At 39.0% G+C, this 57671-nt stretch carries 46 protein-coding genes, 3 pseudogenes and 2 riboswitches (1 of these 51 running past the window's edge); of the genes and pseudogenes, 11 read left to right on the forward strand and 38 right to left on the reverse strand.

Translation table 11 applies throughout. From position 1 onward, the window contains the following. The coding region (locus tag ACFQIC_RS15210) for a DUF421 domain-containing protein (protein ID WP_390217344.1) at positions 1-670 on the forward strand (670 nt) is incomplete at its 5' end. Between the two features lie 833 nt (positions 671-1503). On the opposite strand, the gene ACFQIC_RS15215 is transcribed toward ACFQIC_RS15210, so the two are convergent. From ACFQIC_RS15215 to ACFQIC_RS15235, 5 genes are all read right to left on the reverse strand, one after another. After that, complete coding sequence (locus ACFQIC_RS15215; RefSeq protein ID WP_204709995.1) at positions 1504-2175, reverse strand: DUF4352 domain-containing protein; 672 nt, start codon at positions 2173-2175, stop codon at positions 1504-1506. 61 nt (positions 2176-2236) lie between these two features. Beyond that, positions 2237-3628: an alkaline phosphatase gene (locus ACFQIC_RS15220; protein WP_204709996.1), complete on the reverse strand. Its 1392-nt coding sequence runs from the start codon at positions 3626-3628 to the stop codon at positions 2237-2239. Between the two features lie 188 nt (positions 3629-3816). Further along, positions 3817-4782, reverse strand: a complete 966-nt coding sequence (locus ACFQIC_RS15225; protein ID WP_204709997.1) for a sodium:calcium antiporter — start codon at positions 4780-4782, stop codon at positions 3817-3819. A gap of 249 nt (positions 4783-5031) precedes the next feature. Next, a complete protein-coding gene (locus ACFQIC_RS15230) occupies positions 5032-6777 on the reverse strand; it encodes a glycoside hydrolase family 66 protein (RefSeq protein ID WP_390217347.1) in 1746 nt (581 codons plus the stop codon). Between the two features lie 147 nt (positions 6778-6924). After that, positions 6925-9459 (reverse strand): glycoside hydrolase family 31 protein, encoded by a 2535-nt coding sequence (locus ACFQIC_RS15235; RefSeq protein ID WP_204710001.1) that lies wholly within the window; start codon positions 9457-9459, stop codon positions 6925-6927. Positions 9460-9884: 425 nt separating this feature from the next. Here ACFQIC_RS15235 and yfkAB point away from each other — a divergent pair, with 425 nt between their 5' ends. Next, positions 9885-11015: a radical SAM/CxCxxxxC motif protein YfkAB gene (gene yfkAB / locus ACFQIC_RS15240; protein ID WP_204710002.1), complete on the forward strand. Its 1131-nt coding sequence runs from the start codon at positions 9885-9887 to the stop codon at positions 11013-11015. A gap of 48 nt (positions 11016-11063) precedes the next feature. Here yfkAB and ACFQIC_RS15245 read toward each other — a convergent pair whose 3' ends face one another. Next, a complete protein-coding gene (locus ACFQIC_RS15245; RefSeq protein ID WP_204710003.1) occupies positions 11064-12167 on the reverse strand; it encodes a 5-methyltetrahydropteroyltriglutamate--homocysteine S-methyltransferase in 1104 nt (367 codons plus the stop codon). Between the two features lie 121 nt (positions 12168-12288). After that, positions 12289-12397, reverse strand: a riboswitch (SAM riboswitch). A gap of 297 nt (positions 12398-12694) precedes the next feature. Here ACFQIC_RS15245 and ACFQIC_RS15250 point away from each other — a divergent pair. Both ACFQIC_RS15250 and ACFQIC_RS15255 read left to right on the forward strand, forming a co-directional pair. Next, a complete protein-coding gene (locus tag ACFQIC_RS15250; RefSeq protein ID WP_204710004.1) occupies positions 12695-12973 on the forward strand; it encodes a DUF4183 domain-containing protein in 279 nt (92 codons plus the stop codon). Between the two features lie 111 nt (positions 12974-13084). Further along, positions 13085-14137, forward strand: a complete 1053-nt coding sequence (locus ACFQIC_RS15255) for a DUF4183 domain-containing protein (protein ID WP_204710005.1) — start codon at positions 13085-13087, stop codon at positions 14135-14137. 358 nt (positions 14138-14495) lie between these two features. Here the strand turns inward: ACFQIC_RS15255 and hutH are convergent, their stop codons facing one another. The 5 genes from hutH to hutU form a co-directional block, all read right to left on the reverse strand. Beyond that, complete coding sequence (hutH, locus tag ACFQIC_RS15260) at positions 14496-16013, reverse strand: histidine ammonia-lyase (RefSeq protein ID WP_204710006.1); 1518 nt, start codon at positions 16011-16013, stop codon at positions 14496-14498. A gap of 100 nt (positions 16014-16113) precedes the next feature. Further along, the gene (hutP, locus tag ACFQIC_RS15265; RefSeq protein WP_390217375.1) at positions 16114-16560 is read right to left on the reverse strand and encodes a hut operon transcriptional regulator HutP; all 447 of its coding nucleotides are present in this window, start codon (positions 16558-16560) and stop codon (positions 16114-16116) included. Between the two features lie 179 nt (positions 16561-16739). Then, on the reverse strand, positions 16740-17726 hold the full coding sequence (locus ACFQIC_RS15270) for an agmatinase family protein (RefSeq protein ID WP_204710014.1): 987 nt from the start codon (positions 17724-17726) through the stop codon (positions 16740-16742). Beyond that, entirely contained in the window at positions 17723-18952 is a 1230-nt protein-coding gene (gene hutI, locus ACFQIC_RS15275; RefSeq protein WP_390217377.1) for an imidazolonepropionase, read from the reverse strand. Before hutI ends, ACFQIC_RS15270 begins: the two co-directional genes overlap by 4 nt. A gap of 62 nt (positions 18953-19014) precedes the next feature. Continuing rightward, positions 19015-20679, reverse strand: coding sequence for a urocanate hydratase (gene hutU, locus ACFQIC_RS15280; RefSeq protein WP_204710016.1), 1665 nt, complete (start codon positions 20677-20679; stop codon positions 19015-19017). Between the two features lie 245 nt (positions 20680-20924). On the opposite strand from hutU, the gene ACFQIC_RS15285 reads away from it, so the two are divergent. Beyond that, entirely contained in the window at positions 20925-21974 is a 1050-nt protein-coding gene (locus ACFQIC_RS15285) for a class I fructose-bisphosphate aldolase (protein WP_204710017.1), read from the forward strand. 154 nt (positions 21975-22128) lie between these two features. Here the strand turns inward: ACFQIC_RS15285 and uraH are convergent, their stop codons facing one another. The 6 genes and pseudogenes from uraH to ACFQIC_RS15315 all read right to left on the reverse strand — a co-directional run. Next, on the reverse strand, positions 22129-22482 hold the full coding sequence (gene uraH / locus ACFQIC_RS15290; RefSeq protein ID WP_390217351.1) for a hydroxyisourate hydrolase: 354 nt from the start codon (positions 22480-22482) through the stop codon (positions 22129-22131). Positions 22483-22562: 80 nt separating this feature from the next. Continuing rightward, positions 22563-24065 (reverse strand): factor-independent urate hydroxylase, encoded by a 1503-nt coding sequence (gene pucL / locus ACFQIC_RS15295; protein WP_204710022.1) that lies wholly within the window; start codon positions 24063-24065, stop codon positions 22563-22565. A gap of 71 nt (positions 24066-24136) precedes the next feature. Next, positions 24137-25454 (reverse strand): annotated as a pseudogene (locus tag ACFQIC_RS15300) (nucleobase:cation symporter-2 family protein). A gap of 232 nt (positions 25455-25686) precedes the next feature. After that, entirely contained in the window at positions 25687-27306 is a 1620-nt protein-coding gene (locus tag ACFQIC_RS15305; RefSeq protein ID WP_204710023.1) for a PucR family transcriptional regulator, read from the reverse strand. 1349 nt (positions 27307-28655) lie between these two features. Further along, positions 28656-28769: pseudogene (locus ACFQIC_RS15310) on the reverse strand (glycerol-3-phosphate responsive antiterminator); the annotation flags it as partial. 288 nt (positions 28770-29057) lie between these two features. Then, a pseudogene (locus ACFQIC_RS15315) lies at positions 29058-29159 on the reverse strand (hydroxyisourate hydrolase); the annotation flags it as partial. A 112-nt stretch (positions 29160-29271) separates the two neighbouring features. Between ACFQIC_RS15315 and ACFQIC_RS15320 the strand changes: the two are divergent. Continuing rightward, entirely contained in the window at positions 29272-29679 is a 408-nt protein-coding gene (locus ACFQIC_RS15320; RefSeq protein WP_204710030.1) for a VOC family protein, read from the forward strand. A gap of 70 nt (positions 29680-29749) precedes the next feature. Beyond that, positions 29750-30595, forward strand: coding sequence for an NAD-dependent epimerase/dehydratase family protein (locus ACFQIC_RS15325; protein WP_204710031.1), 846 nt, complete (start codon positions 29750-29752; stop codon positions 30593-30595). 88 nt (positions 30596-30683) lie between these two features. Here the strand turns inward: ACFQIC_RS15325 and ACFQIC_RS15330 are convergent, their stop codons facing one another. The 10 genes from ACFQIC_RS15330 to ACFQIC_RS15375 all read right to left on the reverse strand — a co-directional run bounded on the left by ACFQIC_RS15330 (position 30684) and on the right by ACFQIC_RS15375 (position 41744). After that, positions 30684-30989 (reverse strand): 2Fe-2S iron-sulfur cluster-binding protein, encoded by a 306-nt coding sequence (locus tag ACFQIC_RS15330; protein ID WP_204710032.1) that lies wholly within the window; start codon positions 30987-30989, stop codon positions 30684-30686. Then, complete coding sequence (locus ACFQIC_RS15335) at positions 30986-32647, reverse strand: L-aspartate oxidase (protein WP_390217379.1); 1662 nt, start codon at positions 32645-32647, stop codon at positions 30986-30988. The genes ACFQIC_RS15330 and ACFQIC_RS15335 overlap by 4 nt, the downstream gene beginning before the upstream one ends. A 122-nt stretch (positions 32648-32769) precedes the next feature. Continuing rightward, positions 32770-33744, reverse strand: a complete 975-nt coding sequence (locus tag ACFQIC_RS15340; RefSeq protein ID WP_204710040.1) for an MBL fold metallo-hydrolase — start codon at positions 33742-33744, stop codon at positions 32770-32772. A gap of 514 nt (positions 33745-34258) precedes the next feature. Continuing rightward, positions 34259-35176 (reverse strand): ABC transporter substrate-binding protein, encoded by a 918-nt coding sequence (locus ACFQIC_RS15345; RefSeq protein WP_204710041.1) that lies wholly within the window; start codon positions 35174-35176, stop codon positions 34259-34261. 19 nt (positions 35177-35195) lie between these two features. Beyond that, positions 35196-35948 carry an ABC transporter permease gene (locus ACFQIC_RS15350; protein ID WP_204710042.1) on the reverse strand — a complete coding sequence of 251 codons (753 nt, stop codon included), beginning with the start codon at positions 35946-35948 and terminating at the stop codon, positions 35196-35198. Positions 35949-35964: 16 nt separating this feature from the next. Then, positions 35965-36936, reverse strand: a complete 972-nt coding sequence (locus ACFQIC_RS15355) for an ABC transporter ATP-binding protein (protein WP_204710043.1) — start codon at positions 36934-36936, stop codon at positions 35965-35967. 19 nt (positions 36937-36955) lie between these two features. Then, positions 36956-37606 (reverse strand): ABC transporter permease, encoded by a 651-nt coding sequence (locus ACFQIC_RS15360; protein ID WP_204710044.1) that lies wholly within the window; start codon positions 37604-37606, stop codon positions 36956-36958. A 379-nt stretch (positions 37607-37985) separates the two neighbouring features. Then, positions 37986-39428, reverse strand: a complete 1443-nt coding sequence (locus tag ACFQIC_RS15365; protein ID WP_204710045.1) for an FAD-binding oxidoreductase — start codon at positions 39426-39428, stop codon at positions 37986-37988. Between the two features lie 56 nt (positions 39429-39484). After that, positions 39485-40924, reverse strand: coding sequence for an FGGY-family carbohydrate kinase (locus ACFQIC_RS15370; protein ID WP_204710046.1), 1440 nt, complete (start codon positions 40922-40924; stop codon positions 39485-39487). Between the two features lie 43 nt (positions 40925-40967). Continuing rightward, on the reverse strand, positions 40968-41744 hold the full coding sequence (locus ACFQIC_RS15375; protein WP_204710052.1) for an SDR family NAD(P)-dependent oxidoreductase: 777 nt from the start codon (positions 41742-41744) through the stop codon (positions 40968-40970). A gap of 607 nt (positions 41745-42351) precedes the next feature. Between ACFQIC_RS15375 and ACFQIC_RS15380 the strand changes: the two genes are divergently transcribed. Beyond that, entirely contained in the window at positions 42352-42921 is a 570-nt protein-coding gene (locus tag ACFQIC_RS15380; protein ID WP_204710054.1) for a glycerol-3-phosphate responsive antiterminator, read from the forward strand. A gap of 378 nt (positions 42922-43299) precedes the next feature. Here ACFQIC_RS15380 and ACFQIC_RS15385 read toward each other — a convergent pair whose 3' ends face one another. Both ACFQIC_RS15385 and crcB read right to left on the reverse strand, forming a co-directional pair. Further along, positions 43300-43674: a fluoride efflux transporter FluC gene (locus tag ACFQIC_RS15385; protein ID WP_390217355.1), complete on the reverse strand. Its 375-nt coding sequence runs from the start codon at positions 43672-43674 to the stop codon at positions 43300-43302. After that, positions 43671-44048 carry a fluoride efflux transporter CrcB gene (gene crcB / locus ACFQIC_RS15390; RefSeq protein ID WP_204710055.1) on the reverse strand — a complete coding sequence of 126 codons (378 nt, stop codon included), beginning with the start codon at positions 44046-44048 and terminating at the stop codon, positions 43671-43673. The genes ACFQIC_RS15385 and crcB overlap by 4 nt, the downstream gene beginning before the upstream one ends. A 1109-nt stretch (positions 44049-45157) precedes the next feature. On the opposite strand from crcB, the gene ACFQIC_RS15395 reads away from it, so the two are divergent. Further along, positions 45158-46450: a DUF2254 domain-containing protein gene (locus ACFQIC_RS15395; protein WP_204710057.1), complete on the forward strand. Its 1293-nt coding sequence runs from the start codon at positions 45158-45160 to the stop codon at positions 46448-46450. A 945-nt stretch (positions 46451-47395) separates the two neighbouring features. Here the strand turns inward: ACFQIC_RS15395 and ACFQIC_RS15400 are convergent. The 4 genes from ACFQIC_RS15400 to ACFQIC_RS15415 form a co-directional block, all read right to left on the reverse strand. Next, complete coding sequence (locus tag ACFQIC_RS15400) at positions 47396-47899, reverse strand: GNAT family N-acetyltransferase (RefSeq protein WP_204710058.1); 504 nt, start codon at positions 47897-47899, stop codon at positions 47396-47398. 10 nt (positions 47900-47909) lie between these two features. Then, complete coding sequence (locus tag ACFQIC_RS15405) at positions 47910-48953, reverse strand: glutathione S-transferase family protein (protein ID WP_204710059.1); 1044 nt, start codon at positions 48951-48953, stop codon at positions 47910-47912. Between the two features lie 230 nt (positions 48954-49183). Beyond that, entirely contained in the window at positions 49184-49939 is a 756-nt protein-coding gene (locus ACFQIC_RS15410; RefSeq protein WP_204710060.1) for a fumarylacetoacetate hydrolase family protein, read from the reverse strand. A gap of 135 nt (positions 49940-50074) precedes the next feature. Continuing rightward, positions 50075-50944, reverse strand: coding sequence for a 5'-methylthioadenosine/S-adenosylhomocysteine nucleosidase (locus ACFQIC_RS15415; RefSeq protein ID WP_204710062.1), 870 nt, complete (start codon positions 50942-50944; stop codon positions 50075-50077). 169 nt (positions 50945-51113) lie between these two features. Beyond that, positions 51114-51217: riboswitch (purine riboswitch) on the reverse strand. 303 nt (positions 51218-51520) lie between these two features. On the opposite strand from ACFQIC_RS15415, the gene ACFQIC_RS15420 reads away from it, so the two are divergent. Then, positions 51521-51943 carry a hypothetical protein gene (locus tag ACFQIC_RS15420; protein WP_204710064.1) on the forward strand — a complete coding sequence of 141 codons (423 nt, stop codon included), beginning with the start codon at positions 51521-51523 and terminating at the stop codon, positions 51941-51943. A 139-nt stretch (positions 51944-52082) separates the two neighbouring features. Here the strand turns inward: ACFQIC_RS15420 and ACFQIC_RS15425 are convergent, their stop codons facing one another. Then, positions 52083-52529, reverse strand: a complete 447-nt coding sequence (locus tag ACFQIC_RS15425) for a YueI family protein (protein ID WP_204710066.1) — start codon at positions 52527-52529, stop codon at positions 52083-52085. A gap of 149 nt (positions 52530-52678) precedes the next feature. Next, positions 52679-53233 (reverse strand): 3-dehydroquinate synthase II domain-containing protein, encoded by a 555-nt coding sequence (locus ACFQIC_RS15430; protein ID WP_204710068.1) that lies wholly within the window; start codon positions 53231-53233, stop codon positions 52679-52681. 988 nt (positions 53234-54221) lie between these two features. Here ACFQIC_RS15430 and ACFQIC_RS15435 point away from each other — a divergent pair. Continuing rightward, positions 54222-55574 (forward strand): glucoamylase family protein, encoded by a 1353-nt coding sequence (locus ACFQIC_RS15435; RefSeq protein WP_204710069.1) that lies wholly within the window; start codon positions 54222-54224, stop codon positions 55572-55574. Positions 55575-55669: 95 nt separating this feature from the next. Here ACFQIC_RS15435 and ACFQIC_RS15440 read toward each other — a convergent pair whose 3' ends face one another. The 3 genes from ACFQIC_RS15440 to ACFQIC_RS15450 form a co-directional block, all read right to left on the reverse strand. Beyond that, the gene (locus ACFQIC_RS15440; protein WP_204710070.1) at positions 55670-56659 is read right to left on the reverse strand and encodes a LacI family DNA-binding transcriptional regulator; all 990 of its coding nucleotides are present in this window, start codon (positions 56657-56659) and stop codon (positions 55670-55672) included. 67 nt (positions 56660-56726) lie between these two features. After that, on the reverse strand, positions 56727-57557 hold the full coding sequence (locus tag ACFQIC_RS15445; RefSeq protein WP_204710071.1) for a carbohydrate ABC transporter permease: 831 nt from the start codon (positions 57555-57557) through the stop codon (positions 56727-56729). Positions 57558-57575: 18 nt separating this feature from the next. Then, positions 57576-57671, reverse strand: partial view of a carbohydrate ABC transporter permease gene (locus ACFQIC_RS15450; RefSeq protein ID WP_204710072.1) — the end only. It continues 792 nt past the right edge of the window; the window shows 96 of its 888 coding nt (coding positions 793-888); the start codon falls outside the window, past its right edge — the gene reads right to left on this strand; its stop codon occupies positions 57576-57578.

A 57671-nucleotide genomic window follows, 5' to 3' on the forward strand; every position in this document is an offset into this window, starting at 1 on the left:
CGGCATTGTAGTATTTGCCGGACTTCCCTTTATTGTCGAAATCTTATCTCTTCATAGTAAGCGTGTCCGCGACTTTGTAGAAGGATCAGCCACTGTGATCATTAAAGATGGAAAAGTATTAGAGGAAAATTTAAAAAAAGAATACTATACAACGGACGAGTTACTACAATTATTACGAGGACAAAATATTTTTGACCTTTCTGAAGTTGAATATGCTGTGCTCGAAGCAAACGGAAAAGTAAGTGCCCTTCCCAAGAAAGATTATCGCCCTTTGACACGCAAGGATCTTGGGTTACCTAGTGTGAATGAAAAGGAACCTCATACCGTCATAATGGACGGAGAAATATTAGACGAACCTTTAGATTCTATCGGAAAAAACCGAGGGTGGTTACAAACGGAGTTAGACAAGAAGAATATCACTATTGAGAATGTATTCCTCGGCCAGATCAATTCTTATGGTGCGCTCACCGTCGACTTATTTGACGATAAAATCCAAGTTCCTGAACCACAAGAAAGACCTCTACTGCTTGCCAATATAAAAAAATGTCAGGCCGATTTAGAGTTGTTTGCCTTAGCGACAGAATCTCAGTCAGCCAAAAGTCTTTATACAAAGAACGCGAAAAAAATGGAGGAATCGATGCAAAAGCTCACTCCCTACCTTAAAGATTAAATGATTTTATTATTATAAAACTGCCCATTATTTATAAAAGATTCGGCACCTAGCATCATATAATGGGCACCCATACTATGTGCTCTCTCCATTCCATACATAATGACGATTAATAGAAAAACCGATGGAATTAAACTAAATCCCTAGATTGTTTAATAAAATAATGGCGGTCCGTTGCTTTTAGGCTATTCATAGATGGGAGTTTGCAACTGCACACTTGTTCCATATGGTGTAGCGAACACAGAAGACGACTCATGGCAGTAGGACCGTTCATTAAAAGCAAAGGATGGGTGGCGAGGAAACGGGGAGATTCCTAAGCCCCCCCATTCGATGTGTGAGAAACGAATCCCTTTCCCAGAAGGACTATCTTCCACTATCCGTGTTCTATTGCAATGAACCTCCAATGAACCTCTCTATATCAAGGGTTTTAATAGGACCGCCTGCTATCAAGATTTGCATGCAAACTTAGGAATGGCTGCCTTTTCTTGAAGTGGCATCGAGACACTTATATGGTAAAGGGGCGGAGGGAAACGGGGAGACTCCTATGGGATGTTCGGGACAGCTGAGACCCCACAGGACGAAGTCCGAGGAGGCTCAGCGCCCGCCCCATGGAAAGCGAACCGTTTCCCGTAGCCCCTACATTCACACAAACATCTCGAATTCAAGCACAATCTCTGATTTTGTATGCTAATTTATATGTTAAATACCGATAATCGTTGATATAACAAGGAATAATAAGAGACCAAATCATATGCGATTTGGTCTCTTATTATTATGCTATTTCATATGTTTCTTCCCGAAACGAAACTACTTATCTGTAAAACCCTTTTTCATTAAAATTCAATAGTTATTTTCCTGCCGTCAGCAATCGTTGTACCATTTCCCGCAAATACATCACTTGTTGTGATAGTAATGAACTCCAATTCTTTTGGTTTCGTCTCATCAATAACAAAACCCAGATCACCTATGCGTTCTTCTCCCGGGTCATAATCTCCGTAAAGATTTTCAAGATAAAAATCATCTTTAAAGTCCTTTTTTTCTCCTTGATCTGTCTCTAAAACAGAAACAGGAGCGAAATTCACTTGCTCATCTGCTGTATTTTCAACCGAAACTCTAAACTTAATATAGTTGAAATTCATTTCGTTATGACTATATGCATGAAAAAAGTCAATTAAATCAGGAGAAGGAAAATAGTTTAGTACTTTTACATCTTCAACCGTTAATTGCATAGGACCGATTTCCATATTCTCTTCCACCGCTTTAATTGCTTTTAAAGACAATTCCCCATTTTCGTCCTCACTAGTATCACCTACTTCCTTAAGGTTACGATCATCGGAAGCTTGAGGATTATTAACATATTTTTGCTTATCAGAAATTCCTATTTTCTCATCTATATTGTCCTTATCTTGACGATCTTCCTGGGCATGACTTTCGTTGCTGCTATTTTGTGTGGAGCATCCAACTAATAAGATTGAAATAAAGAACAACATGATAAACCGCTTCATACGTATTCCTCCATTAAAAAATAGATAGCAGGGCATAGAGATGCCCCGCTTGAGTTAGTTTTTACTTTTTATGTGCTTTTTTTGGTGACTTCTCATTATCACTTAAAACTTCCATAACCTTTTGACCAATCTCATGATTATCATGCAAGCCAGCAAATTTCTCGGATTGCGGGCCATAGCCATAAACAATCACATCTTCTCCTGTATGACCTCCTGTCGTCCAACCTGTTCCAGAACGTATATCAAAGATACGCTCAATGGCATTATCAATTTCCGTAGTAGATCCGTTAGTTGCAGCATCCTTAACTGATTGAACTTCTTCATTTGTTAGTTCTAAATCAATATATTTCGCTAAGGTTTCTTCTACATCATCTCCGTCAGAAATCTTTGCTGCCATAAAGTCAGGAGTTCGTTTCGCTGCTTTAATTGGTTCTGGATCCCATTTATATTCACCGTCACGCCCCATCGCCATACCGCCAGTTGAGTGGTCTGCCGTTGTAATGACAAGTGTATGCTTATCCTTTTTCGCAAATTCAATCGCCTCTTGATAGGCTTGTTCAAAATCCTCCATATCACTCATAGCTGATACGACATCATTGTCATGTCCAGCCCAATCAATTTGGCTACCTTCTACCATTAAGAAAAAGCCGTCTTTATTTTTGTTTAAACGATCTAATGCAGAGGAAGTCATTTCTGCTAAAGAAGGAACATCTTCTGTACGGTCAATCATTTTATCCATTCCTTTAGGTGCAAACAAACCAAGCACTTGCTCATTATCATCGTTTACCATTTCTTCGCGTGAATCTACGTAACTAAACCCATCTTCTTTAAATTCTTCCGTAAGGTTTCGATCTTCTCTATCAAAATAAGAAGTTCCCCCACCTAGTATGACGTCTACTTTATGTACGCCATCCACTTTTTCGTCAAAATAATCATCAGCGATATCGTTGTAGTTGTGACGAGATTCATCATGGGCACCAAAAGAAGCTGGAGTGGCATGATTCACTTGAGATGTAGCTACAAGTCCTGTAGACTTCCCTTCCTCTTTTGCTTGTTCAAGTGCGGTTTTCGCTTCATTCTTTTCCATATCTACAGCAATTGCATTGTTATAAGTCTTAATACCCGTAGCCATTGAAGTAGCTGCTGCTGCTGAATCTGTTATGCTCTCTTCTTCATCCCAAGAGTATGTTTCCTGCATACCAATTAGATCGTCATCAAACGCGGTGTTCTCTGTGTAAAGAGTAGAAGGGTCATCTTTTAAATAACGATATGCGGAAGTATAGGAAGTCCCCATTCCGTCACCAATTAAAAATATGACATTATGGATTTTAGCCTTATTATTACCAGGCTTCGCTTCCACCTCATTACCAAAGACTCCCACTGAACTACCAACCACTAGCGATGATAAGATGGCAACTGGTAACAACTTTTTGGATACTTTTTTGCTTAACAAATGAATTCCTCCCTAGATTTGTTTTCATTACATATATCATGTTACTAACAAACTATTAATGGAAGATTCACTCCGGGTTAAGCATTTGTAATGTTCTATTAAGTTTCATTTTTAAAAAAAGCATTTCCCTTATAAAAGGAAATGCTTAAGAACTACATTCAAAGTGAGGAACCTGAAGATCCCTCTTACTAGAATAATATATACGATACCACTACATATACAAAACTCATCACTAATGATGGAACTGCATAACGCCACTGACTCGTTGTTGAAGGTCTTAATAACAAGTAGATAATTGCAAGTGTCATGAACACGGCCAAGGAAGCAATGAAAACATGCGAATTGCCAGCAGCAGCTAAAATGGCACCATCTCTATAAAGAAGATCCGTGAAGGCTAACAATTGCATATTAAATAAATTGCTTCCTAGAATAGACCCAACAGCCATCCCATAGTTCGCCATTTTAAAAGCTGCTAGTACTGTGACCAATTCAGGCAGTGATGTAGAAGCAGCAATGAGGAAGCTTCCAACAAAACCCGAATCCAAACCAGATACTTGAGCAAGTTGGTCACCTGAAATAGAAAGTACACTTCCCGCTCCGAAAACAATGAGAGCCAACACAATAAAGCCAACGACAGCTGCTTTTAAACTATAATCTTTAGAAGTAGCTGCAACTTCAGAAGAACTCTCTTCTTCATCATTGGAAATGAATCGTACCATTAAGACATAAAGAAGAACGATCACAACCATCTCGATCCCTACGCCAAACAACTCAGGTGATCCTGGAATAAGCAACGAAGAGATTACAATAACCATAAAGGCTAACCCCATTATTGCGGAAGGCAAGTGTTGTTTATATCCTACGCGTTGAAACAGTCTTCTTCTGCGATAAATAATATCAACGACAGCTAAGATTAATAGATTGAATACATTACTCCCAATCATGTTTCCCACCGCAATGTCCGGATTATCAATGTAAACAGCGGTAATGCTTGTTGTTAACTCAGGTAACGAAGTGGCCCCAGCTATTAAAAATGTCCCTACTGCTGCTCCGCTTAATCTAGATTTTTTGCTAATAATATCCCCAAACGTATTCAAACGAATCGCAGCGATGACTACTACAATGGCCGCTAGTAAAAAAATTAAATAGACCAATCTCTATATCTCCTCTCAACCAGAGCATACAAAAAAGACCCTGGTACAGAATTTTGTACCAAGGTCTTGCGTACTAACGTGATAGCCTCATGAACCAGGTGTATACACACCGTATTGACGATTCAAGAGCCGCATATAGCGGTCGCTACTCCCCTTGTTATCTTTACTATATTGTAAGTGTCGGTAGATAGTCAAGAAGAAATGTTTGAATATGAGTAAAGAATAACATTATGTTGAAACGTCAAACTCTCAATATTCAAGAACTACCATATCCCAGTACTTTATTTTGGGAATTGTAAATTGTAGATGGTCGCCTTCCTGCGAGAAGTCAATTGTTTCAGCCATCCCTTCGTTCCAGTCTGGAGAAGACACCCAAACTTTTTTTACTTGTTTTGATTCCTGGATCGTTACAGATAGAGTCTCTCTCATCACAGCAGAATTTTGAGTCCCATTCGTATCACGCCAATTCATATGTTCTACATCCATATAGTTGAGAAAGTGGATCATTTTTTTATCTGCTCTTTGTTTAGCAAAAGCATAAATCTTCCCTTTTTCAGGTTGACTCGACAATTGAACCCAATCTGAAGATTTGATCTCCAATTCGGTTTCTTGAACCCGATCTCGCAATAGATTTTGGTATGCTACCATGTAATCATAGTAAGCAATTAAGGAGTCTTGAAGATCCTCGGACATGTCTAATTTGTTATGCGGGAAGTATTCTTTCGAGAGCATATGTTCCCCAAGTTCTAAGTGGCCACCACCCTGAGCGAATATCAAAGCATCCGTATAAAGGATACCTGGACCGTTAAAACCACCTTCTTGATCGGACATTTTATAATTCATATAAGCTGCTAACACGGAAGGTTTTTCAAAGGTTTGATGGTTTTCCTTTAAAATCTGTTGCAAATCTTGATACGTCTTGTATGGATCCCATACTTCTGTATATAGAAAAGGGACGAGCGAATCAGCTATTTGTTTTTGTCCATACTGATTTACTGCATTCATAATCAGACTTTTATCCATAAATTGACCCGAAGCATGGTTTAGAAAGCCTGGATATGCTTCTTTAAGCTTAATCCTTTGGCCTTCTGAATCAAAAACATCTCCACGGTCTCCTAACTGGTCAAGGTGCCACCCATCAAAATCCAAATGTTCGAACACCCGCTTTTGTTGTTCCATGATGTAATCTTGCCATTGTGAGTGACCAGGGTTCATTAAATAAATATCACTTTTCCATTGATCAGGAAGTTGGTGATTGTCTACTTGATCTTGATTAGGATCCGTGTATACATACCATTCTTGATTCACATTTTCGTTTTCTGCTCCTGCTAGTGACCCGTTTAGTAAATTATACGACATAGCATTTATATTTTTAGAATGTGCTAAATCAATATAGTTTTCTATGGTTTGAAAGTCTACCGGTTGATTGGCGATATTAGCCCAGCTTGAGAGCGGTTTGTTTCCATCCATCTTCAAAGGCAAATGATGTTCATCCTGCCAATCATAAAACTGGATACCATTAATATGATACCTCGATAACTTTCCAACGATCTCTTCCTGGTGTTTCCTATCTATATTCGAGAAATCAGATAAAAAACCATAACGTGGAAATTTAGTCCATGTTGAAGATACATCAACGGCAATGGTCTTTTCCTGATTGCGATGGTTTATGCGAGAAACCTTTACATAATACCCTTGGTAGTCTTTCTCAGGTGTCTGCCATGACCAATCAAATTCTTGACTTGTCACATGAATGCTTTGTTCATCAATTTTTTGTCCTAAATGGAAATATGAAATGATATAAGTGATCGGCTGATTAGGTTTTTGAGTTAAATGTGCATGAAACTGAGCAGAATCTCCGGGAAGATAGCGAGATTTATTCTTCGAGATAGTAGCTAATTCTAAATTTTCAAAAGAAGATTCTTCAGGCTCTTCCTTTGAAAAAAACAGCATCATAATTGAAGCAATTGGTATGATGACAATCAGCAAAGTCAAGGATCGTTTTTTAATTTTTAATCAACTCCATTGTGTTTTGTAAAAAAGCAAAAGACTAACAGGCAAATGCCTGCTAGCCTTTTTTTAAAATTAAATCCCCGCATGAAGTAAAATATTATGCAATTCTCTCTAAAAGAGATGACCTCTTTATTTAAAAAATAGTTTTACTTTATGACGTTCATCAGCAGGTACATTCACATAAAGCGTCTTTGAACCCTCATCAAAGAAATAAGTTTCTTGGTTCACTTTTACTTCTTCTACTGAATTAACGTTCTCATACTTCGCTTTTGCCGCTTGAACTTTTTCAGGTGCTTTTTCACCATTTAGCTTCAACGTGTAAGAGTCCAATTCAGTATCATAACCCGTTTTTTCTTGGTTACTAGTAAACTCAATGTGTTTACCTTTGCGTTCTAAATTGAAATTAGTCACATTATATTCACCATCTTTGTAATCTAAAGTGGCTCCATCATCTTCATAAAATGAGTAACTTGCTTCATCACTTAGGTATGTGTCTAATACTAAATTTTCAAGTGGTTTCTCACCTGTATACTGTTGTACTTCACGAGTCGGGATCATGGAATCCTTCTTCACATAGATCGGAAGGTGGCTAAGTTCGGCGTTCGTATGAACCGTTTGACCGCCTTCGAACTCTTCACCTGTCCAATAGTCTACCCAAGTTTCTCCCTCAGGAAGATACACATTGCGTTCTGTTTGTCCTTGTTTAACAACAGGGGCAAGCATCATGGATTCACCAAACATAAATTGATCACTAACATCATGGGTGTTTTTATCTTCTTGGAATTGATAAACCAATGGCTGTTGTACAGGAGTACCTTGTTCAGAAGCATCGATAAATGTGTTATACAAGTAAGGCATAAGTTCATAACGCATTTCGATATACTTCTTACTAATGTCTTCTACTTCCTGTCCAAAGGCCCAAGGCTCTTGTCCTTGTTCCACTTCCGCCTTTTCGTCTGCATCGTAGTGAATACGTGAAAATGGCAGGAAAGCTCCAACTTCAATCCAACGAGCAAACATTTCAGCATCTGGTCGTCCAGCAAATCCGCCAATATCATTACCGACAAATGGAACACCAGATAAACCAACATTCGTATTCATCGGAATCGACATTTGCAGATGATCCCATTGACTAACGTTATCCCCTGTCCAAAGAGCCGCATAACGCTGGGAACCTGCATACATATCACGAGTCAAGACAAACGGACGAGTATTTGGCTTGAATTCTTCAAAAGCATCATATGTAGCTTTTGCTTCATCATGGCCATAAAGATTATGATATTCTTCATGAGTCCGTTTGTTTTCACCTTTACCAAACGTTACATCAAGAGGCATCGTGTGATAAGGGCCATCGAATACAGCAGGTTCGTTCATATCATTCCATACACCATCAATACCCTTATCAAATAAAATATCGTGCTTGCCTGTCCACCATTCCCGCACCTTCTTTTGTGAGAAGTCTGGGAACATTGAATCTCCAGGCCATACTTCACCTACAAAATTCGTTCCATCTGGATTTTTTGCCCAGTACTCATTTTCCGTACCTTCGTCATACATAAAGTAGCCTGGATCCTTTTTTACAGCAGGATCATTAATAGTAATTTTATTGAAATTCAAGTTGTCCAACTTCTGGTGCAGCTCTTGATCACCAAACTTATCCGCCCATGTAAATACACGGTATTCATCCATATAATCGATATCAAAGTGCATCGTATCCACAGGTATTTCTTTTTCACGATACGTTTCTGCTACACGCTCAATATCTTCAGCTGAATATTGCCATTTTGATTGGTGTAAGCCAAGCGCCCACTTAGCTGGTTTATCCATTTTTCCTGTAAGTTCAGTGTAGCTATCGAGAACATCTTCAATCTCAGGTCCGTACATAAAGTAATAGTTCAACGTACCATCATCGGCGTAGAAGTAATAATAGTCATCACTTTCACTAGCCATCTCAAAATAAGAGCGGTTCGTATTATCAAAGAAAATTCCGTAAGCTTTTTCATCTTTCAATCCTATAAAGAATGGAATAGATGTGTATAAGTATTTTGTATCTGTTTGATAAGCATAAGCATCTGTATTGAACATTCCAATACTCTCACCTCGCTGGTTTACATTAAGTCCACCTTGCTCACCAAAACCATAGAATGCCTCATCATCTGTAGTTTTTTTATAAACGTAAGGTTTTTCACCGTCATAACCTGAACCATTTTGCATGTAATCTTCATTAATTACATTTCCTTCTTTATCAAGGAATTTGACACCGAATGGTTCTTTTTTAATCTTAATAGTTATTTCTTTAGTTGAAAGAGTAATCTCGTTACCTTGTTCTGAGAATTCGAAAGATGGAGTATCCCAATCCTTCTTTTGAATGGCTTCTGAAAAGTATTCATTATCTCCTTGCTTTAAAATAGAAACCTTCGCCATGTCTTCGGAAAACAAACGGATAAACCCTGATTGATCCGAGGATAAATTCAGTTTTACGCCGTTTTCAACTTGTTCAACACCTTCAACCTGAAGCTGTTTTTTGATAGCTTCTTGATTTAATTCTCGATCTGGATGCGGTTGTGTTACAGCTAATACATTTGGAGCTTGCGTAGATAAAACAGTGGCAACAATAGCCATAGTAGCAATAAAGCGGAAAAATCGTCTAGTTCGCTTGTCCATATATTCTCTCACCTCAAAAATGAATTTTTTGTGACAACCGGTTGCACATTTATTACCTTAAACTTGTATAGGCAAGTGAGCAATACCAAATTTTCCAAGAAATTCATCGGAGCATAAAGGACCAATAGTACTGATACGAATACAATGTAAACGCCCACATACATCCTTTGTAAGAGGTTTCACATATTGTTAAATTCGATCCAAGTGCCTAAGAATTATAATAGATTCATAACAACACAGCAGCAATTGAACTGAACTCATGTAAATTGGTGACTTTTGGAGTCAAAAGAACACAAATATTCTGAAATATCTAGATCTGTAGGAGTAATAAAACCTAGTCATTCTCACATTAACCAATACTTTATCTCCCGTAAAACGTGCTACAATACAAGCAGATTAATTACTTGGAAAGGAAGTTTTTCACCATGGAGACAACTAACAAATCCACACCCCTCTCTCCTTCTTTTGATCCTTGGGAGGCCTACATGGATGTGGATGAATTCGGAAAAATGACGTTATCTAATGTAGAGTTTACTACGACGTATTTATGCAATATGCGCTGTGCCCATTGCGCCGTAGGTTATACACTTCAAGATAAAGATCCCGATGCTTTACCAATCGATCTTATTTTACAAAGGTTAGATGAAATTGAACACCTGCGTACGATAAGTATCACAGGCGGCGAACCAATGCTGTCCAAAAAATCCGTCCAACAATATGTCCTTCCCCTTTTGAAATACGCACATGAACGTGGAGTAAGAACACAGATTAATTCAAATTTAACATTACCTTACTCCCGCTATGAGGCGATTATTCCTTACCTAGACGTCTTACATATTTCACACAATTGGGGCACTGTCGATGAATTTGCTGAAACAGGCTTCGCGTTAATGGATCGTAAGCTATCTTTTGAAAATAGGGCTAACTACTTTGATCGGATTGTGGAAAATAGTCAACGATTATCAAAAGAAGGTGTAATGGTTTCAGCTGAAACCATGCTCAATAAGCGTACCTTCCCTCATCTACTAGAAATTCACGATCACGTATTAGAGATGGGATGTGCCAGACATGAGATTCACCCTATGTATCCTGTAGATTTCGCGAGTAACCTAGAAACATTGAGTCTTGAAGAAATGCGTGAAGGAATTAATCAATTGGTAGATCACCGTGACCCAAACGTATGGATGTTATTTGGCACCTTACCGTTTTATCCATGTAACTCCGCGCAAGAGGATTTAAACATGCTGAAAAAGCTTGACCAAGCACCTAAAGTCACAGTACGAAATGATCCAGATGGACGTTCTCGCTTAAATGTCAATATCTTCTCAGGAGAGATCATCGTAACAGATTTTGGCGATGAACCTGGATTAGGAAACATACAAGACACCTCTTTACCAGATGCTTATGCACATTGGATGAACTCGAAAACAGCTGCAGCATTGAATTGTCATTGTCCCGCTGCTAAGTGCTTAGGACCTAATCTATTAGTGAAAAACACGTATTATAAAGATGTTGATTTTCAGAAGCAACAAGCAAAAATTAAATTGAACCGATAAATAAAAATGAGCCCTGATCCATTCGATCAGAGCTCATTTTTATTTTATTTAACCCCAAATTTCTTTTGCTACATTAACAACAAATTTCAACTTATCCCACTGTTGTTCTTCCGTCAGCTTATTACCATGGTGTGTGGAAGCAAACCCACATTGAGGACTTAAGCATAATTGGTCAAGTGGGACGTATTTTGATGCTTCCTTAATACGTGCCTTAATCGTTTCCTTGTCTTCTAATTCTCCAGTTTTAGAGGTGATAACACCCAGCACCACTTTAGCTCCGCCATTCGGAATATGTTCTAATGGTTTGAAACTTCCTGATCGCTCATCATCATACTCCAAAAAGAAACCATCCACTTTCTCTTTTGCTAATAACGTTGGTGCTATAAGTTCATAACTTCCTTCAAAGGCCCACGTGGATTGATAGTTACCACGACATAAGTGTGTAGTTACTACTAAATCTTCGGGTTTGTTTTCCAAAACACCGTTTATCACTCGTAATGATAAATCAATTAATACATCTCTTGAATAGTTTCCATCATTAAATGGAATTTGTGGCGAAGACAGCCCAGCAATATATACATCATCCAGCTGCAAATAACGTACGCCTGCATCATAAAATGATTGTATGGCATCTTGATACGCTTGAATAATATCATTCGCATATTCCTCAAGATCCGAGTAAACATTTTCGTTAAATATCCCGGCGTTAAAAAGCTGGTTGGGACTAGGTATGGTCTGTTTCGCAACAGCACGACCGTCTACAATTTTGTTCAAATCAATAAAATCCTTTATGAAAGGATGATCGGGGTTAAAGGATATTTTTCCTGTATTTCGAACATCATACTTTTCCGTCTCTATGCCTTCAAATTTATATCCTTGTTCAGGGACATACCCTTCAATTCCATTTAAGTGCTCCAAAAAGTCTAAGTGAAACCATGTTCGTCTGAATTCGCCATCAGTAACTACATCTAATCCAATTTCAATTTGCTTATCAACAATACGCTGTATTTCCTTTGTTTCCACCTCTCGTAATTCATCAGCCGAAATTTCTCCTTCTTTAAATTCTTTTCTGGCTTTGTGTAGATTGTCTGGTCGAAGTAGACTTCCAACGTGATCTGCTTTAAATGGTGCTTTGGTTAAGGTAATGGACATGTGAATTCCTTCTTTCCTTTTTATGTTTGGTTTTTTATTAAAAAAGACCTTAAATCAAGCAAAAAACCTCTTCTAAATTAAGAAGAGGTTTACGGAACATACCTATGTGTTCTGTTCTCTCTTCTTATCTCCCAAGCATTTAACATGCTTGCTGGAATTAGCACAACTCTTTTACAAAGTTTGTTGCCGAGGCTTCAAAGGGCCAGTCCCTCCACCTCTCTTGATAAGAAAAACAAGTTTTTAATTTTTAACTTTATATGAGCAAGGTTAAATTTTCAATAAATTAAGATTAATCTGATAAATTGTATAATAACAAATTTTGCATTGATATGTCAATTACCTATTGATTTTCTCTATAATATTAATCGAAGCTTATTAGTCTATCTCTTTAGTAAAAATAGAATGCTAAGGTACTAAATAATTAAGCAATGACTCTTCTTAAACTAAAATCGCGTCAATTTTTCTAAGTAAAATGCTTATACAATTTTCGAGTTTTCGCATCTATTATAAAAAGGAGGTGAGATTTAATGGCTATAATTAAACCCTTTCTCGATTCTGAGAGATTCGCTTCAACTATAGGAGATGGAACCATCGCTGTAGATGACCTTACTTTTGTTTTTGCTGATACTACTCCAGACACTGGATTAACAGCCTTCCCAACTTCTTATGTATCCTATAACCTTTATTTAAATGGGATCCCTCAACTAGATGGAGATTCGACTTTCGATGGTACGACTCTAACTATTCTTGATGGAGCCTCCCAAAATGCTGGTGTTCCGGTCATGATAGAATTTACTGTAAACTAAAAATGAATTCTAGTTAAAAAGGCAGCAGAGAATCTCCTACAATTAAAGTAGGAGGTTTTCACCATTCTTTTTTTCAATTAGTTAAAGAAAGGGAACGGGGGTGAGTAAAAAATGGTTTTAAAAGCAGAAACACTTGAATATATAACAATTTCTGACGGAGTTAAAAAGACTTATACAAATCAGGATGAATTAGAGGGATATGGTAGTGTAGGAATCTTAGATCCAGCTTGCGTTTCTTATATAAACCTCTATATAAATGGAATGTTACAACCTTCTACGGTTTATTATGTAGAAGAAGGAGCTCTCGTTTTATTGGTAGAAGATGCTCCCCAAAAAGGTGTACCTCTTATTCTTCAGTTCATTAAAATTTATAACCAAACAAAAACACCTACCATAAATTGTCCCAATGAAGTTGTCATAGAGGTAGAACCTTGGGAAACAGGCGCTTTTGTGAACTACCCAGATCCTACCGTTGCAGATAACTGTTCTGATGTTATTTTTTCCTGCACTCCGGCATCTGGGACATTTTTCAACTTAGGAACTACGAAAGTGACATGTACGGCTACAGATATTGACAAAAGTGTGAATACATGTTGCTTTAATGTTCGCGTAATTGTCCGAAGTCAGAGTACATTATTACTAGATATGCTCCTTTTTAAAGATATTCAAGTACAATCTGCAGAAACGTTAAAAATACAGGGTGATTTACAGGAACCAAGAAACTCGTTAAGAAATCGACAACAAAATAGAAATACCTTGAATTATCCTCATTGTATAAAGGCACATACCATCCATGATTGGGTAGTTTTTGATACCGACCATCAGCAAACGGTTTCAATTCCAGAAGAATGTAATATGAAAATCATTAATTGTCGTAATACAGGTGAAGATTTAAGCATTAGTTGTGAGGCGATACCAAATACTAGTAAATTCACTATATTAGATAACACAAAACCAATGCCTGGAATGCCTGAAACAAGCATTGTTTCGATTTGTTTCACTATACTTATACGCATTCAATATTACTGTAACGGTTCCCCACTCTGTAACTTTGACGTAACAGTAACAACTACCGATGAAGTTGTTCTTTGCTATCCTAAATATACTTCTGTCGTAGCTACTGTTAAAGATGTGAACTGTACGATTTCAGAAATAAGTCACTGAAAGTCTGGTAATTATACATGAACGGGGGAGTGACGTTTTTTTCCATTGTGATATATACCCTATCTCCATTAACTGTGTGAAACCCCTAACTTAATACTATTATATGTTTTATTATTGCTTACCTATCAGCAGTGGTTATATTAGATCACATAGGATTTGTTAAATGTTGTTGACTTTTTTAAATAATATGAGGAACCTTCTTATTATAAAAGTATCGCTATCAATAAATATATTTTCCGAGGCTCAACCTTTCGTCCGCGGGAAGCGAATCATTCCCCTGATCCCCTTTCTCTGTTTCTAAAACAACGCGATGACGCTGTTGATAACAGGCCAATTACATAAAAAGAGTACAAGGTATTTATCTTGATATCGTGTTTTGATCAACCCTCCAATCAAACTGGTCGCTAATTAACCACTCGGAAAGAGCCTCTATATCCTTTGAGAACACACGATCTTCTGTAATACTAGGTACCACTTCTCTTCCTTTTGAATAAAGTTTTTGAATCGATGAAGAGGCTAATACCTTTCCACGAAATTCGAGAGCCTGCATTGCACAGATCATCTCAATCGCCACAACCTTTTGTGCATTCCTAATGATCTGATAAGCATGACGGGCTCCAATAGTGCCCATACTCACGTGGTCTTCCTGATTGGCTGAAGAAGGAATTGAATCAACACTAGCAGGATGGGCGAGCGTTTTATTTTCTGAAACGAGGGATGCTGCTGCATATTGCATGATCATCGCACCTGATTGCAGTCCTGGATCAGGGCTTAAGAAAGCAGGAAGATCATTTAATTGTGGGTTCACAAGCCTTTCGACACGCCGCTCCGAGATGTTAGCCATCTCTGCCACAGCTATTTTAAAAAAGTCCATCGCTAGTGCTATCGGCTGACCGTGAAAGTTCCCTCCTGATACTACAATTTTTCCATTGTCAAAAATAAGCGGATTATCAGTTGCCGCATTCATTTCAATTTCAAGCTTTTCTTTTACATAAGCAAGACTTTGTCTAGATGCCCCATGAACTTGAGGAATACATCGAAGTGAATAGGCGTCCTGCACCCTTTTTTCCCCTTGATGAGTTAGAAGCTTGCTGTTACTCGTAATCGTACGAACCCTTTCAGCGACCTCCATCTGTTCAAAATAACCACGCGCCTCATGAATCGCAGGATGAAAAGCGTCAATAATACCTTCCAGAGCTTCTAATGTCATCGAGGCAATCCAGTCACTTTGATAAATAAGCCGCTCCGCTTCAATATAATTAATCACCCCCATTGCCGTCATCGCTTGCGTTCCATTTATGAGAGCGAGTCCCTCTTTCGCTTTGAGGGTGAGAGGACGATATCCAAGATCCTTATACACTTCTCCCGTTGCCCTGATTTCCCCCTGAAAATGAACTTCACCCTCCCCGATAAGGACTAAGGCAAGATGGGAAAGTGGGGCGAGGTCTCCAGAAGCTCCAAGTGATCCCTGACTAGGAACGACAGGTATTATATCCCCATTCGCTAAGTCGCGCAGACGCTCGACTACACACGGTCGAATACCAGAAAAACCTTTAATCAAAGCATTTAAACGCAACACCACCATCGCTTTACTAACCACTTCAGGAAAGTTTTCGCCTAATCCGCAAGCGTGCGAACGGATCAAATGCAGCTGCAGATCATCAACGTCTTGATTATAAATTCGCACATCACTAAACTTGCCAAAGCCCGTATTGATACCATATATCGTTTCTCCACTAGCGACAATTCTCTCTACAGCGAGTCTACTATTACGTACTTTTTCCATACTCACAGGGTCAATCGCAACAGTTTTCTTTTTATAAATAATGTCTTTCATTTGCTTTAAGGACAAATCCGAACCATTTAACTGAATCATATTACCTACTCCTTTCTATCACAGCCATTAAAAAGAGACGACAATGGCATAGGAAATACCATTGCCGCCTCCTCATATCTCATGACTATAGGCAGCTTATTCACCCTATATGATTAATGCCAAGTCCAAACGCTTCATGTTCAAGCCCTTTTACTGGCGCTCCGATAGTGCCATAAAAAGCTACAGCCAGCCATTCACCTTCATCAAATTCCTCATATGGTGATCCCCGCACAATAGCAAATCGTAATCCTACAGTTCGCATCATGTCCCCAGCAACTATTTGCCCGCGCATGACCCCTTCTAATGCCTCTAAAATAGCATGATAAAGTGCGTGCGTTTCACGATAAAGTTTGTCTGAGATCAGATGATTTCTCTTGGCCGATGTTTCTACAGCTGAAATAACTTTTTGCATGGACATCGAACCGGATTTCCCCTGGCAATACTCTACGTCCTTTAACTGTTCAGAGAATATCTCTAACTCTTCGTCTGTTAGCGTGGCTACAAGCATTGCTAATTTTCCAATCGCAATCTTCTGAGTCATTTCAATTCACCTAATCCCATCGATTTAACGATTATCTAATTTTTAAATATAACCGCTTTCTAACTCAGACGTTAATTAAATATGGAGAATTTCATTTATCGTGGCAGATTAATAACTTCTTAATGGGTAGAGGTGGTCTATTTATATAGTATTCATTTAGTTTTCAATAATTGCCTTACAAAGCCTTATCTTTTACAGTAGCCTATCAAAAAAGAAAGCATGACATGGACCGCACTTTTCACAGCCATTCCTCTGACATCCTTCCTAGGATCAAGACAAACGATATCCATCGCTTTCACCTTTGAACGGGCTCCGGCGATTTGTACGGCTTCAAATAGTTCATCTGTGAACATTCCTCCAGGTGTCGCAGCAGGGGCCGCTGGGTTATGAGAAATATCAAGCACATCCATGTCGACCGTTAAATAAATAGTATCAACCTCTTTATCTAGCTGATCTAAAGCTTGCGTAATGACTCGCCCCCCCCCCTCTTTCCGCGCTCGTTTCATCGTCGTATAATTCACGTTATGCTCATCTGCATAATCTTTTAGCTCTTTACTATTAAAAAATCCATGTAAACCGATATTGTGAACATTCTTCCCCTTAACTATTCCACTCTCAATCAAATGACGAATCGGCGTTCCATTTGCAGGACCTAACTCACTTAAACTCCTTAAATCAAAATGCGTATCAAGCTGTAACACACCGATTGTTTCTTCATGGTGGACTTGTTTCCAACCTTTAATCAGCATAGCAGTAATTGAATGATCACCGCCCATTGACACCGGAATCGTATGGGGATGATAAGTTCTCATCGCCACCATCGCTTCCTTGATGTTTTGATGTGTCTCATGAATATCTGTCGTGTGTTGCTTCACATCACCGATATCAATAGCTTTAAGTACAGCCAAATCAATATCCTCATCGATGTTATACGTAGTGAATGATTTCCAAGCTTGACGCATCGCTTCCGGATTTTCACTAGCCGCAGATGTGCTGATCGATGATTTAGAAAGGGGGACTCCAAGAATCGTCACATCATACTTATCCCAATTCGGCACACTATCACAAGCATTTTCAATCCATTGATGTACCTTAAGATCAAACGTTTCATCTGATTGTTTCGTCCAAATCATACTTGGGCGAACGAGCATGGGATAAGGGTAGTTCGTCATTTCAGCTGTCCTCCTACTACGAGCGGCTTACCTGCTTTTATAACCGTATCCACATGATTCATACCATATTGGTAGGAAAGAGTAAGGTAATTCGGCACATTAAAAATTGTCACATCGGCTTTTTTACCTACCTCTAAACTCCCTACATCGTTCGCACACCCAATCGCATGAGCTGCGTTAATCGTGGTTGCTGTTAGTACTTCTTCAGGCGTCATTCCCATTTTTAAGCATCCTAAGTTCATAATGAATGACAAAGAAATTGTCGGTGAAGAACCAGGGTTGGCATCTGTTGAAAGAGCAACAGCTACCCCGGCATCAATTATCTTTCTCGCCTGAGCGAATTCAGCCATAAGAAAAAAAGCAGTCCCCGGTAGGAGTACACCAACAACACCAGCCTCTGCCATATTTTTGATCCCTTGCTCAGAAGCTTTTAATAGATGGTCGGCAGATATAGCGCCAACAGAAGCTGCCAACTCCGCCCCGGTATATGGTTCAATTTCATCAGCGTGAATCTTTGGAATTAATCCGTATTCTTTTCCCGCTTCTAAAATTCGCCGAGACTGGTCAGGTGTAAACACTCCGCGCTCACAAAATACATCGTTAAAGGTAGCGAGGTTCTTTTTTGCTACTTCCGGGATCATTTCTTGAATGACACGATCGACAAAATTTTCTGGATTATCTTTTTCAGCTATTGGAATTGCATGTGCTCCCATAAATGTAGAAACGAGATCAACTGGGTGATTATCATGAAGCTGCCGAGCTACCTCCAACTGCTTCATTTCATGTTCGAGCGTCAATCCATATCCGCTTTTGGCTTCCAACGTTGTCACACCATGTAGTAAAAATTGATCCAGACGTTTCTTGGACTGTTCATACAACTCTTCATGGTTTGCTTTCTGAGTAGCGCGAGTTGTTGCGTGAATGCCCCCACCCGCTTCCATTATTTCCATATACGTTTGACCTTTTAGCCGCATCGCATACTCATTTTCTCTCGTTCCGGCGTGCACCAGATGAGTATGGGGATCAATCAGCCCTGGGGTCAAAACTTTTCCACTCGCATCGATCTGTTGTTCCGAGCTGAGTGAATGTTGATATCTCGCGGTAATCTCCGAATCAGCTCCAACTGCCACTATTTTTCCGTTTTCTATATATAATGCTCCATTTTCAATCACATGCAGATCGGACATGCTTGCTTTAGTTGCTGGTCGATCCGTATTCCCCTCCATCGTAATCAGTTGGGCTGCATTCGTAATCAGTAATTTCTCTGTCACCGTGTATCTCCCTCCTGTCACTTTTTAAGCATGGGTACGTGGATCCCTTTTTCATTTGCGGTTTTTTCAGCCAATGGGTAACCAGCATCGACGTGACGGACCACACCCATGCCGGGATCTGTCGTTAATACACGCCCGAGACGCTGTTCTGCATCCTTCGTGCCGTCTGCAACAATCACCATGCCAGCGTGAATTGAATAACCCATCCCTACGCCACCTCCGTGATGAACACTCACCCAGCTAGCCCCGCCGACGCTATTAATCAACGCATTTAAAATCGGCCAATCGGCCACAGCGTCACTGCCGTCCTTCATCGATTCTGTCTCTCGATTTGGTGAAGCAACCGAACCCGAATCAAGATGATCACGTCCGATTACGATGGGTGCACTCAACTCACCACTAGCTACCATATCGTTAATAATTTTCCCGAATCGTGCACGTTCCCCGTATCCAAGCCAGCAAATACGGGCAGGAAGTCCTTGAAAACTGATTTTCTCACGAGCCATGCGTATCCAATTACATAAATGTTTATTTCTACTAAACTCTCGCAAGATTACTTCATCTGTTTTATAAATGTCCTCCGGATCCCCAGATAAGGCCACCCACCGAAACGGACCTTTCCCCTCACAAAACTGAGGACGGATATAAGCAGGAACGAACCCTGGAAAATCAAAGGCATTCACGACCCCTTCATCTTTTGCCACTTGACGAATATTGTTCCCGTAGTCAAAGGTAACAGCTCCGTGCTTTTGCATATCGAGCATCGCTTGCACATGGATCGCTATGCTTTGTTTTGAGAGTTTACTATATGCTTCAGCATTAGATTTACGAAGTTTCTCTGCTTTGTCTAAACTCATCTCTACAGGCACATACCCATTGAGCGGATCATGGGCTGAAGTTTGGTCAGTCAATACGTCAGGAATGAAACCTTCTTCAATCATCTTTGGTAAAATTTCTGCCGCATTCCCTCGTAAACCAATCGAAAGAGATTTCCCTTGATCGCGAGCGTCTTTTGCTAACTTCATAGCCTCTTCTAAACGGTCCGTGGAAATATCTAAATACTTAGTCTCTAAACGACGTTGTATTCTTTTGGGATCAACTTCAATCACAAGACAAACTCCACCGTTTAACGTGACCGCTAATGGTTGGGCGCCACCCATTCCACCAAGCCCTGCGGTTAATGTAATCGTTCCCTTTAAGTTACCATTAAAATGTTGTTTCCCACATTCCGCAAACGTTTCATATGTCCCTTGAACGATCCCTTGACTACCAATGTAGATCCAGCTTCCTGCAGTCATTTGGCCATACATCATTAAGCCTTTTCGATCAAGCTCATGGAAGTGCTCCCAGTTGGCCCAGGCAGGAACAAGATTAGAGTTGGCAATCAACACTTTAGGTGCGTCTTTATGGGAGCGGAATACGGCGACTGGCTTTCCAGACTGAATCAATAACGTTTCATCTTCTTCTAAGTTCTTCAACGATTCTACAATTGCTTCATAGCACTCCCAATTACGGGCCGCCCTGCCGATACCACCGTAAACCACGAGCTCATCAGGATTTTCAGCCACATCTGGATGTAAATTATTACTAAGCATTCGTAAGGCCGCCTCTTGAACCCAGCCTTTCGTGTTTAAAGTTGTACCACGATATTGTTTCACTTTTCCTGATTGAGTTTCAGACATCCTCTCCATCCTTTCCAGTGAATATTTAGATAAATAACAGAAAGTAGATCACGATCTTTCGAATCATTATACTAATTTATGATAAGGACAAAGAGATGATGTGATTCCCTAGCTTAATTTTATAAAAGAAAATTATATTAGATAGGGCAAGAACGGAAAATGTGATATAGGTGAAATGTAAGTTTATGGATAGGCTTATAGGGAAAGCTAAGGAATAGAACAAAATCATACAAGGAGGACGTACCATGCCATCTACTGAAGAACTATTAGGGAAAGATGCCGAGTACTTACTAAACCACGAAAGCCAGACGGTTTCAAAGAATGATCTTCACGTTCCAGGACCAGATTTCGTTGATCGAGTCTACAAATCTACCGATCGTTCACCAGTCGTCCTAAGAAACCTGCAAAGCCTATTTAACCACGGACGCCTAGGGGGAACAGGGTATCTTTCCATCCTTCCTGTTGATCAAGGCATTGAACATTCGGCCGGCGCTTCCTTTGCTCCCAACCCCATTTATTTTGACCCGGAAAACATCATCAAACTAGCGATCGAAAGTGATTGTAACGCCGTAGCATCAACCATTGGTGCGCTAGGTTCAATAGCAAGAGACTATGCTCATAAAATTCCGTTTATCGCCAAACTCAATCATAATGAGTTGTTATCTTACCCGAACACCCATGATCAGATCATGTTTGGTTCTGTAAAACAGGCCTACAATATGGGAGCCGTCGCTGTCGGTGCCACGATCTATTTCGGTTCAGAGGAAAGCCAGAGACAAATTCAAGAGGTCAGCCAAGCCTTTCATTACGCCCACGAACTCGGACTGGGAACCATTCTTTGGGCCTACCTTCGTAACCCTGCCTTTAAAACCGATGAAGAGGATTATCACTTAGCCTCCGATTTGACGGGTCAAGCCATTCATTTATCCGCAAGTCTTCAAGCCGACATCGTTAAACAAAAACTGCCTACTACAAATAAAGGATATACGGCTGTAAACTTTGGGAAAACCCACGATAAGGTGTATTCCGAATTGACTTCTGACCACCCGATCGATTTAACCCGTTACCAGGTTGTTAATTCCTTTATGGGACGAGCTGGGTTAATTAATTCTGGTGGAGGATCTTCAGAGAGGGATTTAAATGAAGCTGTGAAAACCGCTGTTATTAACAAGCGAGCGGGAGGCATGGGTTTAATCATGGGAAGAAAAGCATTTCAACGACCGATGAAAGAAGGGTCTGACATTATTCGTGCGGTTCAGGAAGTCTATGCAGATGAGTCAATTACTTTAGCCTAAATTACTTAGCCACACTCCTTATTCCTTTGATCGATGATTTGCGAAGATTTATCGGACACTTTTCCTGTTATATCAGCCAATATGAATATTCACTCGAAAATCACACAATCAGAAGCAGGGTCAGCTCCCACTAATCAGAGCTGACCTTATTCTTTTAACTGCCTCGATAGACTTGATAACCCCATGGCGATATGAGCAACGGAACGTGATAATGCTCATCCGTATCTTCCACACCAAATCGCACCGATACCTTATTTAAAAACATTGGATCGGGCAGATCTAGTTCTTTTGCTCGGAAATAATCTCCGATATAAAACAACAACTCATATTCTCCCGCCTTCAAGGCCTCTGATGTAAGAAGAGGTTCATCAAGACGACCATCGTCATTTGTTTTTGTTTTGTTTATAAATGTTTTTGATAAACCCTCAAACGAGTATAACTCGATCAACACGGCTGAAGCTGGCTGACCGTGAGTTAAATCTAATATGTGTGTCGTTAATCCCATCACTTTTCATCCTTCCTATTTTATTCGTATGTAAATATGAAAGGAGAAATCAAACTATTACTGATTTCCCCCACTTTATTCATTTACCGACTAGCTTTCCCCGAAGCAGCCACCTCTTCATTGTTCTGCAAATCCTTTTTTGAAACAGAAAATTGCTGAAATCCGAATGGTGGACGTGGCTCCGTATAAACTTTGCCTTCAGAATTCGGAATGTCATCCACCACGGTCTCCCACGTATGGTTTTGAGATTGGAATGTCACTTCTCCTAATTGCGGGAATCTTTTCAATATGCGACAGCCAATAAGGTAGATTAAATTTTGGATCGAAGGAGTATCCAGTTCATGAAAAACAGAGCTTGCAATATCTTTAACCTGCTCTGCTGCAACATAGGATTGCGGATTATTTCCATAAGCATCTTCTTCCTCTTCATATTCCCAGTCAATGTTTAAGTGAATAAACAACGGACGATTACTATCATAAGGAAGTGTCGTGTATTCATCACGAACAAACCCTGTGAACGAGTTACCCTTCACTTTAATTAATTGGAGGTCTACTATTTTACTGCTTTGTGTAATAACCTCATTCCTCTGTTCCATTCTTTTCATTTCAATAGAAGCTTGAGAACGTTCCCCTCTTGAACTATTAAAGACAAGATCACTTTCCATCGCTTCACTATTATCATTCGAATGAGTCGTTGCATGAAATGGAATTTCTTCACCAATAAGTTTCACAGATTCGATTTGGGCGTATTTATTTAAAAAGGCTTCCCCCACATATTTTATAAACCCTTCAATGGTGGATCCTTCATAGCTTCCAAGATGTCTTTGTATGAAATTTTTCATAGAGTCCGTAGCCACGACTAAGCTATTATCTCCTTCTGTGAAAGAGGGAAGAAAGTCCTGTCCCGCGATTTCTACTTTCACATTCAAGCCAAAGACAATATTATTTCGTCCACTGAAATTAGATTCTGGAATTTGCTTCACACCCTCAAGTGGTTTTAAATACGTTCGATAAGCAAAAACATCACCTTTGCCATAGGACATCGTTCTTTCTGATTGATTTGTCTTCATAGAAAATCCTCTCCCTTTTTCATTAGTAATCTTTTCCTGTAAACGCAATAGAGCTATCTCGTAGATCTCATGTAAGGCTTGTTCAAATTCTTCATCTATTGAATGGTTCACCCTCTGTTTGATTGCTGAATAAATGTCTTCTTTCGATTTCCCACGAACGGCAACAATAAATGGAAAGCCAAATCTATTTGTATACTTTTTATTAAGATCCAAAAAGTTCTTATATTCTTCTGCGGACAATTGATTTAAACCAGCACTTTTTTGCTCTTTCTGAGATGTAGTACTCATGGCAACTCGTGATCCTAAATCAGGATGGGATTTAATTAATGCTAATTTTTCTTCATAAGTGGCCACCTCGACAACATGTACCATTTGCCTATGAAGGGATTTTAGGTTTGCGAAAGGTCTAGTTCTTGCCGTCCTTACCGCTACCCATGCTGAATGTTCAAATATGTCTTTAAGAATATCTACAAATTCCGACGTATCGACTTTATTTAATTGATCCATCTCTACCATAAAATCAACTCCTTTTACTAGTGGGAATTTTCAGTCATTAGTAAGTATAAAAATGGACAACCGACTCACTTTTAAGCAGCTGTCTTTTTCCGACTAACCTGTCCTGATTCTTTATTGTTTTTAAAGTTAAATAAGAGGTTTAACAGTACGGCTACTATGCTTCCCGTGATAATACCGTCACCTACAATAATTCCTACCGATTGAGGCAGCTTTGCGAAAAGTTCTGGTACCACCGTAGCCCCAAGTCCTAAGGAAATAGAACAAGCGATCACTAATAAATTATTTTGATCATTAAAGTCTACTTCGCTTAACATTTTTACTCCTGATGAAACGACCATCCCAAACAAAACAACCGTTGCACCACCTAAGACAGCTGTTGGAATAACAGTTGCTAAAGCAGCAATTTTAGGGATTAGCCCCAGTGTCACTAAGATTCCACCTGCAGCTACTACTACTTTTCTAGTTTTCACTTCAGACAGTTGGACAAGACCTACGTTTTGAGCAAATGTATTATACGGAAAAAGCGTTAAAGATGCCGCCTATTGTGATAGCTATTCCTTCCGCACGGTAGCCTCGAGTAAGATCCTTTTCGGTAATCTCCTCATCACAAATTTTTCCTAAGGCTAAAAACACACCCGTAGACTCGACAATAATAACCGTCCCTACAATCAACATTGTTAAGATTGGTCCTAACTCAAAGGTAGGAACCCCAAAGTAAAAGGCTTGCGGAAAATGAAACCATGAGGCTTCAAGAACTTCAGTGAAATCTACCATTCCCATAAATGAGGCAACAACTGTCCCAACGACTAATCCAACAAGCACGGATAACGCCCTAACAAATCCTTTAAAAACTCGATTGATTAATAGAATTAAAGCTAATACACCAAACGAAAGAGCAAGGTTTTCAATGCTTCCAAAATCCGCACTTCCTTCGCCTCCCCCCATATTCCTAATTCCTGTAGGGATTAACGAGAGACCAATGAGCGTAACCACAGACCCTGTCACAACAGGTGGAAACAATTTGACCAACTTGCCAAAGAATCTCGCGAAAACTAAGATGAATAGACCAGCAACAATAATCGCTCCGTAAATAGCTGTTACTCCATATTGAGTACCTATGGCAATCATTGGAGTGACAGCAACAAACGAAGCACCTAAAACAGCAGGCAAGCCAATACCAAAGTATTTATTTTTCCAAGCTTGCAGTAAGGTAGCGACCCCGCATGTTAACAAATCAATAGCCACTAAGTATGAAAGTTGTTCAGGCGTTAGATTTAATGCTCTACCTACAATTAAAGGGACTAATATGGCTCCAGCATACATGGCCAATACATGTTGTAAGCCTAAGGAAAATACCTTAAACCCTTTTTCTTCACCTTTTTCCTGCATTACCAATCACCCTCTCTTAAGTATCCACCAATCATTATGTCAGGTTTCTTAACATGATATCTGATCATCGATTAATTGTCATCATACACTTTATACAAATTCAAGTGAATAATCTATGTATAATGTACAAAAGGATATCTTAATAAAGGGGTCCATCTATTTTTGTGTTATTTTTCATCACATGAATAAGAACTTGACCATAAGCCAAGTTCTTATTCATGTACAAGACGTCCTACAAATTAAGTAAAGTTTTAACCCGTAAAGCAAGCCGCAGACGAATAGTTGTATCAGGATCTTTCAAACTAGCTCCCAATAATTCCTCGCATTTCTCCAGTCGATAAATTACAGTATTTCGATGCACATACATTTTCTTAGCCGTATATGAGATTTGACAGTGCGTTTCTAAATAAACAGATAATGTATGCAAAAATTTCTGTTCTTCTTTGCCGTCTGCTGTCGATAAATCTTGTAAAGCATGATAATAAAACTCTGTTAGATCCTCTGTAGGGACAATGCTTAAGATTTCCGAAACATCCTTCGTCCGATAGGTTTGAATAAATTGCGTATTCCCAGAAAGTTTCCCGGTACGCAAAGCATTCATGGCTTCTTTAAATGAGTTTCTTACTGCTATAAATTGCTGGCTTATATTCCCCACTCCAAAGGAAATAGTCCGTTGAAATCGATTGTTTATTCGAGTTTGCGCTTGCTCAAGATAGGAGAGAATAGAAGAATCTACCTCCACCCAGGACTCACCAACTTCAACTAGTAAAATACACCTATCCCCTTTAATGAATAAATGCGTCTCACCATCGAAAGTGTAAAACTCACCTTCTAAAAATTCATAAATAGAGTCTGCTTCCATTTGATACTGAGTAAAGCTAACATCTTTTCCATCTTGATCTAGCTTTCCAATGATACAAACATATTTTTGATCATTATATAAATCAAATTCCTTAGCTCGATTTTTGACCTCTTCTTCTGAAGAAAAAGAACCGTCTACAAAATTAATAAAAAACTCATTACGAGCTCGCATATCGTACTGTTTTAGAGCACTTTCTTTCATTAATTCAAAAGAGATCACATTGGTCGCTTGTTCTATCGTTAAAATGTTAGAGCGATTTGAGCTTAGGATATCCCCAGAAACTACAAGGCACCCTCCCTTATTTTTATAGGTTTTAATTGGAAAGATAGTAATCGTATCGCGCTCAGGTAAGCAAGTGAAAGAGGAGTAGGCCGTGCCAGGAAGGAAAAAGTCAAAGCCATCCATATGCATCTCTTCCATTTTTTCTACCCAATCCGGAAATTCTCCACCTGCAGACGTAATCGGTTTAAAGTGATGGTCCAGCAATAACACTTTATGTTCAATCATTGATGACAAATCTTCAAGAAGCTTTCTCACGCCCTTACCCGTGATAATATGATCAGTGAACTTTTGATGGGTTTCTATGGCACTTCTTAATTCAGTGGTTCGCATTTCAAGTATATAACTTAATGTTTGATTCACAACTTCCCCTAAAGAAACTTCGATAGGGATTTCAATAATAGGAAAATCCACGCCATCTGCAAACGCTCGAACAGATTCAGGTACTTCAACTAAAAAACGTTGAGTTTTAATTCCTAACCCTGCACAGCCTTGATCGACCATGTTTTGAATAAGCTCTATTAATAATTGCGGATCATCTTTTAGGTGATAGGCTGTTGTAACTAATAAATCATCTCCATTTAAAAAATGGACAATGTCTGGTGCATCCATCATATTGACATGTTGCACTTCACGATTTATCCCCGATTCGCCCGCAATCACCTTCGCACCTTCTAATACGGGCAATTGCAGAACATCAGATACCTTCATAAAAACTCCTCCAAGCTTGTTATATCATTGAAACGCATTGGTTAATTTGACTAAATATTTTGAATTTAATTATACTTTTTAACTAAGTTAATGTAAACAACTATCATTTGAGATGGATGTGGTTATGTAAGTAGATGCTTAAGATCCTGTAACTTGAAAACTTTAGTAATCTCCCCACTCCACAACGCTGTTTTGAAGAGAGTCTAATCAACACCATGAGGGAAAGCTACTAAAACATCTCTTCACCTTCAATCTTAAAAAAGGAGGGTTATGCTTGAGCATAACCCTCCTTTTTTCCATTTCATTATGTCTTATACAAAAATCAAGTATTCATTAAATTGGTGCAGTTTTCTCCATTGATCTTTAAATACTGCTACATCAACTGCCGCAGTTTTGGCATATCGACACATTCACGTACCCTCCTCAGAAAATACATCAACCTATTATATTACTTCTTCCTTGTTCCTGTTGATTGCACAACGGTTATTGGTAATACAGAAAAATCCTTATTTAACCTGTGCCCCTTACTCATTTATATATTGGAACATTTTGGAAGTTTAGTCTGTTCTTTTCGTTTATGTAAGGCGCTGGCGGTGTGTCAATTGTCAAGAAATCTTCAGTAAGTTCTTCCCATCCATTACTGAAGGGTCATACGTACGAAACGGTTGTCAAGGGCATCGTGGCCGACCGTGAGTTTATGAAATTTGAGCGAAGCGTGATCAAAAATCGGCTAACTCTCTTTCAAGCATTACTTTGATATGTCGAGTTGCAGGAATAGTGGTACACCCCATCTTTTATGGTTTTGGTCACTCTCCCGTACATTTCCAAATAATCAAGCTGTCCAATAATTTCCGACATGACTAGTGAAAATTGCTTATCATAAGTAGTGCCATAATAGCTTTGGGCGATTTCCCTTCCAGTAGAAGCACCTTGGCTCTAACTCTACTAAAGCATTACTAGAAATATGCTGAATAAGAACATCAGCTCCAAATAAAATCATACTCTCTTGGTCCCATAAACCTATTTGATCAGGGGCGTGACCAGGAAAAAGAAGCACACGCAACGATTCAATGGGCGCCTGTTCTATCGGAAAAATTTCAGCTTTAATAAGCTAGGTCACGATTTTTTTCTAAAGACTCATGGGCGAGTCCCATTCCTTTGTTTTTTACTAACGTAACCATTCTGTAAGTTAGTTTAACCTTATAATAAAAATGACTTTACTTTAGTTGTCGAGACTGGTTAATCGCAGAAGTAATTATAATTTATGAGAACGTTCCTCAATACATAATAGCAAAGGCGGGTAAACATGATAGAACCAACAACCTTTAAGTTTTATCCAATATCAGTTCCTACCGATAGTGAATTAAACCTGGTAGGATTTCGATAAAGTGAGGATTAGAGTTTGCGATCTGTTTGTCGATGCTTCGAAATGACATAGAATCGACTAAAAAGAATCTGTGGACGGTGTAGCAAACCGTACGTGAGGTTTTCCCTCATACGGCTTTCCGATGTTCTTCTTTCTTTGGCATTACGGTTACCCTAGTCAGCTAAACGCACTAGTTTATGCTGGATTTGTTTCTCTACTTCGTCCAGGTGACCATGAAGCGTGCGTCGCTGTCTTTTCTTGTTGTTAAACAAGGCTAAACGCTTCAGCGCACGCCCACGGAAAGTGACTCCTTCCCCACCGCCCCTTTCTCCACACAATCAGAAGAAGGGTCAGCTCCCACTAATCAGAACTGACCTTATTTCTTTTAACTGCCTCGATAGACTTGATAACCCCATGGCGATATGAGCAACAAAACGTGATAATACTCATCCGTATCTGCCACGCCAAATCTCACCGATACCTTATTTTTTTAAAAACATTGGATCGGAGAATAATATAATTGTAATTTCGTTTTACTACCAATACAGCTATCAATTATGTACACTAGTAATTGGAAGGCTATAAAAGGAGGCAAGTTTATGATCAAAGGAATTGGACATCTAGCTTTAACCGTTCAAGATATGGAACAGTCCTTAACGTTTTATTGTGACGTGCTTGGTTTTGAAAGGGTTTTCAACATTAAAGATGATCAAAATAACCCGTGGATAGAGTATATCAAAGTAGCCCCTGGACAATTTATTGAACTATTTTACGGCGGACTCCAAAAACCCGCAAACCTCAAGCGTGCCATCGGGTTTAACCATCTTTGTCTTGAAGTACACGATATTCATGAAACAGCCAACCACTTAAGGAACCAAAAAGTAACCATTGATATTGAACCAAAGCAAGGAAAAGACCATAATTATCAATGTTGGGTTAGAGATCCTGACGGAAATAAAATTGAATTTATGCAGCTTGATCCATCATCACCGCAAATGAATTGTTAGGAATCAGTTATTCTAAAAACCTTTTATTCAATGAAAAGTGTTATTTTATTCTTTACGAGGAGTGTTTTATATGAAAAAAGTAGTTGTCACAGGTGGTAGCGGTTTGCTTGGTCACTGGGTTGTAAAAGAGTTTGTTGAACAAGGGTATGAAGTTGTCAACTGTGATGTTAGAAAGCCAGAAGAACCTTTATGTCAAACGGTGATCACAGATTTAAAAAACCTCGGTGAAGTTTATGGTGTTTTACAAGGAGCAGAAGCGGTTATTCATTTGGCTGCTATTCCTCAGGCATATATCTATTCGAATGAACGAACATTTGAAAACAATGTGATGTCTACATACAATATCCTTGAAGCTGCAGCAGGTTTAGGCATAAAGAAAGCTGTTCTTGCCTCAAGTGAATCATCTTATGGAATCTGTTTCGCAAAAAATCCACTTGAACCAAAGTATGTACCTATTGATGAAGATCACCCTCAACTGCCCGAAGATAGCTACGGGTTGTCGAAAGTCGTTAACGAACAAACTGCGGAAGCCATCCATCGTCGATCTGGTATGCAAATCGTTTCCTTCCGACTAGGCAATGTTATCTCACCAGAGATGTACGCAAACTTCCCGTCCTTTGTCCATGACCCGTTGCAAAGAGACCGCATTCTTTGGAGTTATATCGATACAAGAGATGCAGCTACAGCTTGTGTCAAAGCAGTTGAAACTGAGGGACTGGGTGCCGTCGCGCTTAATCTCGCTGCAAACGAAACAAGTATGGATATTAAAAGCCAGGATCTTATGGCAAAACGCTTTCCAAATGTAGAGATCCGAGGGGCAGTTGATGGATACGACACATTATTAACTAGTGAAAAAGCAAAAGAATTACTCGGATGGAACCCTATCCATATGTGGCGTGATTACGTAAACGTATAACAAACAGTGATAGGTGGGAGAGTGAAATGACCCCACTCATCCTGCCTATTTTCTTTACTGTACATCATATAATAAAACGCCAAGAATTTTAAATTCTCACTTCTTTTACAAGGTCTTTGATAGTCTTACCTTTAGAAAGAGGGGCCAGTGTAAGAACACCACCCTCCCCATGTTCAGCCATTTTCTGACAACTTAAACCAGGCTTGCCATTAATCATCATCATGCACGTCGTACACAGGCCGGTGCGGCAAGAATAACGGTAGGCAAGGGTAGGGTCATGATGGTAGTAAATTTCTTCAATAACATCAAGAACAGTCATTCCTGTTTGGATATTTACTTCATAACGACATGTTTGGTTATCCAAGCGGTCAATATTCACAAGAAGCTTATTCATTCTTCCTCACCTTCCATTGGAATCATTCTACAATTAAGTTTCTTATTAGTAATCGACACAACAGCATGCTTCGCTTCTATTAATTGAGCAGGGAAATCAATTGTATAATGTGCACCCCTGCTTTCTTCTCGATGGATAGCTGATTCTATAATAGCTAGAGCTGTCTGCACCATATGAATGGCTTCAATATAATCAATAATTTCTTTTGAATATTGTCCATTCGAACTTGTGATTTTAACATTTTTTAACTTATTTTGAACCGTGATTAATTGGTCTTTTGCCTGCAGAAGACCCTCTGTAGAGCGCACCACCCCAACATATCCCCCCATAATTGTACGAACTTGATCTTTACATTCGTATGAGCGTTCTGATCCGTACCCGCCATCCGAAATATGCATCAAAATATCTTCTGTCTTTTTTGTTTGTAAAGGTATTATCGTTGGTATTAAAGGATTTAATTTTGCTTCTTTCCCTGCTGATCCTCCTGCTCTTGCCCCAAAAACTATACACTCCGATAAAGCATTGTTCCCTAGACGATTGCCCCCATGCAAACCGCCCGTCGTCTCTCCAGCAACGTACAAACCGGGCACCGTGGAAGCAGCATTCGAATCAATCTGTGCTCCACCCATCATAAAGTGAGCAGCCGGAGCTACTTCAGCCTGTTGATTAGCCAAATCAATCCCTCGATCCAAGCACAGTTTATATTCATGAAAAAATTGTTTTTTTACCTCATCTATATTTTCAGAAACATCGATCCAAACCCCACCATGATCAGTTCCAAAACCTGCCTCAACTTCTGAAGCTATTGCGATAGCCAATTTATCTCTAGTAGTGTTTTCCATTGTTTTTGGCTCGTATTTACTCATAAACCTTTCACCTTTACTATTATACAGCTTAGCCATATGGTGAAAACTCATGCAAAGACCAGAAAGAGACCTAGGTTCTATTAAACTAACCGGATAAAATTGAATCTGTTCCATATCAATTAAAGAAGCACCCGCTTCTAAGCATAAAGAGAATCCATCCCCTGTGGCTTGAGCAGGATTACTAGTTATAGGATAAAGTTGCCCCATCCCACCAGTCGCCAGGATAACTGCTTTACTTTGAATCAAATAGGGAAGATTTTCTGTTAAATCTAATACAACAGCCCCTACGATTCTACCTTGGGACTTCACAAGCTCTAAAGTAATGACATCACTCCATGTTTCCAGGTTACTGTAACTCTTCGCTTTTTTCGTTAAAGTTTGTAAAATTCCAAGCCCCGTCTTTCCTTTCTTTGAACTAATCGACCTAGGAATCGTATGGCCCGAAGTACTGGATACTAAAATATCGTTTTGTTCGTTTCTATCAAGTTTTAATCCCCAATGAAGGAGGTCTTCCATTCGAGCTGAAATCTCATTGGCAAGTACACCTGTAAGCGCCCGGTTACTCAATCCTCGTCCACTTTCGTGAATATCCTGTCTATAGGCATATTCACTATCTTCCGAATCAGACCAATGCCCTAAACTTGCCATTTGAACAGCACCGACTGTAGAACCACTTTTTCCAACACCCCCTTTATCTATAACTAATATACTTTGATTGGATGCTGCTGCATAAACGCTAGATGCCAATCCAGCTGCCCCCGATCCTATAACAAGAATATCTGTTTTAATCACATCCAAATTCAACACCCCTTACGAACTCTATTATTCACTAGCCCCTTTAAATTACACATATAGAAAAGCCTAATCCCCTACATTATGGGCGTTAGGCTCCTATCATCCAAAATAACCCCCATCTACTTTGATACGTCGCAGGAATAGTGATACACCCCATCTTTAATGGTTTTGGTCACTCTCCCGTACATTTCCAAATAATCAAGCTGTCCAATAATCTCCGACATGACTAGTGAAAATTGCTTATCATAAGTAGAGCCATAATAGCTTTGGGCGATTTCCCTGCCAGTAGAAACACCTTTCTGGATAAGAGATATGATTTTATCCCCTTTCTGATTTATACGTTCCAACCGTTTTTTAATAAGTACTTGAGGATCCTGAATCACCGCTCCATGTCCAGAATAAATGAGTTGGACAGGTAAGGAAGCAATAGACTTAAGAGATTCAACACTTTGATGAAGTGTTGGCAACCGTCCTCCTTTTTCATCAGGCTCTACTAAAGCATTACTAGAAATATGCTGAATAAGAACATCAGCTCCAAATAAAATCATACTTTCTTGGTCCCATAAACCTATTTGATCAGGGGCGTGACCAGGAAAATGAAGCACACGCAACGAATCAAGGGGCGCCTGTTCTATCGGAAAAATTTCAGCTTTAATAGCTAGGTCACGATTTTTTTCTAAAGACTTCGTCAAATAATCAACCTGCTGTTTGCCTTTTTCACCACAATCAAATTTTCTGTATAATTCATCAAAAAAATTGATGCGATGGTGTAGGAATTGATCTTCTCTTTTTAATCGTGGAATGGCTTTTTCATGAGCGTATACAGGGATATTATAGTGATCAATGATTTGGTTTACTAGCCCACAATGATCAATATGATGGTGACTTAGAATAATCCCCGATAGGTCACTCAGTGAGAAATTATTATTTTTTAACGTTTGCTGGAAAACTTCCCAGTATGTATCACCCGTCCAACCAGCATCAAATAATAGGAGTTGATTATCAATGGAGAGAAGATAGAAATTTACCGTTTTTAATTCACTATCGGTAGGAACTGATATTGGATAAAACTTAAAGGTTGTTGGTTCTATCATGTTTACCCGCCTTTGCTATTATGTATTGAGGAACGTTCTCATAAATTATAATTTCTTCTGCCATTAACCGGTCTCGACAATTAAAGTAAAGTCATTTTTATTATAAGCTTAAACTAACTTACAGAATGGTTAGGTTAGTAAAAAACAAAGGAATGGGACCGCCCGTGCCATATAGTGAGCACGTAACCACTTTAAGTTGACCATTCTTACTTCCATCTTGACATAACTCTGATCGCTTTCAACCTTTTATTTTATATGCAATTTCGGAATGGATACTGAAATTTTCGTTCATATGCTCTAGCACAAAGAAGAATACCTGTGTTCGCCAGCCTCGCCATCTTTTGACCGACTTAGATAAGTTGTTTAATAAGGTGAGTCGAACTTCATAAATATGAGAGATTCGTATTTAATAAAATTTAAATGAAGGAAGCGATAAAAAATTTAAAAGAAGCTGATCACCTATTAAGGAGATCAGCTTCTTTCGTTATTAAAACACATAAAAGTCATCATTAAATTATTCTCCGTCTAGCAAACCATTCTCTTCTAAATACGTTTGGGCAACGTCATCTACAGATCTTTCTTCTACGTCTACTTGATAATTCAATTCACGCATAGTTTCACTATCTAATTGCTCAGCGATAGGTTTTAATATTTCTTCAACTTCTGGGTGATTTTCATATGTTTCGTTCGTCATCGCAATTGCAGCGTTATAAGATGGGAAAAAGCTTTCTGTATCTTCTAGGTTAACGAGCTCATACTCGCGAATTCTACTATCCGTAGCAAATCCCATCGCTACATCTACTTCTTCATTATTTAGAGCTTCATATTGAAGACCATAATTCATTTCAGAAATATTGGCATCACCAAACTCAAAACCATATGTTTCTTCAACACCTGGAAGTCCATCGTCACGATTAGCAAATTCAGCATCTGTTCCAAAACGAAGTTCATCTGGATTATTGTTTACATATTCAGCCAAGTCACCAATACTTTCGATCGCTAGTTCATCAGCTTTTTCCTGAGTCATAACAATTGTATAAGCATTATTAACCTCAGACAAATTGGTCCAATAAATATCATTTCGTTCCATATCTAATTCTTTTACAGTATCATATGCTTCTTGTTTATCCGCAATTGGATCCTCACCCATGTATGTCACAAGACCTGTACCTGTATAGTCCCAAGTCAAGTCTACCTGTTTGTTCTCAAGGGCTTGGCGCAAAGCCGAACTTCCTAAGTTGCTTTTCTCTTCAACAGAATATCCATTATCTTCTAGCTTTAGAATAGCCATTTTTGCTAATATGAATTGCTCTGTAAAGTTTTTTGCACCAACAGTTATATTTTTATCTTCACCGTCTCCACCACTCGAACAAGCAGCTAGTGCTCCTATTGATAAAATAAATATTGTGGCTAACATTAAAATTTTCTTCATACTTAAATTCCTCCTTAAATTATGTGGATTCGATGGCTGCTTTACGTGCCAATCGAATACCTTTAGGTACTAATAAATATTGAATTCCGCGAAATCCGAAATCTACCAAAACAGCTAATAACGTGACAGGTATAGCTCCCGAAATCAATGTTTGATTATCGAACAATTGAATCCCTGTAAAGATCCATACACCTAAACCGCCACCACCAATCAAATAAGCAAGTGCAGCTGTACCAATGTTCAAGACAACAGCAGTCCGAATTCCCGCCAATATTGAAGCAGAAGCACTCGGCAGCTCAATTCTAAATAACACTTGTAAAGGCGTTAGCCCCATACCCTTTGCCGCATCCTTCATCTCTGGTCTTACTGAATCAAGACCAGCAATCGTGTTCTGCAGTATCGGTAGGAGAGAGTAAATGTATAGTGCGACAATCGCCGCTTTCAATCCAATTCCTAAGAATCCCATCGCAAGAGCTAGAACAGCAAGACTTGGTATCGTTTGTCCCAAGTTTGCGATGTTAACAATCAACCACTCTGATCTCCGAAAACGGGGACGGGTTACCAATATTCCCAAGGGAACCGATGTCAGTATCGCCAACCCAGCGGATATGGAAACCAAGTGCAAATGCTGTGTTAGAAGCTCTTTAAATTTTGTTGGTTCAGCGAATATTTTTCCGAACATACCTCCACTGATAGCCCACCAAAAAAAGGAAATGACAAGGACCCAAAGGATGATACGGATGATATAAGCTATCAGTTTTTTTGAGTTCATCTCTACCTTCCTTCCTTTATGCACCTTTCACTTCTTGATGAAGAAACTTTTCGATTAAATCAAACGTTAAACTCCCTTGTGCCTCCCCTGCATCATTAATAATGACTAATTGATCTGCCTCTTGATTTAATATCATGGAAATAGCCACTCGAAGTGACGTATGAATCGAAATTTCCTTCGTATCAAGAATGGTTTCTTCTTTATTTTTCAAACCGAACGTATCAACTAGATTCTGCACCGTATATAAGGACATGCTGCGGAGTACACGGTCTTTCCCTACAAAATCTGATACAAATTCATTTTTTGGTTGAATCAACATATCAGTTGGACGATCATATTGCATAATACTACCGTCACGAAGCAAAGCTATTTTATCCCCCATACGGACGGCTTCATCAATATCGTGACTAACAAATAGAATCGTCTTTTTCACTTCTTTTTGAATCGCTAAAAATTCATCTTGCACCTTTTCACGAATGATCGGATCAAGTGCCCCGAACGGCTCATCCATAAGCATGACAGGAGGGTCTGAAGCCATGGCACGTGCCACTCCGATACGCTGTTGTTGTCCACCCGATAACTCGTGAGGGAACCGTTTACGGTAATCATCAGGGTTCATGCCAAGAAGATCCATCAAGTAATTAAAACGATCTCGTTTCTTCTTCCGATCCCATCCCAGTAAATCAGGAACAATCATGGTGTTGTCTTCGATGGTCATATTAGGAAATAACCCATTGCTTTGAATAACATATCCTGTATTTCTACGCATTTTAATTTTATCCATCTGTTTCACATTTTGACCCTGGATAGATATCTCGCCATCTGAAATAGATTCAAGTTGGTTCACCATCCGAAGAAGCGTTGTTTTCCCACACCCCGATGGACCAAGAAGAATGACGAATTCTCCTTCTTCTACTGTCATCGATATATCATCAATCGCTTTGACGTTACCGTTGTATAATTTGGATACATTTTTGAAATCTATCAAAAGGCACACCTTCTTTCGTCTATTTTATTCCTTTCGGGGTAATACGGCTTTGAATGTATTTAAGAATGAAATCGGCAATCAATGCCAATATTGAAACAAACACGGCACCAGCTAATACCATATTGTTATTTCCCCGACTTATCCCTGAATTGATCAAAACACCGAGACCACCAGAACCGATAAATGCGGCAATCGCGCCAATTCCAATATTGAGTACTGTCGCTGTACGGACACCCGCCATAATCAATGGCAACGCATTAGGAATTTCCACTTTCACCAAACGCTGAAAGGTGTTCATGCCTATCCCTTTCGCTGCATCTCTTATATTAGGATCAACATTCTGAATGGCTGTGTACGTATTTCGAATAATGGGCAATTGCGAATAAAGGACTAAGGCTATTAATGCGGGTAAAAAGCCAATCCCTTGCCCGATGGTTGAAAGAATAGGAATCATAATACCGAATAACGCGATACTTGGAATAGTAATTATGATGGAAGCTACTTGTAGAACGGTTTCAGCAAGGTAATCATTCGTCGTCAAATAAATACCCAGTGGGACACCGATTAATATCGCTATGGCAATGGCGACTCCTACAAGTTGGAGATGTTCTATTGAATAGGAAAAGATGTTATTCCAATCATTTTGAACGTAATTTATAAAATCAACCATACTTGCACCTCCCTAGCAGTACTATTTACTTCTTATTTTTGCAGACGATTTCAATACTACTTGTCAATAACCACATACACAAATTACAGTCTGTACAGTATGAGTTGTTATTTGTCAGAAAATGCGAGATATTCTGGAATAACTGCGGTTTTTGTCGATTTTTGTTATCTACCCTTCTAGAAAGTTATCGCCTTTCCAACTTGAAGAGGTAAATAACATAATGAATGCGTTTAAAACATTCATTAAATGGGGTACCTTCACGGTGAAAACTTTTCCTTATCCTTTGCCGCGCAAATAAAAATGAAGGGCACTACCGAACTGAGATAGAAATTCATATCCCTGCTCGATAGCAATCTACATTCAGGTATAATACCTTTTATTAATCTTCTTCAGGGAAAATAGTCCCTTTATTCATAATTCCATTTGGATCAAAAGCTTTTTTCAAAGTTTCCAAGATATAATAGGAAGATCCATATTCTTCTTTAATCCATGGTGTTCTGTGCTTCCCAACTCCATGGTGGTGAACCATGGATCCTCCTGCCTTAATCGTTTCTTCTACGATGATCTTGTTGATTGGATAATGATATTTCGTAATTTCTTCTTCAGGCTTTATATCTACTAGATCATAGTAATACACAAAATACATATTGGTCCCATTCATATAGCTGTGAGAAGAGTGGCCTCCAAGCATCGTAATATGGGGAATCTCTTTACGAATTCGGTTGATGCAATTTTCATAAATATTATGGATCACTCCCCACGAACCTGATACTTCTGTTGTGAAGCCAATGTTGTTAGTCTCTTTAATTTCCTTTCTTTCCTCGCTAACTTTAGAAGGATCCCAATTCAAGTTTTCAAACCATTGTTGGATCATTCGACTCTCTACGCGTTCACTTTCGCTGTATTGAGCTACGATATCTTCAATCGCTTGTCCTGTAGCCTGTGCTATAGGTTTTGGACCTTCTGCCATGAAAATCAGTACACATTTCCCTTTTGAAAAATCAAAGTGATCAGCTCCGTCTTCAGGATCGTAAAGGCGTGCAACCGATGGACGGTACCCTTGCACCATGACCTCACGAAGAATTTCAAATCCCGTTTTCATATCTTCTAGGAGATATCCATAAAATTGGTTATTCTCCGGCTTATATTGAAATACTTTAACTGTTACTTCTGTAATGTAGCAGAGAGCTCCCTCGTTTCCGATTATCACGTGGCGGATATCCGGTCCTGCTGCTCGTCTCGGAATATTTTTGATTTTCGTGATTTCACCATTAGGAAAAACAGCCTCGACCCCAACAAGCATATCTTCAATACCCCCATATAAAGTGGAGAGTTGACCAATGCTTCGTGTCGCAACAAGTCCACCCATTTGTGCAAGCGGCTTAGATTGCGGCGAGTGTCCTGTCGTTAATCCCTTGGCGCGTAATTGATCTTCCAAGTCCTCCAAAGGGACGCCGCATTTTACAGTGGCAAACATGTTGTATGAATCGATGCTCACGATGTCATTCATAGCCGAACCATCAATGACTAAAGAGTTTTCAACCGCCGTCTCAAGTCCACCTTCTGTAGCGGAACCACCAGTCTTCGGCACAGCATTAATATTGTTTTCATTCATGTATTGAAGAATTGCAGATACTTCTTCTGCACTTTTCACCTTCACGACCGCTGCAGGAAACGGTTGAGTGTAAACACCATGAATCGTTTCATATTTTCTGAAACGATCCACACTGTTCTCTTTTAACACTTCCTCCTCTGTAATGATTTGCTCTTCTGGTAAAATCGCTTTTATATCGATAACGATTTGTTCTTTTGTTAATCCCATTTACAAAACTCCTTTGATAATGAATTAATTTTATGAGTGACTGGCTTTTACAAAGATCACTCATGAAAAAGGTTATACGCTTTTTTCAAAATCCCATCGGTATACGCCGTAATGTGTTGGTAGACTTCTCGATTCATACGATTGTAGAAAGCATGGTTATCTTCTTCAGGAACAAAGGTGTCACTCACCTTAACCATCTGTTCGGTCGCTTCTTCATAATTAGAATAAGCACCAAGGGCAACTGCAACACTTATCGCTGAACCCAAACTCGCTGATCCATTAACAACGTTTCGTGTCGCCGGAAGGCCAAAGACATTGGCAAAGATTTGCATCATTAAATCGCCATTTGAACCTCCACCTGTAATCACAATGTTTTCTAACTCCGTATCCATCTCTTCACACATTGCATCCACATTCGTCTTCATCGTCAAGGCAATAGCCTCCAATATAGAATGGTACATATGAGCCCTTGTATGACGCCCATCAAAACCGATCATCATACCTTTTTTAAATGGCTTATCTCCTGGAGAAAGCCAATCAAGCACCGTCATCAACCCATCGCTCCCAGCTGGAACGGATTTCACTGCTTCTCGATTCAAGAATTCTTCAGGGGATATGTTGAGTTCTTCCGCTTTTGTCACTAATTCGTCACCAAAAAGCTCCTTAAACCAACTCACAGTCCACATCCCGCGTCGTATTCCATTACTTTCGTAGAGATATTCATTTGGAATAGCAGCGAAATTCGTCCAAAAGTGTGTCGTATTCTTTGGATTATCTTGGCCATGTATCATTCCAGCGATATACGTACCTAAAGAAATGAGCGCAGTATTCTCAGATAACATGCCAGCTCCTAACGCCTCAACCGCCTTGTCGTTAGCCGTTGCAATGACTGGAATGTCTTCAGGAATACCTGTTGCCTCTGCCGCCTCTTTCGTCACATGTCCTAAAGTCGTTCCTGGATACTGAAGTGCGAACAGCATGTCACGGGGAATGTTGTATTGATCGAAGGCCTCGCCGTCATCCATCCAATCCCATGTATCCGTATCGATTGGCCACATTCCCTGATAATTAGCAGCCGTATCGATAAACTGGCCAGTTAGTCGACGCGTGATATAACCAGAGGAGGTCGTCACACGGGCTACTTCAGAATGTATATGTTCATAAGGCTTTGATACCCGCTCATCCATCCAGCTCATAGCCGGCGATGCTAGCGTGCCATCCCCCTTGAGCAAGCATCGGCAAAACCGAATCGTACAAAGTCCGAGCCCGATGATGTCTTCTTTTTTACCAGGAAAATGCGCCATTGCCTCTTGAGTTGCTGTAACAAGTGAGTCCCACAAATCATCGTCCGGATGTTCAACAATGCCTGGAGCAGGTAAGTTCATAGGTTGTAACGTTTGTTTACCCTCGCTTACAATGTTTCCTTTCAAATCATAGATGAACACTTTTGAGCTTTGTGATCCTCCGTCTACTCCGATAATATATTTTCCACTCATTTCGATATCACATTCCCTTTACCATAGTAATTCTAGTCAGGCTTTATCGAACGAGATAACCTCCGTCAACCGCCAGTATGTGGCCGTTCACATAGTTGGATGCCTTACTAGACAGGAACACCGTTGCCCCCATTAAGTCGACAGGCTCTCCCCACCGATCAGCAGGTGTATGGTCTAATACTTTTCCGTTTGCTTTCGGATTATTTCTCGTTTCTTGTGTAAGGTCCGTTGCATAATACCCAGGAGCTATTCCATTCACTTGAATATTATACTGTGCGAGTTCATCACAATAAGCTTTCGTCAATCCAGCCAGACCATGCTTGCTAGCCGCATAAGCTGGGGAACCCTGTCCTCCATGAAAGGAAAACATGGAACAAACGTTAATTATCTTCCCGCGACGCTTAGGAATCATTTCTTTCGCCGCCTCATGGCTAAGTTCGAAAGCAGCTGTCAAGTTTACTTGCATCATTGGATCCCATTTTTCCCTACCGAAATCCTTAAAAGCAGCTACTTTATTAAGTCCCGCACTGTTTACGACTATGTCGATTGCACCCATCGACTCCACGCACTGATCGACAACTCGCTTTGCTGCTCCATCCTCAGTTATATCCACCTGCATGAATTTCATTTGAACGCCTTCATTTTCAATTAATTCCCTCGTCGTTCCATCATCCTCCGTGAGACTCGGGATGAACAAGTTCGCCCCTGCTTTCGCTAAAGCAAGTGAGAATGCCTGACCAAGTCCAGAATTCCCACCAGTAACAATGGCTGTTTGTCCTTCTAAGGAAAAGAAATCCATCGTAAAATCAGTCATATTCATATCTGCTTTCACTCCCTTCCGTATAATTAGCATAAAAAAAGAGAAAAGCATACTTCCCCCAGGGGAAGTTACTTTTCTCTCGGCTCTAGTAACTTTAACTGTTACTAAGTATATGGTTATCTATTGATACTGTCAAATGCTCCCCCACAATATTCTTCTTTTTTCGACACTAGTTAGGCGTGTAAGTTCACTTTCCATCGCTAGCTGTTTTAATAAACTTATCACCTCAACACGGGAAAATATCAACATTAACAATTAACAGTGCTATTTTATAAAACCCGTATATCTTTTATCACACTCGAAACTACTATATAATAGGGTTTGTTAAGTATTGTTGATTCTTTGTAATAAGATAAGAATTTTCTTATTGTGAAGGTCTCGAAATTAATAGATATATTTCCCGAAATTGGGTGGTTGATTGGACGGAAATCTTTTCTCGCTTCCCCTGATTCCCTTTCTCTGATTCGAACGATGGAACCTTGATTCTTTTCCTATGATAACACCTCGTTTGTTGAATAAACTTCGCTTCTCAAATCGGGAATATCAACATTAACGTTTAACTTAACCATTTAATAAAACAGTGATGTCAAAAGATAAGGAGATTATCATGAGAGAAAACAACGTAGAACTAGCACTGGAAGAAAATCCGATTATTGCTGCAGTGAAAGATAAAAACGGACTAAAAGAAGCTATCCAAACAGACTGCAATACCATTTTCATTTTAAATAGTGATATTATCAATGTCGGCGAAATCGTAGATCAAGTTAAGGCTCATAATAAACTAGCCTTTGTCCATATAGACCTATTAGAGGGCACATCAAACAAGGAAGTTGCCCTTCAATTTTTAAAAGAAAGCACGAAAGCAGATGGGATTATAAGTACTAAAGCTCAAATGGTTCATGCTGCTAGGAATTACGGTTTCTACACCGTCCACAGATTCTTTTTAGTCGATTCTATGTCATTTCGAAGCATCGACAAACAGATCGCAAACTCTAATCCTCACTTTATCGAAATCCTACCAGGTGGAATGTCAAAAGCTATTGGCTGGGTAAAAGATAAAATCAACACCCCGATTATCGCAAGCGGACTCGTTTGTGAAAAAGATGACGTTGTGACCGCATTACAAGCTGGTGCTGTAGCTATCTCATCTACAAATAGCGATGTATGGTATATGTAGAGTTTTTCAGGTGAGATTTTTCGCGATTAGTCCTCCTTCCTCTTACCATTCTATTTTCGATCTTCTATTTCAATATTAAGAGAAGGCCCTTCAGATAAGTTGTTCTGACACTGTGGAAATACCGTGAAATAACTGTCTAATTATCAACTAAAATACAGTATATTTAACACAATAAATAACAGTATAAATAGCAAACAAGAACGCTTGGATATTGAATCCAAGCGTTCTGTTTTTCAATCTCAGGAATGACATCTTTTCATTATTAATTTACTTTGGAATTGCCACAGCATTTATATCTCGACTCATGTAAAAAAGTCTATCTTTCACTAGTATATTCAAACGAAAGATAGACTTTTTCTCATATTTTAATAAGTTCCCTTATATATATAGTCTACCGAGTGCAAACCCCATATAGGCTAATAATAGACCACCCCCATAACTCACAACATTATAAATGATAAAAATATTCCACTTGTTATCTACATGCAGTTGAATTCCTTCCAACTTAAAAGTAGAAAAGGTTGTAAAAGATCCCATCAACCCTACTCCTAACCATAAATAAATCGACTCTGCTACTTCCACTCCGACCATCATACCTAACATGAAAGAACCAACTATATTTACAATAAGTGTTGCCACAGGTAATTTGAAAGAATACTTTTTGTTAACGTATTGGCTGATTGCAAAACGACCAATTGCTCCTAGAAAGCCACCGCAACCAACTAATAAAATATGAAAGAGAGTCAGCTTCATGCCGTTTGTCCCCCTTTCCCTAAAGAAAATCCTAGATTAGATAAAAGTAACCCACCACTAATACTTAGAAAGATATAGAGAATTCCTAAAAAGAGGCTTCCTCTTTCAAATAACACGATAGTTTCTACACTGAGTGTGGAAAAGGTTGTGAATGAACCGACAAACCCTGTACCTAGTGCAGCTTTCCACTTAGCTGAAATTGAATATTTATGTACTAGCTTAAATGTGAACCATGCCAACAAAAAACTTCCCAATAAATTGACCGAAAGCGTAGAGAAAGGAAAATACACATCAGCATCAAATAAAAATAATCCAATAATATATCTCAATGAAGCCCCAAAGAAGCCCGCTATTCCTACCCATATATAAACCATCGTCAATCCCCCTTGCCTGATAACATCTATTTTAGCATGGCTCATATTTTCCTCACCAAAAAACATTATATATTAAACGGTAGGTAACAGTTATGCACGCACACAAATCGGATGTGACCGCTTGAAAGAGTTGACACAGTTTTTGCTTATTAAAACACAACACTTTTTTCCAGTTAAGGACTGCCCTTATATTGTTACTCTTATCAATATCGATGCTCACGAAAAGTGTATACATGCGAATAGTTATGCACATTGACGAAGTTGTGCTTGTTGCGCTAACTTAGCAGGATTGTTGAAGACTCGATTCCGAGATGATTGTGTGGAGAAAGGGGCGGTGGGGAAGGAGTCGCTTGCCGTATGTTTCTATCGAAATCGTGCTGTTCTTCCGCCCCTGTTAAAGCATGAAATATCTGATATAACGCCAATTGAAGCCTGATGCAGACCAGAGAATATGGCCATCACACAGATCTATTGAGTCATTAGATAAGTTGTTGAAAATCGGGTGTGATAGCGTGTTTATATGAAGGGTAGGAGATTACCTGTGGTGTATGCCTACCCATCCCCCATGCTCCGATGAAAAGCAACGGAACCACGATTCTTTTATTGAATAATCCGAAGCTTTAAGCGATATGCAAGAAGGCACCTTCCAGCACAATTCTCAATCGTAAGGAATGCTTTTCACTTGAAGCACCACATCTGATGCTTCCGTTCTCCTCACGAAAGCAAGAAGGTCCGGGAAATTGCGAGACTCCAGTGGGATGAACATGATTGGTGAGATCCCGCAAGGCGTAGCCTGAGGAAGCTCACCTCATGCCCACGGAAAGCGAGTGATTTCCCGGACCTTCTAACGCCATCCTTTGTAACGGAAACCACCGTATAAATCAGGACAATGATTAACAAATGTTTTGTTATTAGAGGCTGCAATTCACTATAAAATGGTGATAATAATTTCCAGTAAAGTGTGTCAGTTATTTTAGCAGAAACTGTTTCATTTTAAATGACGGTCACATCGGATCAAGAATGATAGTAATAGACTAATAGGAAATAGGGAATGATGTTTATGTAGGACTCAAAAAAACACTATATTAATGAAGAGAAAGGTGAAATATATGAATAAAGAAAAGGCGTGGGTAAATTTGCGTGATAGTTTTTGGTTTCTTCCCGTAATCTATAGTGGAGTAGCCATACTTTTCGTTGCATTGGTTACAGTGTTGGACTTATTGGTGACTCCCTTAATTAAGGACAGTGTTCCCGCCATTTTTTTAATGGGCTCAAGTGCAGCTCAAGCAATGTATGGAGCATTAATAACATCAATATTAACTATGACAACCATTAGTTTTTCAACGATAATGGTTGTGTTGACAACCTACACAACTCAGTTTTCTCCGCGGACGTTGCAAGATTTTATGAAAAGCAGAGTTACACAGCACGTATTAGGAGTATACTCTTTTGGATTTATTTTCGTATTAATAACGCTGCTTCTCTTAGGCGAAGAAAAAGATAAGGCATTGCTTAGCCCATTTATAACCGCAATCGTCGCAATTATTTGCTTAGGTTTTTTTATATTATTTATTCATCACTCTTCACGGTTCGTCCAAGTGAATAACTTAATTGGACAAATTCGCACTAGTACCTCCAAAGTCATTCACAAAACATACCGAGAAAAAGACTATATTGAAAGAATTGACTGGGATAAGGAGGAAATTAAAAGCAGAAAAAGTAGCACGAGACATGCTATTTATGCGTCACGTTCAGGATATGCCCAAGGTCTTACTGTTCAACCGTTAATCAATTGGGCAAAAGAAAAAGAGGTTTTACTAGAGGCTAATTTTTACATCGGTTCTTATATACAAAAAGGAATGCCAGTTTTCTACTACTGGGCAGATGGTAACAAAGAATTTGATGAAGAATGGGGAGAGAATTTTTTACTACTTGGAAATGAACGTACAGATCTGCAGGATATCGAGTTTTCCCTCCAAAAATTAGTAGAAATTTCAGTGAAGGCTATTTCACCAAGCACCAATGATCCTCACACAGCAATCAACTGTATTAATAGAATCGGATCATTATTAGCAGAGTTAGGTGAAGTTTATGAACCTATCCGTTATTATGCAGATGAAAATGAGGAGCTACGAATCATACTAGAGCCATTATCTTATCGGGAATATCTTTATAAAAGTTTCTATCAAGTGAAGATCTACGGCAGTCACGATATTTCAGTTATGAACGGAGTCTTAGAAGCGCTGTATAAAATAGCGTTAGTCAACCGTGACGTTATAAAACAAGATATTTGGGAGTTCGGTCAATACATGATGAACGCTGTAGATGATAAAGGTTTAGATCGATTGGATAAGGAACATTACGATCATCAGGTAGAAAAACTTACGAGAGCATGTAGTTGATCAATTTTAAAAACATCTAAGATCAAGCCAACCTCCAATCATCTGCATTTATGCCATCTTACATTTTTTATGTCCTTGTTAAGTTTTGTTGTTGATTTTTGTTACAAAAAGTATTGTTTTCTTTATTAGGCAGATATCTATGGGGGAATGGTGTAGAGTATAGAATCTCCCACCATAGCTCTGTATTTTAATGAATGCGAATGGAGGATAGGAACGACTGAGGCCACTGAAAAAGACTTTACAAAGCAAAAACAAAGGGCCCAATTTTTACATCTAGGTTATTCCCTTTTTACTATATTTTGATTGATTTGGTTATTATTACCTTGAATTATATTCAGTGGCTTCAAACGACTCGCTTTCCACGGGGAAAATGGCAAGCCTACTCGAGCTAAAGCTCAGCGGGGTATTACCAATCTATCCTTTACCGTAAGAGTCTCACCGTTCCCCATCCCTCATTACTATAAAGAGTGGAACGGAATCATTTTATGAAAATCGGGTCCTGTGTGAATAGTACCATGAACAGACCTAGTAATATTGACTTACACCGGTAAGACTGGATCCTGGGATGACAATATTCACTGGTCTGTATCAGGCTTCAATTGTTGTTTAAAAGATATCTCATACTCTAACAGAAACGGTATAACGGTGTGATTCCTATGGAAACATTCGGCAAGGGGTGGTGGGGAAGGGGGAGACTCCTGTGGGATACGCGGGTTAGATGAGACCCCGGAAGGCGCCTGCCTGAGGAGGCTCAACGCACGCCCACGGAAAGCGACTCCTTCCCCACCGCCCCTTTCTCACAATTAAAGGAGGGATTATGACGTAACAGCCTTATTACATGGTTACGTACCTTCCCCATTCCTTCGTCTTTACCAACAGCAACAAAAAAAAGAAGTTACACGTTGTCTTACTTAACGAGTAACTTCTTTAATTCTAACTTTCACTTCAAATAGAGAGGCGAAAAGCTTTGACGATAACTCCATCATTTGCCGGTTCAAAATCGTATTGAGGTAATCGCTCAAAACCAATCCGTTGATATAATTGAATCGCACTCTTCATAAAATCCGCCGTATGTAAGCCGATTGATTCAAATCCTTTCCCCTTCGTTCTTCGGATACATTCATTGACTAAAGCTAACGCCACACCTTCTCCTCTTGCTTCAGGTGCTACAGCCAAAACACGTAATTCCGGATAATCAAGTTCATCTACATACCCTTCATATGCATCCGTATTAGCAGGAAATAAGGCCACACTACCTACAATCTCCCCTTCTAATTCTGCAACGATCAATTCTACTCCATCACCTATATCAGCATCCGAAGATATCGCTTGTTTTAAAGCCTGCCAATGTTCGACAGAAATAGATTCGGCATGCTCGCTATAAGCCTTAATTCTCTGCTCACGAATATATGGTAATTCATCCTTTTTTGCATCACGTACGATCGTCATCCATCGGCCCCTAACTTTTAATTAAAAATTTATCTTCCTTACCACTTAATTTCTCTCGACCATGTGTTGTATTCCATACCGACAAGTCAGGACCCTTAGGCAAAATTCGCTCTTCACTTTTATCTGGATTAATCGTAATAGATAAATGATAGTGACGCTTAATGGCATCAAAGTCCGTAGTGTCACCAAATCCAGGTGTCTGGTACAGATCACGAACATACCCCCATAAATTAGGGAATTCCCGAATGAGGTTTCGGTTAGTATTAAATGCATTGTAATAAGCAACATCAAATCGAGCTAATGTCGTGTAAAATCTTACATCAGCATCTGTAATAAAGTCCCCAAATAGGAAGCGCTTATCTGCTAGCCGATCGTCCAACTCATCTAATCTATCAAACAACTGATCATAGGCTAATTCATAAGCATCTTGAGAAGCCGCAAATCCACATTTATACACACCATTATTGACATCATGGAAGATACTATCACTTAAGTTATCGATATCCTCGCGTAAATGTTCTGGGTATAAATCAGGCGCTTTTTCTTTATGATAGGGTGCCCATGCAGTCTCAAAGTAATTAGTTAGATTAAAATAGTCGTTATTAACCGCTTCTTGATTCCGCACATCGACCATCAGTGGAACCGTTGGACGGCCGCTATACTCAGGATCCGTTTTTTTATATATTTCACTTAAATATTGAATATCAAGCACAGGATCTACACCATTTTCGTCCAAAGCGAACTCCCAATCCACACGGTCGAGCCTTGGTCGAAGTGGACTAACTGTACCTAAACTAATTGAAGTCTCTAATCCAAGTATCTTTCGAACGATTACCGAACGGTGAGCCCAAGGACAAGCGGCAGACCATAAAAGACGGTACCTATCAGCTTCCACAGGCAATTCATCAGGTTTATTTCCAAAAGAAGTCGTAAACCTATTGACTTGCCGTTTAAACGACCCATCCTTATTTATTTCCTTTTGTTCTTGGGATGTAGTGTTTTCCTCTGAATTAATGTTACCTTCACAGCTTGTATCTTGTTGACTTTGTGACATAAAAACATCCTTTCAGATCTTTCTTCATTTCTCTAAATTATAAACCTTAGAATTCGAGATTTATAGTTTTATGATTTTAACTTATTCCCAGACTCAGGATGAAGTTTATATGCAGAGCTAGAGATGTGAGCGGTTGGAGCCATTTAATGCTCGTTTGGGTTCATGATACATCGACTCCCTTCCTTATTATTCCATTATACGGAAGAAAAAATGCTCTTGTTTTGAATCCATTACTTTACCCGGTTGCGCAATATACCAATCCCATCAACCTCAGCCTCAACTACATCACGAGGTGATAACGGGCCCACACCCGACGGAGTTCCCGTATAAATCACATCTCCCGGCATCAACGTCATTACCTCTGTCACCTTTACAACAAGCTCCGCAATATCATGGATCAAATCATTCGTATTCGACTTCTGTTTCACTTCTCCGTTTAGTTTCAGCTGAATGGGCACATTGTTCGGATCCAACTCTGTCTCGATTACAGGCCCAAGTGGCTTAAACGTTCCAAACGACTTCGCTCGCGTAAACTGTCCATCCTTTTTTTGCAAGTCTCGGTCGGACACATCATTTCCAACCGTGTAGCCGAAGATATAGGAAAGAGCCTCATCCTTCTTCAAATTCTTCGCTTCTTCACCAATGACAATAACAAGTTCAGCTTCATAATCGATACGATGGTCAATCGAAGGCAGTTCAATATCAGTTTCGTGGGCGACGATTGCACTGGGTGACGCCATAAACATCATTGGCTCCTCAGGAATCGGCTTACCTGTCTCCTTCGCGTGCAGTTCATAGTTTAAGCCAATTCCAATAACTTGCCCTGGAACCACGGGTGTTAACACCTCTACTTCTCCTAAAGCAAATTCTGTTGAAAGTGGTCGTGTTTCCCCTTTTATGTAATCACCGTCAAGCTGAGTTATAGAATCTCCTTTCAACACGCCAAAATAGACTTCATCATCTTTACGAAAACGGACATATTTCATTGATTATTCTCCTCCTTATTCCTTCATACTCAATTAGTTCGATATTTCTCGTCTGAAATCCTTTTTTAACATAACAAAGGCCTTCTCTCCCACACTAGCCTAAGTGGGTTAAAGAGAAGACCTTCTTTAAGCAATTTATTCGTTTAGCTCTGTCAAAATATATTGTTTAACGACTTCATAAACATATTCTTGATTAGCTGCCGCTGTATTTGGATCATATTCACCATCATTTGTTTTATTGTTAGACAAAATCCTAATACCTAAATAAGGTACATCATAAGCTTTGGCCATTTGTGCTCCTGCGGCACTTTCCATTTCCTCTACAGAAGTACCGTACTTATTATGGAACCAATTAATGCGATCCACCTCATTATTCCAAACATCTGCAGAACCTATTGTCCCTTCAACAACTTTGCCTTCGGTGTGTGTATCTTTGACTGCTTGAGCTGCTGCAAGTAAATCCTGATCTCCCTCGTAATAACGAATGTTTTCAGCATCAGGGTCCTCCCCTGCACTTCCTTCAGAAGCCATTAAGTCCATAGGTTTCCACTCTTTTGGTTCGATTCCTTCCCCTTCTTCTAGATCACCTGTTTTTAGCGCTCCGATATTTGTCACTCGCTCACCTAACACAATATCGTACACGTGTAATTCAGGGTCATGTCCACCAGACGTACCTTGATTTATAATGGCTATCGGATCGTATTTTTCAATAGCTAGCGTAGTTGCGGCAGCTGTATTTTCCATACCTTTTCCTGTTTTAGCCACAATGACAGGATAGTCTTCGATCGTCCCTTTGTAAAAGACAAAATTCCCTGATTTCTCTTCTTTTACATCGTCTAACCTATCAGCAAATTCTTCAGCCTCTATAGGCATTGGACCTTGCACTAAAATAGGATCTTGATCATCTTCTGGTTCAGATTTACCCTGAGTAGAAGAGCTACACCCTGCAAATATCGATAATAAAAGCACAGTTAAAATAGCTAATAAAGAGTATTTTTTCAACATTCTGTATTCCTCCTTGTTGTTTGGTATCCTCGTAATATTAGTCAAAAGAAAAAGGCCTAGAAAATGTAGAACGATTTCTACCTTCTAGACCTACGAAGTCAAAGTATGATATTTAGCAAAAAATAGCTAGTGCTAAATCATAAAATTAGCTGCAGCAAATAAAGCCGAACAGCCAAATACTTTAACTCGTAGTCTAGTTCTTTTAATGGGAACCAGGTAGAGACACTCAGACCATATTACCGAGGATATACGAGTAATGAATTTTTAAAATGAATACTGTGCAAATATAGCAAATTCATTTAAGATCCTCAACCCAAAATACGAATTTTAATTCAAAAAAACTACAAAACATTCGTTTCTTGTTTTTTATAAAACCTTAATTTAACGTATTCAAGTTTTTAACCAGTATTAATGATGAACGAATCAGTTACCCATTTCACATAAAAAAGGAGTTAAGAAATTCGAAAAACATATGAAATAGTTTAAACTGACGCAATTTTCGATTATATTTGATTGAACAAGAATATTTAAATAATACGTAATGATATAAGTACTTGGAAGGATAGTGATTAAGAGATGTTATATATATGGCATATCGAGAAGATCATTAAAAAAACATTACAAGAGCACAACTTAGATATAAATATTGAATCTACCAACAATCTAGCTGCACCTATGAGTTATAATGTATCGACAAATACTATAAACTTTCATTATCTTCAAGTTAACGGTTATATGAGTAAAATCAGAATTGAAGAGACCGGTGAAGACATCGTTAAAATAATTCTTTATCATGAGATTGGTTATTATTTAACTTTTAAGAAACACAAACATGATTTAAAGACCTTAAAGTATGGAGATGAAGAAGAAATAGAAAACCTTAAATCAATAATAGAAACTAATGCTTGGGAATACGGGAGAACATTAGTGCCTGAACCACTATTAAAATCCTATGACGAAGTACGAGAACAAGATAGAATGCTAATAAAAGGCTTATAATATTATTATGAATTCAACTTCCAATGGATTAGAGCAAAAAAAAGCGATTACTATAACTTAATCGCTCTTTAACAGTCTATCGAGTATTGTCGATAGACTGTTTTCCAATATGAGACTGTATGACCTTATATTAATTAAATCATCCTAGAGGTTTAAATAGCGATTTAAAAAACTCTTTCCACCCTCCCTTTTCGCGACTTTCCCTTTCAGGAGTTTCCTTGATTTCAACGTGAATATTTTCTTTCTCTACTGCATAATCAACAGTCAATATAGCACCAAGGTCTGTTTCATTCTCCTGGTTGGATACTGTAGTAGTATGAATATCGTTTTGATTAGCCAAACTTTTATACGGTTTTCGAAACCGATAACTTATTTCGCCGTTCAACAATAGCTTTGAATCCTTATGTTCCTTAATTCTTTTTGATAATTCTTCAAGTCCAACTTCTTGCATCACTTGAGATTTTGTCAACACTAGCACCACGCGCTCACGAAGAGTACCCAGGTATTTTTTGCGCTCTGATGGTTTTGTTTCTTTGCTTCCATAAATCCCCTCTTGCAAGTAATCATCAACATTTGCTTTTTTCATAAACTCACCTCACACTGTTCCTATTATTAACATCAAATACCAACACATTCATGAACTTAGTTAATAGCTTAATTCCCACCAAAAATGGTTTCATAAACTGAGCTGATATTACCGCCTATAAACAACTGATGATGTACGAATCCAACGCCCTATTTTTCTACAATAACTTCATCCACCTGTTGACCTAAATGACGCCCTGGCTTATCCAATATACCTAGCACCTTTTGACCAACCTTTAATTGTATTAATGGAATTTCCCCTTCACTTTCTTCCATTAGATAAACACTGGAGGATTTTTGCAAGGTGGCTGAAACATATCGGTCTCCACTTTTACATTCCACTCTTACGAAAGGACGCTTTTCGATCTTCACACGTCCCAAGGAAATTTCCCGCTCTTCTTTTTCATCGGTAAGAGATAACTTTTCGCCCGGCGTTAATTCATGAAGATAATAGGTCTTTGCTTCTTGATATAAGTATTGGTGAAATGACCCACAATTGATTCGAAAAGGACGAGATGGATAACCCTCAGACTCACGGTTTTCAGCCAGAACTTTTATATATCCATGCCCTGTATTGCCTACATAAACTCCATCTGAAGGACTTAGGATATCTATAAAATCTAGACAGACCCTCATCCCTTCGCCTATTTCCTTTATGTTAGTTACTTCGACATATTCTTTGTCTTTTCTTGTTTGGTTGGTCATCGGTATGTAATCATCCTCTCTTTTATTTTTGGTGAAATTTTATTATCCTTCCATCCCTCTCGCTATTTTCCTGCTTCAAAGTGAGTTTTGTCCACCCAAAACCAAAAGCCGTCTTGCTTTTACATGAACAGGAAACCGTATTTAGTATTTTGAATAATATCATAAATGCTCTAGTTAACTTATAATCCTTTCATCTTTAATCTTTTTCATATTCAAATTCATAATTTATCACTCTTTTTTAACTCTGTTCAGGACTTTGGCACTTTGGTGGGAATCTTATTTGAAATCTCTGACAAAGAGAACGGACTGATATAAACGAGGATTTGCGTCAATTTTGTTTAAGTCAGATTGACTGAATTTTAAAGAAATTTTCTGAACCGCTCAAAAAGGAGTTATTTGAATCTTAACACCACTAAATATTGAATAGAGTCGTACATTCTACACTTACTTAGCTTTTTCTTTTTTTTCGCGGCCCCCTCATATAGATATGTGTTATCGAAGTGATATATGGATCTCCCCCTTTATAAATAAAATGGCGTACCCTCGTTGAGGGTACGCCATTTGTTCGGACAAAAAAAGCCCTCGATTATTAAACGGCTTTAGAAAAAGTTTATTTATACCAATAAAATTAACAATATTACTATAGGTACTAATACTAGCTTAATCCTCAATCTATAAATAAAACAAAATTAAGTGCCTTCCTTCGATAATAGCAGTTCCTTTTAAGCTCGTAGTAAATACCTAAAGTAAACCAAAAATATACATTTTAATAAATGTTTATCATGAAATATGTCTCTTTAGATTACTACATAGTTAAACTTACTTGAGAAACTGTGAACACACCTAAACGAAAAGCGTTCTTATTGAGGACCTTTCCCACGTTAATTTTTCAGATAATTGTTACTATTTAGTCATTTACATCTTGGATAGATTTTTGTATAATTTAAATCGAAACGTTTCACCTAATTCTTGAAAGGATGTGTACCACTTGAAAAAATTCTTATTTTTGCTTCTATCACTGGTATTGATTTCCAGCGCTACTCTTCCTTCTTCCACGTATGCAGAACCGAAACACAAAGGAAAAAAAGTCGCTTTATCGAAACAATTGAAAGCGATTTCAGAGAAAACCTATCGTTACTTTGAAGACTTCACCGACGAAGATACTGGACTTACTTATGATGCCGTTCGAATGGATAACGGTGAGATCAATGCAGAGAAATTTACATCACCGACTAACATCGGCATGTATATGATGAGTACCATTTCCGCTGAAGAAGTTGGACTAATTTCTCGTGAGGAAGCCGTTACACAAATTGAACAGACGTTAAACTCTCTTGAAGACATGAAAAAATGGAACGGATTATTTTACAATTGGTATCACACGGATGATGGTTCGTTAAAAACCGATTGGGGACAATTCATTTCTACCGTCGATAATGGGTGGCTTTCTGCAGGTTTAGTTGTCGTGGGCCAAGCTTATCCAGAACTATTTGGTCAAACAAACTCAATAGTTGAAAAAATGGATTACTCCACTCTTTATACACCTGAAGTAGGACAAATGAGAGGAGGATATGATGTAGAAGCCGGGAGCTATACGGCTCACCATTATGGTGCCTTTTATACTGAACCTCGTGTGGCAAGCTATATCGCCATCGGAAAAAAAGATGTTCCTCAAGAACATTGGTGGAAAATGTACCGTACCATGCCGGATAGTTGGGATTGGCAAGCCCAAACCCCCAAAGGATATACGGAAACCTACGATGGCGTAGAAGTATTTGAAGGACATTATAGCTATGACGATAAAAAATATGTGCCAAGCTGGGGTGGAAGCATGTTTGAAGCCTTAATGCCTCAACTTGTACTGAAAGAAAAAGAATTAGGTAAAGATGCGCTTGGATTGAATAACCAGCGTCATGTTGACATTCAAATCCAATATGCCAATGATAACGGGTATGAAGCTTGGGGAATGTCACCTGCAGCTACACCAGATAATTATTCTGAATTTGCAGCTACTCCCTTAGGAATGGACGGTTATAAATCCGATGGTACCATCACTCCACACGCTACATTTTTAGCACTCGAATACGCACCAATGGAAGCATTTAAAAACATCCAGGAATTGAAACGTTTCGACACGTATGATAAATACGGTTTCCTCGATTCCGTCAACGTGGAAACCGGAGAAGTCACACAAGCGTATCTTGCTTTAGATCAAGGGATGACAATGGTATCCATTGTAAACTATCTGAAACATGGAGTAATTAGAGATTACTTCCACGAAGATAAAATCGGAAAATCACCAGAGGAATTACTGATCAAAGAAAAATTCTCCATACAGTAAACGACGGTAAGAGACGATACGTACCTCTAACAGAATAGAACCATAGAAAAGCCAAGGGATTAGATATCTAATCCCTTGGCTTTTTCATTCATCAATTACATGGATCGAACTGACAACCGTTCCACAAATTCCGTTGGAAGATTATACGTTTGTTTCACATCTTCACCAGCAAGCATTTGAAAAATTAAATGCACGGATAATGATCCTGCTTCGTATTTCGGCTGCCTCACTGTAGTGAGGGGAGGATTAACGTATTCAGATAACTGGATATCATCAAACCCTATAATAGAAATATCATCAGGTACAAGGATCCTTTTCTCTGAAAATGCCTGTAGACCACCTATCGCCATTTCATCGTTAGCATAAAATATGGAATCAGGAAGGTTTTGCTGAGCAATAAGCATTTTCGTTGCACGATATCCTCCTTCACGCGTAAAATCACCACCTATTTTCAGACGTGATTGGAATGAAATTTCGTAATTTTCAAGCGCATGCCTATATCCTTGAAACCTTTCTTCATTATCGTGCGAGTTCATCGGACCGCTTACATAAGCAATCGACTGGTGACCTTTCTTAATTAAATACTCCGTTGCTTCATATCCTCCTTGCTGGTTATCGACCTCTACATGAATCACATACGGATTATCAATGGTCCGATCCAGTACAACGATTGGAAAATCTTTTCTTGCTGAAGCTCTAATGACCTCAGTACTAATGTTTTGTGCCAAAATGATGGCCCCATCCACCCTTTTTTCTTTAAGAAACTTTGATGCGGTAGACTTTTCTCCCCCCACAGAGCTGCAAGCAATCAGATCAAAACCATTCGACGCTGTTACCTCTTGCACTCCTTTGATCAGTTCAGAGAAGTAAGGCCCTGACAAATCACTTAATATTAAGGCAATCGTATTGGTCTTCGTCCGTTTTAAATCTGAAGCAAAACCATTTTTTTGATACTTCAATTCATGTGCTGCTTTAAGAACTCTTTCAATCGTCGCAGCACTAACTTTATCGATTCCATTTAGGGCATAAGAAGCAGTAGAAACTGCTACTCCTGCCCTTTTTGCAACATCCTTAATCGTAGTCATCCTACACTCCTCCATGAAAAACGCCCTATGAATCTATTGTAACTGTATAAACGCATAGTTAATCAAATTATTTGATCCCCGACATAGTAAATCCTTCCACAATGTACTTTTGAAAGAAGGAAAATATAATGATAATCGGCACAACCATAAAGGCAGCTCCCGCCATTTGTAGGGCAAAATTATTTGCATACTGGCCTTGCAACAAGGAAAGACCTACCGATAAGGTATAGAGACTTTCATCATTTGCAATGATTAAAGGCCATAAGAAGCTGTTCCAGCCCGCAATGAATGTTAAAATTCCTTGCACAGCAAAAATTGGCTTGGCGATAGGAATGACTAATCTGAAAAAGATATAAAACTCTCCTGCCCCGTCCAGCCTAGCTGCTTCTATCAAATCTGTCGGAATGGTTGTCATGAACTGTCTAAACAAAAAGATACTAAAGGCTACCGCTAACCCCGGTAACACAATACCCGTCATCGTATTCGTTAGTCCCATCGAATTTAATAATAGATAAACAGGAATCATCGTTACTTGTCCTGGAATCATCATAGTTGCTAATACGAGATAAAAGATTTTTTCTCTACCTTTAAATTGATACTTTGCAAAACCATACCCAGCCATAGCGTTAAATAATAATCCAATAAAGGAAAAGAAAACAATGATTATAGTATTTTTTAAGTAAATCAAAAAGTTCATCTTCGTGAATAAGTTAATATAATTATCAAACGTCGGATTATCTGGAATAATCGTTGGCGGTATGGCAAGTACTTCACTTTCTGGTTTGAAGGAACTGGATATCATCCAAATGAAAGGAATAGAAACCAAAACTCCGCCAGCGATAAGGAAGAAGATCACAACCGCGTTTTCTATTTTACTCTTTTTAGTCGTTGCAGCCATATGCTCAACTCCTATCTATTAATACTCAGTATCTGACTTTCTTAATTTAAATTGAATCGCCGTCACAATAATAATCATGGCAAATAACACAAAGGATGCTGCCGCTGCATAACC

The organism is Halobacillus seohaensis, assembly GCF_042663045.1.
GTDB classification, from domain to species: Bacteria; Bacillota; Bacilli; order Bacillales; family Halobacillaceae; genus Halobacillus_A; species Halobacillus_A seohaensis.

What these genes read in the sequence shown, in the direction of transcription:
- ACFQIC_RS15215 (WP_204709995.1), bottom strand. Translation starts at nt 2,175, where the DNA reads ATGAAGCGGTTTATCATGTTGTTCTTTATTTCAATCTTATTAGTTGGA.
- ACFQIC_RS15235 (WP_204710001.1), bottom strand. Translation starts at nt 9,459, where the DNA reads ATGGACAAGCGAACTAGACGATTTTTCCGCTTTATTGCTACTATGGCT.
- yfkAB (WP_204710002.1), top strand. Translation starts at nt 9,885, where the DNA reads ATGGAGACAACTAACAAATCCACACCCCTCTCTCCTTCTTTTGATCCT.
- ACFQIC_RS15245 (WP_204710003.1), bottom strand. Translation starts at nt 12,167, where the DNA reads ATGTCCATTACCTTAACCAAAGCACCATTTAAAGCAGATCACGTTGGA.
- ACFQIC_RS15250 (WP_204710004.1), top strand. Translation starts at nt 12,695, where the DNA reads ATGGCTATAATTAAACCCTTTCTCGATTCTGAGAGATTCGCTTCAACT.
- ACFQIC_RS15255 (WP_204710005.1), top strand. Translation starts at nt 13,085, where the DNA reads ATGGTTTTAAAAGCAGAAACACTTGAATATATAACAATTTCTGACGGA.
- hutH (WP_204710006.1), bottom strand. Translation starts at nt 16,013, where the DNA reads ATGATTCAGTTAAATGGTTCGGATTTGTCCTTAAAGCAAATGAAAGAC.
- ACFQIC_RS15270 (WP_204710014.1), bottom strand. Translation starts at nt 17,726, where the DNA reads ATGACGAACTACCCTTATCCCATGCTCGTTCGCCCAAGTATGATTTGG.
- hutI (WP_390217377.1), bottom strand. Translation starts at nt 18,952, where the DNA reads ATGGAGGGGAATACGGATCGACCAGCAACTAAAGCAAGCATGTCCGAT.
- hutU (WP_204710016.1), bottom strand. Translation starts at nt 20,679, where the DNA reads ATGTCTGAAACTCAATCAGGAAAAGTGAAACAATATCGTGGTACAACT.
- ACFQIC_RS15285 (WP_204710017.1), top strand. Translation starts at nt 20,925, where the DNA reads ATGCCATCTACTGAAGAACTATTAGGGAAAGATGCCGAGTACTTACTA.
- pucL (WP_204710022.1), bottom strand. Translation starts at nt 24,065, where the DNA reads ATGGTAGAGATGGATCAATTAAATAAAGTCGATACGTCGGAATTTGTA.
- ACFQIC_RS15305 (WP_204710023.1), bottom strand. Translation starts at nt 27,306, where the DNA reads ATGAAGGTATCTGATGTTCTGCAATTGCCCGTATTAGAAGGTGCGAAG.
- ACFQIC_RS15320 (WP_204710030.1), top strand. Translation starts at nt 29,272, where the DNA reads ATGATCAAAGGAATTGGACATCTAGCTTTAACCGTTCAAGATATGGAA.
- ACFQIC_RS15325 (WP_204710031.1), top strand. Translation starts at nt 29,750, where the DNA reads ATGAAAAAAGTAGTTGTCACAGGTGGTAGCGGTTTGCTTGGTCACTGG.
- ACFQIC_RS15330 (WP_204710032.1), bottom strand. Translation starts at nt 30,989, where the DNA reads ATGAATAAGCTTCTTGTGAATATTGACCGCTTGGATAACCAAACATGT.
- ACFQIC_RS15340 (WP_204710040.1), bottom strand. Translation starts at nt 33,744, where the DNA reads ATGATAGAACCAACAACCTTTAAGTTTTATCCAATATCAGTTCCTACC.
- ACFQIC_RS15345 (WP_204710041.1), bottom strand. Translation starts at nt 35,176, where the DNA reads ATGAAGAAAATTTTAATGTTAGCCACAATATTTATTTTATCAATAGGA.
- ACFQIC_RS15350 (WP_204710042.1), bottom strand. Translation starts at nt 35,948, where the DNA reads ATGAACTCAAAAAAACTGATAGCTTATATCATCCGTATCATCCTTTGG.
- ACFQIC_RS15360 (WP_204710044.1), bottom strand. Translation starts at nt 37,606, where the DNA reads ATGGTTGATTTTATAAATTACGTTCAAAATGATTGGAATAACATCTTT.
- ACFQIC_RS15365 (WP_204710045.1), bottom strand. Translation starts at nt 39,428, where the DNA reads ATGGGATTAACAAAAGAACAAATCGTTATCGATATAAAAGCGATTTTA.
- ACFQIC_RS15370 (WP_204710046.1), bottom strand. Translation starts at nt 40,924, where the DNA reads ATGAGTGGAAAATATATTATCGGAGTAGACGGAGGATCACAAAGCTCA.
- ACFQIC_RS15375 (WP_204710052.1), bottom strand. Translation starts at nt 41,744, where the DNA reads ATGAATATGACTGATTTTACGATGGATTTCTTTTCCTTAGAAGGACAA.
- ACFQIC_RS15380 (WP_204710054.1), top strand. Translation starts at nt 42,352, where the DNA reads ATGAGAGAAAACAACGTAGAACTAGCACTGGAAGAAAATCCGATTATT.
- ACFQIC_RS15385 (WP_390217355.1), bottom strand. Translation starts at nt 43,674, where the DNA reads ATGAAGCTGACTCTCTTTCATATTTTATTAGTTGGTTGCGGTGGCTTT.
- crcB (WP_204710055.1), bottom strand. Translation starts at nt 44,048, where the DNA reads ATGGTTTATATATGGGTAGGAATAGCGGGCTTCTTTGGGGCTTCATTG.
- ACFQIC_RS15395 (WP_204710057.1), top strand. Translation starts at nt 45,158, where the DNA reads ATGAATAAAGAAAAGGCGTGGGTAAATTTGCGTGATAGTTTTTGGTTT.
- ACFQIC_RS15400 (WP_204710058.1), bottom strand. Translation starts at nt 47,899, where the DNA reads ATGACGATCGTACGTGATGCAAAAAAGGATGAATTACCATATATTCGT.
- ACFQIC_RS15405 (WP_204710059.1), bottom strand. Translation starts at nt 48,953, where the DNA reads ATGTCACAAAGTCAACAAGATACAAGCTGTGAAGGTAACATTAATTCA.
- ACFQIC_RS15410 (WP_204710060.1), bottom strand. Translation starts at nt 49,939, where the DNA reads ATGAAATATGTCCGTTTTCGTAAAGATGATGAAGTCTATTTTGGCGTG.
- ACFQIC_RS15415 (WP_204710062.1), bottom strand. Translation starts at nt 50,944, where the DNA reads ATGTTGAAAAAATACTCTTTATTAGCTATTTTAACTGTGCTTTTATTA.
- ACFQIC_RS15420 (WP_204710064.1), top strand. Translation starts at nt 51,521, where the DNA reads ATGTTATATATATGGCATATCGAGAAGATCATTAAAAAAACATTACAA.
- ACFQIC_RS15425 (WP_204710066.1), bottom strand. Translation starts at nt 52,529, where the DNA reads ATGAAAAAAGCAAATGTTGATGATTACTTGCAAGAGGGGATTTATGGA.
- ACFQIC_RS15430 (WP_204710068.1), bottom strand. Translation starts at nt 53,233, where the DNA reads ATGACCAACCAAACAAGAAAAGACAAAGAATATGTCGAAGTAACTAAC.
- ACFQIC_RS15440 (WP_204710070.1), bottom strand. Translation starts at nt 56,659, where the DNA reads ATGACTACGATTAAGGATGTTGCAAAAAGGGCAGGAGTAGCAGTTTCT.
- ACFQIC_RS15445 (WP_204710071.1), bottom strand. Translation starts at nt 57,557, where the DNA reads ATGGCTGCAACGACTAAAAAGAGTAAAATAGAAAACGCGGTTGTGATC.